The organism is Actinomadura sp. GTD37 (assembly GCF_041951365.1).
GTDB lineage: Bacteria > Actinomycetota > Actinomycetes > Streptosporangiales > Streptosporangiaceae > Spirillospora.
Genome location: NZ_JBGNUS010000001.1, coordinates 776,534 through 832,055, shown reverse-complemented (window position 1 = coordinate 832,055; position 55,522 = coordinate 776,534). Strand labels below are relative to the sequence as shown.

General features: G+C 72.7%; 57 protein-coding genes and 2 pseudogenes (2 of these 59 cut by a window edge). 34 read left to right on the top strand and 25 right to left on the bottom strand.

Annotated elements, in window-relative coordinates:
* From ACA511_RS04005 to ACA511_RS03990, 4 genes are all read left to right on the top strand, one after another.
* A protein-coding gene (locus ACA511_RS04005; protein WP_375022655.1) for a hypothetical protein crosses the window boundary here: on the top strand, positions 1–586 show its 3' portion. 74 nt of this gene lie to the left of the window's left edge; only the last 586 of its 660 coding nucleotides appear in the window; its start codon lies beyond the left edge, outside the window; the stop codon is at positions 584–586.
* Positions 587–668: 82 nt separating this feature from the next.
* A complete protein-coding gene (locus ACA511_RS04000; RefSeq protein ID WP_375022654.1) occupies positions 669–1,373 on the top strand; it encodes a YcnI family protein in 705 nt (234 codons plus the stop codon).
* Positions 1,374–1,381: 8 nt separating this feature from the next.
* Positions 1,382–1,915: a copper resistance protein CopC gene (locus ACA511_RS03995; RefSeq protein ID WP_375022653.1), complete on the top strand. Its 534-nt coding sequence runs from the start codon at positions 1,382–1,384 to the stop codon at positions 1,913–1,915.
* A 127-nt stretch (positions 1,916–2,042) separates the two neighbouring features.
* Positions 2,043–2,810 carry a group II truncated hemoglobin gene (locus ACA511_RS03990; RefSeq protein WP_375022652.1) on the top strand — a complete coding sequence of 256 codons (768 nt, stop codon included), beginning with the start codon at positions 2,043–2,045 and terminating at the stop codon, positions 2,808–2,810.
* Positions 2,811–2,881: 71 nt separating this feature from the next.
* Here ACA511_RS03990 and ACA511_RS03985 read toward each other — a convergent pair whose 3' ends face one another.
* Entirely contained in the window at positions 2,882–3,487 is a 606-nt protein-coding gene (locus tag ACA511_RS03985; protein WP_375022651.1) for a TetR/AcrR family transcriptional regulator, read from the bottom strand.
* A gap of 110 nt (positions 3,488–3,597) precedes the next feature.
* On the opposite strand from ACA511_RS03985, the gene abc-f reads away from it, so the two are divergent.
* Together abc-f and ACA511_RS03975 are read left to right on the top strand one after the other, a co-directional pair.
* Positions 3,598–5,328: a ribosomal protection-like ABC-F family protein gene (gene abc-f, locus ACA511_RS03980; RefSeq protein ID WP_375022650.1), complete on the top strand. Its 1,731-nt coding sequence runs from the start codon at positions 3,598–3,600 to the stop codon at positions 5,326–5,328.
* Complete coding sequence (locus ACA511_RS03975; RefSeq protein ID WP_375022649.1) at positions 5,319–5,828, top strand: hypothetical protein; 510 nt, start codon at positions 5,319–5,321, stop codon at positions 5,826–5,828. Before abc-f ends, ACA511_RS03975 begins: the two co-directional genes overlap by 10 nt.
* A 70-nt stretch (positions 5,829–5,898) precedes the next feature.
* Here ACA511_RS03975 and ACA511_RS03970 read toward each other — a convergent pair whose 3' ends face one another.
* Positions 5,899–6,480, bottom strand: a complete 582-nt coding sequence (locus ACA511_RS03970; RefSeq protein WP_375022648.1) for a TetR/AcrR family transcriptional regulator — start codon at positions 6,478–6,480, stop codon at positions 5,899–5,901.
* A 68-nt stretch (positions 6,481–6,548) separates the two neighbouring features.
* Here ACA511_RS03970 and ACA511_RS03965 point away from each other — a divergent pair, with 68 nt between their 5' ends.
* From ACA511_RS03965 to ACA511_RS03945, 5 genes are all read left to right on the top strand, one after another.
* Positions 6,549–7,247, top strand: a complete 699-nt coding sequence (locus ACA511_RS03965; RefSeq protein WP_375022647.1) for a hypothetical protein — start codon at positions 6,549–6,551, stop codon at positions 7,245–7,247.
* A gap of 141 nt (positions 7,248–7,388) precedes the next feature.
* Positions 7,389–7,823, top strand: coding sequence for a DoxX family protein (locus tag ACA511_RS03960; protein ID WP_375022646.1), 435 nt, complete (start codon positions 7,389–7,391; stop codon positions 7,821–7,823).
* Positions 7,824–8,049: 226 nt separating this feature from the next.
* On the top strand, positions 8,050–9,732 hold the full coding sequence (locus tag ACA511_RS03955; protein WP_375022645.1) for an AMP-binding protein: 1,683 nt from the start codon (positions 8,050–8,052) through the stop codon (positions 9,730–9,732).
* The gene (locus ACA511_RS03950) at positions 9,729–11,372 is read left to right on the top strand and encodes an AMP-binding protein (protein ID WP_375022644.1); all 1,644 of its coding nucleotides are present in this window, start codon (positions 9,729–9,731) and stop codon (positions 11,370–11,372) included. The genes ACA511_RS03955 and ACA511_RS03950 overlap by 4 nt, the downstream gene beginning before the upstream one ends.
* 109 nt (positions 11,373–11,481) lie before the next feature.
* The gene (locus ACA511_RS03945; RefSeq protein ID WP_375022643.1) at positions 11,482–12,315 is read left to right on the top strand and encodes a response regulator transcription factor; all 834 of its coding nucleotides are present in this window, start codon (positions 11,482–11,484) and stop codon (positions 12,313–12,315) included.
* A 317-nt stretch (positions 12,316–12,632) separates the two neighbouring features.
* On the opposite strand, the gene ACA511_RS03940 is transcribed toward ACA511_RS03945, so the two are convergent.
* Together ACA511_RS03940 and ACA511_RS03935 are read right to left on the bottom strand one after the other, a co-directional pair.
* Entirely contained in the window at positions 12,633–13,880 is a 1,248-nt protein-coding gene (locus tag ACA511_RS03940; RefSeq protein WP_375022642.1) for an amino acid deaminase, read from the bottom strand.
* Entirely contained in the window at positions 13,881–14,645 is a 765-nt protein-coding gene (locus tag ACA511_RS03935) for an ABC transporter permease (protein ID WP_375022641.1), read from the bottom strand. It abuts the gene before it with no gap.
* A gap of 74 nt (positions 14,646–14,719) precedes the next feature.
* Between ACA511_RS03935 and ACA511_RS03930 the strand changes: the two genes are divergently transcribed.
* Positions 14,720–15,556 (top strand): polysaccharide deacetylase family protein, encoded by an 837-nt coding sequence (locus tag ACA511_RS03930; protein ID WP_375022640.1) that lies wholly within the window; start codon positions 14,720–14,722, stop codon positions 15,554–15,556.
* 129 nt (positions 15,557–15,685) lie between these two features.
* Here ACA511_RS03930 and ACA511_RS03925 read toward each other — a convergent pair whose 3' ends face one another.
* Positions 15,686–17,854 (bottom strand): MMPL family transporter, encoded by a 2,169-nt coding sequence (locus tag ACA511_RS03925; protein ID WP_375022639.1) that lies wholly within the window; start codon positions 17,852–17,854, stop codon positions 15,686–15,688.
* A 210-nt stretch (positions 17,855–18,064) separates the two neighbouring features.
* On the opposite strand from ACA511_RS03925, the gene ACA511_RS03920 reads away from it, so the two are divergent.
* From ACA511_RS03920 to ACA511_RS03910, 3 genes are all read left to right on the top strand, one after another.
* Positions 18,065–19,363, top strand: coding sequence for a sensor domain-containing protein (locus tag ACA511_RS03920; RefSeq protein ID WP_375022638.1), 1,299 nt, complete (start codon positions 18,065–18,067; stop codon positions 19,361–19,363).
* Positions 19,327–19,971 (top strand): LuxR C-terminal-related transcriptional regulator, encoded by a 645-nt coding sequence (locus tag ACA511_RS03915; protein ID WP_375022637.1) that lies wholly within the window; start codon positions 19,327–19,329, stop codon positions 19,969–19,971. Before ACA511_RS03920 ends, ACA511_RS03915 begins: the two co-directional genes overlap by 37 nt.
* Positions 19,972–20,070: 99 nt before the next feature.
* Positions 20,071–20,985 carry a hypothetical protein gene (locus tag ACA511_RS03910; RefSeq protein WP_375022636.1) on the top strand — a complete coding sequence of 305 codons (915 nt, stop codon included), beginning with the start codon at positions 20,071–20,073 and terminating at the stop codon, positions 20,983–20,985.
* Here ACA511_RS03910 and ACA511_RS03905 read toward each other — a convergent pair.
* A complete protein-coding gene (locus ACA511_RS03905) occupies positions 20,960–21,739 on the bottom strand; it encodes an enoyl-CoA hydratase/isomerase family protein (RefSeq protein ID WP_375022635.1) in 780 nt (259 codons plus the stop codon). The two genes, ACA511_RS03910 and ACA511_RS03905, sit on opposite strands and share 26 nt — an antisense overlap.
* A gap of 635 nt (positions 21,740–22,374) precedes the next feature.
* Here ACA511_RS03905 and rho point away from each other — a divergent pair.
* Positions 22,375–23,487 (top strand): annotated as a pseudogene (rho, locus tag ACA511_RS03900) (transcription termination factor Rho); the annotation flags it as partial.
* Here the strand turns inward: rho and ACA511_RS03895 are convergent.
* Positions 23,484–25,199 (bottom strand): serine/threonine-protein kinase, encoded by a 1,716-nt coding sequence (locus ACA511_RS03895; protein WP_375022634.1) that lies wholly within the window; start codon positions 25,197–25,199, stop codon positions 23,484–23,486. The pseudogene rho and the gene ACA511_RS03895 sit on opposite strands and share 4 nt — an antisense overlap.
* A 149-nt stretch (positions 25,200–25,348) precedes the next feature.
* A complete protein-coding gene (locus tag ACA511_RS03890) occupies positions 25,349–26,959 on the bottom strand; it encodes an acyl-CoA synthetase (protein WP_375022633.1) in 1,611 nt (536 codons plus the stop codon).
* A 222-nt stretch (positions 26,960–27,181) separates the two neighbouring features.
* Here ACA511_RS03890 and sigE point away from each other — a divergent pair, with 222 nt between their 5' ends.
* Genes sigE through ACA511_RS03875 form a run of 3 tightly spaced genes read left to right on the top strand, consistent with a single transcriptional unit; the run spans position 27,182 to position 28,964 of the window.
* Positions 27,182–27,709 carry an RNA polymerase sigma factor SigE gene (gene sigE, locus ACA511_RS03885; RefSeq protein WP_375024675.1) on the top strand — a complete coding sequence of 176 codons (528 nt, stop codon included), beginning with the start codon at positions 27,182–27,184 and terminating at the stop codon, positions 27,707–27,709.
* Between the two features lie 48 nt (positions 27,710–27,757).
* Entirely contained in the window at positions 27,758–28,561 is an 804-nt protein-coding gene (locus ACA511_RS03880) for an alpha/beta fold hydrolase (RefSeq protein ID WP_375022632.1), read from the top strand.
* Between the two features lie 43 nt (positions 28,562–28,604).
* Positions 28,605–28,964, top strand: a complete 360-nt coding sequence (locus ACA511_RS03875; protein WP_375022631.1) for an ATP-binding protein — start codon at positions 28,605–28,607, stop codon at positions 28,962–28,964.
* A 145-nt stretch (positions 28,965–29,109) separates the two neighbouring features.
* On the opposite strand, the gene ACA511_RS03870 is transcribed toward ACA511_RS03875, so the two are convergent.
* From ACA511_RS03870 to ACA511_RS03855, 4 genes are all read right to left on the bottom strand, one after another.
* Positions 29,110–29,580, bottom strand: a complete 471-nt coding sequence (locus ACA511_RS03870; protein WP_375022630.1) for a hypothetical protein — start codon at positions 29,578–29,580, stop codon at positions 29,110–29,112.
* Positions 29,581–29,683: 103 nt separating this feature from the next.
* Positions 29,684–30,529, bottom strand: coding sequence for an SAM-dependent methyltransferase (locus ACA511_RS03865; protein ID WP_375022629.1), 846 nt, complete (start codon positions 30,527–30,529; stop codon positions 29,684–29,686).
* Positions 30,530–30,669: 140 nt separating this feature from the next.
* Complete coding sequence (locus ACA511_RS03860; protein ID WP_375022628.1) at positions 30,670–31,386, bottom strand: hypothetical protein; 717 nt, start codon at positions 31,384–31,386, stop codon at positions 30,670–30,672.
* Positions 31,387–31,456: 70 nt separating this feature from the next.
* Complete coding sequence (locus ACA511_RS03855) at positions 31,457–32,251, bottom strand: L,D-transpeptidase (RefSeq protein ID WP_375022627.1); 795 nt, start codon at positions 32,249–32,251, stop codon at positions 31,457–31,459.
* A gap of 235 nt (positions 32,252–32,486) precedes the next feature.
* Between ACA511_RS03855 and ACA511_RS03850 the strand changes: the two genes are divergently transcribed.
* The gene (locus ACA511_RS03850) at positions 32,487–33,035 is read left to right on the top strand and encodes a YceI family protein (RefSeq protein ID WP_375022626.1); all 549 of its coding nucleotides are present in this window, start codon (positions 32,487–32,489) and stop codon (positions 33,033–33,035) included.
* A gap of 25 nt (positions 33,036–33,060) precedes the next feature.
* Here ACA511_RS03850 and ACA511_RS03845 read toward each other — a convergent pair whose 3' ends face one another.
* Complete coding sequence (locus ACA511_RS03845) at positions 33,061–34,452, bottom strand: sensor histidine kinase (RefSeq protein WP_375022625.1); 1,392 nt, start codon at positions 34,450–34,452, stop codon at positions 33,061–33,063.
* A gap of 129 nt (positions 34,453–34,581) precedes the next feature.
* Between ACA511_RS03845 and ACA511_RS03840 the strand changes: the two genes are divergently transcribed.
* The 4 genes from ACA511_RS03840 (at position 34,582) to ACA511_RS03825 (ending at position 39,783) form a co-directional block, all read left to right on the top strand.
* Entirely contained in the window at positions 34,582–36,063 is a 1,482-nt protein-coding gene (locus ACA511_RS03840; RefSeq protein ID WP_375022624.1) for a glutamate--cysteine ligase, read from the top strand.
* A 77-nt stretch (positions 36,064–36,140) separates the two neighbouring features.
* Positions 36,141–36,830, top strand: a complete 690-nt coding sequence (locus tag ACA511_RS03835; RefSeq protein ID WP_375022623.1) for a response regulator transcription factor — start codon at positions 36,141–36,143, stop codon at positions 36,828–36,830.
* Positions 36,827–37,876, top strand: a complete 1,050-nt coding sequence (locus ACA511_RS03830; protein ID WP_375022622.1) for an ATP-binding protein — start codon at positions 36,827–36,829, stop codon at positions 37,874–37,876. Before ACA511_RS03835 ends, ACA511_RS03830 begins: the two co-directional genes overlap by 4 nt.
* A 305-nt stretch (positions 37,877–38,181) precedes the next feature.
* Positions 38,182–39,783, top strand: coding sequence for a DUF4153 domain-containing protein (locus ACA511_RS03825; protein ID WP_375022621.1), 1,602 nt, complete (start codon positions 38,182–38,184; stop codon positions 39,781–39,783).
* On the opposite strand, the gene ACA511_RS03820 is transcribed toward ACA511_RS03825, so the two are convergent.
* Entirely contained in the window at positions 39,764–40,324 is a 561-nt protein-coding gene (locus tag ACA511_RS03820) for an NUDIX domain-containing protein (RefSeq protein ID WP_375022620.1), read from the bottom strand. The two genes, ACA511_RS03825 and ACA511_RS03820, sit on opposite strands and share 20 nt — an antisense overlap.
* 1 nt (position 40,325) lies before the next feature.
* Positions 40,326–41,075: a GntR family transcriptional regulator gene (locus ACA511_RS03815; protein WP_375022619.1), complete on the bottom strand. Its 750-nt coding sequence runs from the start codon at positions 41,073–41,075 to the stop codon at positions 40,326–40,328.
* Positions 41,076–41,228: 153 nt separating this feature from the next.
* Between ACA511_RS03815 and ACA511_RS03810 the strand changes: the two genes are divergently transcribed.
* A complete protein-coding gene (locus tag ACA511_RS03810; protein ID WP_375022618.1) occupies positions 41,229–41,453 on the top strand; it encodes a hypothetical protein in 225 nt (74 codons plus the stop codon).
* Between the two features lie 63 nt (positions 41,454–41,516).
* Here the strand turns inward: ACA511_RS03810 and ACA511_RS03805 are convergent, their stop codons facing one another.
* Complete coding sequence (locus ACA511_RS03805) at positions 41,517–42,791, bottom strand: helix-turn-helix domain-containing protein (RefSeq protein ID WP_375022617.1); 1,275 nt, start codon at positions 42,789–42,791, stop codon at positions 41,517–41,519.
* A 309-nt stretch (positions 42,792–43,100) separates the two neighbouring features.
* Here ACA511_RS03805 and ACA511_RS03800 point away from each other — a divergent pair, with 309 nt between their 5' ends.
* Both ACA511_RS03800 and ACA511_RS03795 read left to right on the top strand, forming a co-directional pair.
* Positions 43,101–43,616: a SigE family RNA polymerase sigma factor gene (locus ACA511_RS03800; protein ID WP_375022616.1), complete on the top strand. Its 516-nt coding sequence runs from the start codon at positions 43,101–43,103 to the stop codon at positions 43,614–43,616.
* Positions 43,613–44,815 carry a hypothetical protein gene (locus ACA511_RS03795; protein ID WP_375022615.1) on the top strand — a complete coding sequence of 401 codons (1,203 nt, stop codon included), beginning with the start codon at positions 43,613–43,615 and terminating at the stop codon, positions 44,813–44,815. The genes ACA511_RS03800 and ACA511_RS03795 overlap by 4 nt, the downstream gene beginning before the upstream one ends.
* Before the next feature lie 119 nt (positions 44,816–44,934).
* Here the strand turns inward: ACA511_RS03795 and ACA511_RS03790 are convergent, their stop codons facing one another.
* Positions 44,935–45,564: a LysE family translocator gene (locus tag ACA511_RS03790; RefSeq protein ID WP_375022614.1), complete on the bottom strand. Its 630-nt coding sequence runs from the start codon at positions 45,562–45,564 to the stop codon at positions 44,935–44,937.
* 107 nt (positions 45,565–45,671) lie between these two features.
* Between ACA511_RS03790 and ACA511_RS03785 the strand changes: the two genes are divergently transcribed.
* From ACA511_RS03785 to ACA511_RS03770, 4 genes are all read left to right on the top strand, one after another.
* Positions 45,672–46,124, top strand: coding sequence for an Lrp/AsnC family transcriptional regulator (locus ACA511_RS03785; protein ID WP_375022613.1), 453 nt, complete (start codon positions 45,672–45,674; stop codon positions 46,122–46,124).
* Positions 46,125–46,452: 328 nt separating this feature from the next.
* On the top strand, positions 46,453–47,115 hold the full coding sequence (locus tag ACA511_RS03780) for a hypothetical protein (protein WP_375022612.1): 663 nt from the start codon (positions 46,453–46,455) through the stop codon (positions 47,113–47,115).
* 2 nt (positions 47,116–47,117) lie between these two features.
* Positions 47,118–47,762 (top strand): class F sortase, encoded by a 645-nt coding sequence (locus tag ACA511_RS03775; protein ID WP_375022611.1) that lies wholly within the window; start codon positions 47,118–47,120, stop codon positions 47,760–47,762.
* A gap of 290 nt (positions 47,763–48,052) precedes the next feature.
* Positions 48,053–48,349, top strand: coding sequence for a helix-turn-helix domain-containing protein (locus ACA511_RS03770; protein ID WP_375022610.1), 297 nt, complete (start codon positions 48,053–48,055; stop codon positions 48,347–48,349).
* 2 nt (positions 48,350–48,351) lie between these two features.
* Here ACA511_RS03770 and ACA511_RS03765 read toward each other — a convergent pair whose 3' ends face one another.
* Together ACA511_RS03765 and ACA511_RS03760 are read right to left on the bottom strand one after the other, a co-directional pair.
* Positions 48,352–49,020, bottom strand: a complete 669-nt coding sequence (locus ACA511_RS03765) for a response regulator (protein ID WP_375022609.1) — start codon at positions 49,018–49,020, stop codon at positions 48,352–48,354.
* Entirely contained in the window at positions 49,017–50,192 is a 1,176-nt protein-coding gene (locus ACA511_RS03760) for a sensor histidine kinase (RefSeq protein ID WP_375022608.1), read from the bottom strand. The genes ACA511_RS03765 and ACA511_RS03760 overlap by 4 nt, the downstream gene beginning before the upstream one ends.
* A 167-nt stretch (positions 50,193–50,359) precedes the next feature.
* Here ACA511_RS03760 and ACA511_RS03755 point away from each other — a divergent pair, with 167 nt between their 5' ends.
* Positions 50,360–51,088: a hypothetical protein gene (locus ACA511_RS03755; RefSeq protein WP_375022607.1), complete on the top strand. Its 729-nt coding sequence runs from the start codon at positions 50,360–50,362 to the stop codon at positions 51,086–51,088.
* A gap of 89 nt (positions 51,089–51,177) precedes the next feature.
* Here ACA511_RS03755 and ACA511_RS03750 read toward each other — a convergent pair.
* A pseudogene (locus ACA511_RS03750) lies at positions 51,178–51,285 on the bottom strand (DUF397 domain-containing protein); the annotation flags it as partial.
* 26 nt (positions 51,286–51,311) lie between these two features.
* Here ACA511_RS03750 and ACA511_RS03745 point away from each other — a divergent pair.
* Positions 51,312–51,887: a GNAT family N-acetyltransferase gene (locus tag ACA511_RS03745; RefSeq protein WP_375022606.1), complete on the top strand. Its 576-nt coding sequence runs from the start codon at positions 51,312–51,314 to the stop codon at positions 51,885–51,887.
* Between the two features lie 93 nt (positions 51,888–51,980).
* Here the strand turns inward: ACA511_RS03745 and ACA511_RS03740 are convergent, their stop codons facing one another.
* The 3 genes from ACA511_RS03740 to ACA511_RS03730 form a co-directional block, all read right to left on the bottom strand.
* Positions 51,981–52,193, bottom strand: coding sequence for a DUF397 domain-containing protein (locus ACA511_RS03740; RefSeq protein WP_375022605.1), 213 nt, complete (start codon positions 52,191–52,193; stop codon positions 51,981–51,983).
* A 171-nt stretch (positions 52,194–52,364) separates the two neighbouring features.
* Complete coding sequence (locus ACA511_RS03735; protein WP_375022604.1) at positions 52,365–52,577, bottom strand: DUF397 domain-containing protein; 213 nt, start codon at positions 52,575–52,577, stop codon at positions 52,365–52,367.
* Positions 52,574–53,398, bottom strand: coding sequence for a helix-turn-helix domain-containing protein (locus ACA511_RS03730; protein ID WP_375022603.1), 825 nt, complete (start codon positions 53,396–53,398; stop codon positions 52,574–52,576). The genes ACA511_RS03735 and ACA511_RS03730 overlap by 4 nt, the downstream gene beginning before the upstream one ends.
* A 149-nt stretch (positions 53,399–53,547) precedes the next feature.
* On the opposite strand from ACA511_RS03730, the gene ACA511_RS03725 reads away from it, so the two are divergent.
* Positions 53,548–53,787 (top strand): hypothetical protein, encoded by a 240-nt coding sequence (locus ACA511_RS03725; protein ID WP_375022602.1) that lies wholly within the window; start codon positions 53,548–53,550, stop codon positions 53,785–53,787.
* Between the two features lie 440 nt (positions 53,788–54,227).
* Here ACA511_RS03725 and ACA511_RS03720 read toward each other — a convergent pair whose 3' ends face one another.
* Positions 54,228–55,448 (bottom strand): MFS transporter, encoded by a 1,221-nt coding sequence (locus tag ACA511_RS03720; protein ID WP_375022601.1) that lies wholly within the window; start codon positions 55,446–55,448, stop codon positions 54,228–54,230.
* Positions 55,445–55,522, bottom strand: the final stretch of a protein-coding gene (locus tag ACA511_RS03715) for a VOC family protein (RefSeq protein WP_375022600.1). The gene runs 312 nt beyond the window's last position; 78 of the gene's 390 nt are visible here — the last part of the coding sequence; its start codon lies off the right edge, out of view; the stop codon is at positions 55,445–55,447. The genes ACA511_RS03720 and ACA511_RS03715 overlap by 4 nt, the downstream gene beginning before the upstream one ends.

Here is a 55,522-nt window from a genome sequence, read left to right as displayed (position 1 = left end):
GGCCGTCCTCGGGCACGTTCTCGCAGGCGGGGACACGGTCCCCTGGTGGGCGGGCCTGACGGGGTTCGGCGCGGTCCTCGGCGTGACGCTCATGCTGGCGGGGCACGAACGCTCCCTCGCCACGATCCTGGGCGGCCTCCTCGGCGGGCAGTTCGCGCTGCACACGCTCTTCACGCAGGCGGCCACCGGCTCGGCCGCGCACCACGCGCCCGCGACGCACGCGCACATGTCGCCGGCCATGGAGTCGGCCGCCATGCACGCCGACGTCATGCCCCCGGCCGCGGCGCACGGCGCGGGCAACGGGCTGGTCATGACGCTCGCGCACTGCGTGGCCGCGCTGGTCGCCGCGTGGTGGCTGCGGCGCGGCGAGCGCGCCGCGTGGACCGCGGCCCGCCGGATCGCCGGCGCCGCCGACCGTCCCGTCCGGCTGCTCCTGACCCTGCTGACGGTCGAGACGCCGATGGCGCCGCCGCCGGTACCGGTCGTCTCGGCGGCGGCCGCCGGTACGGCCGTCGGCCGGGTGCTCCGGCACCAGGTCGTCCGGCGGGGTCCCCCGCCGCGTTCGAGGGCGCTCGCACACCGCTGAAGCGGGCGCCGTACGTCACCGGGCGCCGAGCCGATCCACGGCGCGCCCGGCTCCTCCCGTACGACTCGAACGGAGTTCCGTCATGTCCTTCTCCACGCATGCGCGCCGGCTGGGCGCCCTCACGTCACTCGCCGCGATGTCCGTGGCCGCCCTCGCCACCGCCGCGTCCGCGCACGTCACCGCCAACCCGGAGAGCGCCGAGCAGGGCTCGTACGCCAAGGTCTCCTTCCGGGTGCCGAACGAGCGCGACAACGCCGCCACGACGAAGGTCGTCGTGCACCTGCCGGCCGACCACCCGCTCGCCTCGGTGTCCGTCCGGCCCGCCCCCGGCTGGACGGTGAAGGCCGAGAAGTCCACGCTGCCGAAGCCGATCCAGTCCCACGGCGGCGAGCTGACCGAGGCCGTCACCACGATCACCTGGTCGGGCGGCGAGATCGAGGCGGGCCAGTTCCAGGAGTTCGACGTCTCCATGGGGCCGCTCCCGACCGACACCGGCCAGCTGATGTTCAAGGCCGACCAGACGTACTCCAACGGCGAGGTCGTGAAGTGGGAGGAGGCGCCCGCCGAGGGCGCCGCCGAGCCGGAGCACCCGGCGCCGACCCTCAAGCTCACCCCGAAGGGGGCGGCGGCGGTCGGCCTCACCGCCGAGCAGAAGCCCGCCGCGAAGGCCGCGGCCTCGTCCGACGACGGGACGGCCCGGCTCCTCGGCGGCATCGGCATCGCGGCCGGCGTCGCGGGCCTCGGCCTCGGCGGCCACGTCCTGAGCCGCGCCCGGAGCCGGGCATGATCAAGGCGATGCGACGGACGGCGGCCGGCATCCTGGCCGCCGGTACGGTCCTGGCCCTGACGGCGGCGCCGGCCTCCGCCCATGCGGCGCTGACGTCCGCGAGCCCCGAGAAGGACTCGACGGTCGCGGCGCCGTCCGAGATCGTCCTGACCTACTCGGACCCGGTGCGGCTGCCGCGCGTGGTCGTGACGGACGCGTCGGGCGCGGAGCACCAGGCCGGATCGCCGCGAGCGGTCGACAACAAGGTCACCCAGGCGGTCGGCGGCGCGCTGCCGAACGGCGAGTACACGGTGGGGTGGCGGGTCGTCTCCTCGGACGGGCACCCGGTCGGGGGCACCTACACCTTCACCGTGAAGGGCTCGCCGAGCGGCTCCGCGTCGCAGGCCCCGGCGCCCGCTCCGGCGAGCAGCCGGGCCGCGACCACGTCCGGCGAGGACTCGGGCGGCTCGTCCGGCTGGCTGTGGATCGGCCTGATCGCGCTGGTCGTCGCGGCGGCGGGCGGCGCGGTCGCCTGGCTCCGCCGTTCCCCGTCGCGGGACTGACCTGTACGCGTCCGGCGGGGTGGTCGCGGCCACCCCGCCGGACGCGACGAAATTGGTCGTTTCGCTATCCGGGTGGATGATTACAGGATTACATTGATTATCCGACCGGCAGCGTCCAGGGGGCCTCGTGATCGTCGAATACATCCGCTACCGCATAGAACCGGACCTCGCCGACGAGTTCGAGGCCGCCTACGCGCGCGCGTCCGTCCCGCTCGCGGCGGCGCCCCAGTGCGTCGACTACGAGCTGTCGCGGTGCGTCGAGGAACCGTCCTCCTACATCCTGCGCATCCGCTGGACGTCCGCCGACGACCACATGCAGGGGTTCCGCGGCGGCGAGCACTTCCCCGCCTTCTTCGCCGAGATCAAGCCGTACGTGCGGCAGATCGAAGAGATGCGGCACTACGAGCGGACGCCGGTGGCGGGCACCGGGTCGTCCGTCCCGACGATGTACGACTGGGCGGGCGGAAGCGAGGCGTTCGAGCGCCTCACCGACGTCTTCTACACGAACGTGCTCAAGGACGACCTGCTCCTCCCCCTCTTCGAGCACATGGCCCCGGACCACCCCAAATGGGTGGCGGCCTGGCTCGCCGAGGTCTTCCGCGGCCCGGAGCGCTACAGCGGTGAGCGCGGCGGCTACCACCACATGGTCCGGCAGCACCTCGGCCGCGGCATCACCGAGGCGCAGCGCCGCCGCTGGGTCTCCCTCCTGATGGAGGCCGCGGACGAGGTCGGCCTCCCCGACGACCCCGAGTTCCGCGCCGCGTTCGCGTCCTACATCGAGTGGGGCACCCGGATCGCCCTCGCCAACTCCCAGCCCGACGCGAAGCCGCCCCTCGAAGCCCCCATGCCCCACTGGGGCTGGGGCGTAGCCCCGCCCTACATCCCGTCCAAGTAGCAGAACCCCAACGCAAACATGCCGCCCTCCCAGTCTTTTCCGCGTCCTTCGCGGTCCGGGGGGTGAAGGGGTCAGGGGGCGAAGGCGCGGAGGGTGGTCTTCACTAGGGCGTCGGCGTACTGGGGCGTGAGCGGGCCGGATCGGTGGAGCCAGCGCTGGTAGAGCGGGGCGTACAGCACTTCCAGCACCAGGTCCAGGTCGGCGTCCGGGGCGAGTTGGCCGGCCCGCTGGGCGGCGCGCAGGCGTTCCTTCTTGGCTTCGTCGACCGGGCCGGCCAGCTTCTCGCGATACTGGGCCGCGAGCGCGGGATCGGCGATGATCTCCATGTTGAGCGCCCTGATCGGCGCCTCGAACGCCGGGTCGGCGAACTCGGCGGCGGTCGCCCGCATGACGGCCCTGAGGTCGGCTTCGAGGTCGCCCGTGTCGGGCAGCCGCACCCCCTCCTCGCCTCGGCTGAGCTCAAGGAACGAGTCGAAGATGACCGCGCCCTTGGACGGCCACCAGCGGTAGATCGTCTGCTTGCCCACCCCGGCGCGGGCGGCGATGGCCTCGATCGAGACCTTGGCGTATCCGAGTTCGGAGACCAGCTCGCGCGCGGCGTCCAGGACGGCCCGCCGCGACCGCTCACTACGCCGGGCGGGGTTCGGCTTCTTCGGCTGCGACACGTCCAGGAGCATAGCAGTGAGCGAGACGAGACGGTCCGTCTTGACCGGATGGCCGTCGGGTCGCATACTCGAGGTAGACGAGACGGAACGTATCGTCTCGATTCGGACAAGGAGGTGAGCCTTTGCGTACTGCGGCGGCTCAACTGGCGCTCACCGAGATCACCAAGCGGTACGGCGACCGGGTCGTCCTCGACCGGGTGTCGCTCACCGTGCGGCCCGGCGAGCGGATCGGGATGGTCGGCGACAACGGGGCGGGCAAGTCCACGCTGCTCAAGCTCATGGCCCGCGCCGAGCGGCCGGACAACGGCGAACTCGTGGTGGCCGCGCCGGGCGGAACCGGATACCTGCCGCAGGCGCTCGCGCTCCCGCCGCACGCGACCGTGGCCGACGCGATCGACCTGGCGCTGGCGGACCTGCGCGACCTCGAAACCCGGATGCGCGCCGCCGAACGCTCACTCGGCGAAGGCGGCCTGGACGCCTATGCGCAGCTCGTCGCGGAGTTCGAGGCGCGCGGCGGCTACGAGGCCGATGCCCGGGTGGACGTCGCGCTGCACGGGCTCGGCCTCCCCGGGCTCGACCGGCAGCGCGCCCTGGGCACGCTCTCCGGCGGCGAACGCTCCCGGCTCGCCCTGGCCGCCGCGCTGGCGTCCGCTCCCGAACTGCTGCTGCTCGACGAGCCGACCAACGACCTGGACGACCAGGCCGTGGCGTGGCTCGAAGAGCGGTTGCGCGCCCACCGGGGGACGGTCGTGGCGATCACGCACGACCGGATGTTCCTGGAACGGGTGACGACCGCCATCCTGGAGGTCCGCGACGGGCGGGTGCGCCGCTACGGCGACGGGTACGCCGGATACCTCGCGGCCAAGGCCGCCGAACGCGCCGCGCAACTGCGGGCCCACGAGGAGTGGACGGCGGAGCGCGACCGGCACGCGACGCTGGTCGCGGCCAACGCCGGACGGCTGGCGGGCATCCCGCGCAAGGCGGCCAAGGCGGGCATGGGCACCGGGGCCTGGCGGGCGCGCTCGCGGACGCACGGGGCGGCCGGACGCATCCGGCAGTCGCGGCAGCGGCTGCGGTGGCTCGCCGACCACCCGGCGCCGCCGCCGCCCGAGCCGCTGCGCTTCACCGCCGCCCTGGCGACGGCGGAGGCCGCCGCCGGGGCCGAGATCGCCGCCGTCGACCACGTGGTGGTCGAGGGGCGGCTCCGCATCGATTCCCTGACCGTCCACGCCGGTGAGCGGCTCCTGGTGACCGGCCCGAACGGAGCGGGGAAGACGACGCTGATGCGGGTGCTCGCCGGCGAGCTGGCGCCGGACGCGGGCGAGGTGCGCCGAGCAGGCCGCGTCGGCTTCTTCCGCCAGGACGAACTGGACGCCCGCCGTGCTGGAGACCTGGCCGAGGCACCGGATCAGACCGTGCTGGGCGCCTACGCGCGCGGACGTCCCGGAAGCCTGGACGAGCACGCCGACGCGCTGCTCGCCCTGGGCCTGTTCCGGCCGTCCGACCTCGGGCTGCGCCTGGCGCAGCTCTCCTACGGGCAGCGGCGGCGGGTCGAGCTGGCCCGGCTGGTGAGCGACCCCGTCGACCTTCTCCTGCTCGACGAGCCGACCAACCACCTGTCGCCGATGCTCGTGGAGCAACTGGAGGAGGCGCTGGCCGGATACCGGGGCGCCCTGGTCGTCGTGACGCACGACCGGCGCATGCGGGCCGCGTTCACCGGCTCGGGCCACTACTCCGCGCGGAGTACGGGCAATGCCTCCCGACGCAGTATGCGAATTGGCGGACCCCATGTGATGCTGTCCAATATCGAGCCAATTACGCAGAACTCCAGAGGAGAGGCAGGATGGCAATGAAAAGAACGGCCACCGGACTTGCCGCCGGATCGGCGCTGCTGGCCGGCGGACTGCTGGCCGCGCCGCCGGCGAACGCGTCCCCGCCGGCGCAGATAATGAAGGTGGACATGTTCCTCGCCGACTCCGCCATCTGGGTGGCGCCGGCCAGCGCGCGGCTCCGGCCGGCCGATCGCGAGATCGACCTGGCAGCGGGCAAGTACGCCTGGAATCACAAGTGGGACGAATACAACCCGCCTGGCGTCGCGCAGCACACGTACGAGATTCGGCTGGCCGCGGGCACGTATTACTGGAACTGCAGCGTGTACACCAAGACGGACTACTACCTCTTCGACTTCTTCACTCGGTGCTCTTTGCGGCCGAAGCGCACAGGGGCGGCGACGGCATATTCGCCGGAAATGCGGATAGCGCCGCACGGCGTGAGCACCGCCTGGGTCGACGGCGCCGTCATGCACGGCTCCCATTACGACTGGTCCAGCACGCTGACCCGGCTGGGGGACTGACCGCGAGTTCGGCGGCGGAGACGGGGACGGGGGCGGGGCGGGCGGCGGTGGGGTTCGCGGCTCGTCCCGTCTAGGGGCGGCGGTAGAGGTCGTCGAGGTGGGCGGACACGGCGGCCCGCATCCGGGCCGGGGTCGTGGTCCGGGGGTGCAGGGCGGCGTGGACGGCGAGGCCGTCCACCAGGGCGTGGAGCCGGTCGGTCTCCAGTTCCGTGTCCGCTCCGGGGGCGAGGGACGCGACCAGGGCGCGGCAGCCGGAGCGCAGGGCGGCGTGGGCCTCCTCGCAGAGCGCGCGCAGGTCGGGGTCGACGAGCGCGCGGGCGGTGAAGGCGAGCCAGACGTGGTTCTCGGCGGCGCGCTCGGCGTCCATCGGGAGGAGTTCGCCGAGGACGCGGGCGGCGCGGTCCCGGGGGTCGCCGTCCGCCGGCGGGGCCGCGGCGATCCGCGTCTCGATCCGCTCGATGATCGTCCGGAGCGTGAACGCCAGCAGTTCGGGCTGGGTGGCGAAGTAGTGCCGCAGCGAGCCCGCCGACAGCCCCGCCTCGCGGGCGACGTTGCGGACCGAGGCCCGGTCCAGCCCGTCCCGCCGGACGACCCGCCACACCGCCGCGACCACGTCCTGCCGGCGCCTGGCCGGATCCACCACCTTCGGCATGAGGTTTTTATAGCACACCTGTGTTACCTTCGGTCTTGGTAGCACAGTCGTACTAAAAAGGACCGGTCATGAAACGTGCCCTCGCCGTCACCGCCGTCGCGGCCCCGCTGCTGCTCACCGGGTCCGGGCTGGCCGCCGCCGCGGCCCTGCAGGCCGCCTCCGGCGGCGCGTTCACGACCCCGGAACGGAGCTTCGGCACCTCGGCCGTCGCGCTCAAGACCGACGAGATCGAGGTGGGGTCCGAGACGGCCCGCGCCGGGAACCCCATGCCCGACCTCGGGGAGCTCGCCGAGGTCGAGATCGTGGTCCGTCCCGCCGACCCCCGCGTCCCCCTGTTCGTGGGGGTCGGGCCCAAGGAGCAGGTCGACCGCTATCTGCGCGGTGTCGCGCACGAGGAGTTCGTGTCGGCGGACCTCGACCCGTTCAGGCCCGTCTTCCGCAGCGTCCAGGGCGTCCCCCAGGCGACCGCACCGCCGTCACGGCAGCCGTTCTGGGTCGCCAGCTCCGCCGGCCCGGGGACGCGCACCGTCAAGTGGGACAAGACCGGCGGGGCCTGGTCCGTGGTGGTGATGCGCTTGGACGGCCGTCCCGGCGTGGACGTGCGCGCCACGATCGGCCTGCGCTTCGGCTTCCTGCTCCCCGCCGCGGTCATCGGCCTGGCCGCCGGGACGGCGCCGCTCGTCTGGGCGGTCGTCGCGCGCCGCCGCGGAACCGCGCGCCCCCGGCGGCACGATCACCTGCCGGCCGGGACGGCGCCGCACGACTGAGCTCTCCTACCGGCTGACCTGGGCTTATGCGGTGGCGGAAAAATCTTGAAGAAAAATCGGGCGGAGTGTCGATCGGGGGCCGGCCCGTACGACGCGTCAGTGAAAGGCCGATGAGACACACCGTACGGAAGGACCACCGCCATGACCGCCCAGACCGTCCAGTCCCGCACCGCCGCCCCCGTCCAGACCGCCGCCGACCGCCGCACGCTGCGCAAGGTGCTGTGGGTCCCGCAGATCCTCCTCGCCGTGTTCCTGCTGGTCGCCTCGGGCCTGCCCAAGCTGGTGGGGCAGGCCGACGCGGTCGAGTCGTTCGAGCTGATCGGCTGGGGCCAGTGGTTCCGGTACGTCACCGGTGTCGTGGAGGTCTCCGGCGCGATCGGGCTGCTGATCCCGCGGCTGGCCGGGCTCGCCGCGACCGGGCTGATCGGCTTGATGGCCGGCGCCGTCACCACCCACCTGCTGGTGCTCGACCCCGCCTGGGCCCTGATGCCCGCCGCGTTCGCGGTCGTCTTCGCCGCCATCGCCTGGAACCGCCGCTACGAGACCCGGGAGCTGCTGCGCTCCCTCAAGCGCTGAACGAAGGCGCATCACGGCGGACGACCCGCGGCCATCCGGCCCCGGGTCGTCCGCCGTTGCGGCCGGGACCGGCGGGCACGCGGCACGGTCGCCGCGGTCGCCGCGGTCGACGTCCGCGGCGACCGGGTAGGACGATCACGACTACCCCCGTTCGGGGGTGGCGCGGGTCACCCGGATGGCCAACCATCCAGGTGACCGGGTGTCCGTGCGGCTACGAGGAGAGACCATGCCCGCAGTCGAGTTCCGCGCGGCGCGCGACTTCCTGCTCGCGCATCGCGACGACTACGCGACGGCGTACGAGAAGTTCCGCTGGCCGGTGCTGACCGGTTTCAACTGGGCGCTGGACTGGTTCGACAAGATCGCCGAGGGGAACGACTCGCCCGCGCTGTGGATCGTCGAGGAGGACGGCTCCGAGGCGAGGCACTCGTTCGCGCAGCTGGCCCGGCGGTCGAACCAGGTGGCGAACCTGCTGCGGCGGTCGGGGGTGCGGCGCGGCGACCGGATCATCCTGATGCTCGGCAACCAGGTGGAGCTGTGGGAGACCGTGCTCGCCACGATGAAGATCGGCGCGATCATGATCCCGTGCACGCCGCTGCTGGGCACGGCCGATCTCCAGGACCGGCTGACGCGGGGCCGGGCGCGGCACGTGGTGGTCGCCTCGGCCGACACCGGGAAGTTCGACGGGGTCGAGGGCGAGTACACGAAGATCGCGGTGGGCGCGCCCGTCGACGGCTGGGTGGACTACGCCGGCGCCTACGACGAGGCGACGGCCTTCACCCCGTACGGGCTGACGATGTCGCGGGACACGCTGCTGCTCTACTTCACGTCCGGGACGACGGCGCAGCCGAAGCTGGTGGAGCACACCCACGCGTCCTACCCGGCGGGCCACCTGTCGACGATGTACTGGATCGGGCTGCGGCCGGGGGACGTCCACCTCAACATCTCGTCGCCGGGCTGGGCGAAGCACGCGTGGAGCAACATCTTCGCGCCGTGGGACGCCGAGGCGTGCGTGTTCATCTTCAACTACACGCGGTTCGACGCCGACCGGCTGCTCGACACGATCCAGCGCTGCGGCATCACGAGCTTCTGCGCGCCGCCGACCGTGTGGCGGATGCTGATCCAGGCCGATCTCGGGCGCCTCGCCACCCCGCCCCGCGAGGTCGTCGCGGCCGGTGAGCCGCTGAACCCCGAGGTGATCCAGCGGGTCGAGGACGCCTGGGGCCGGACGATCCGGGACGGGTTCGGGCAGACCGAGACGACCGCCCAGATCGCCAACACGCCCGGCCAGCCGGTCAAGCTCGGATCGATGGGACGGGCGCTGCCCGGCTACCGGGTGGTGCTGATCGACCCGCTGACCGGCGAGCCCGCGGACGAGGGCGAGATCTGCCTCGACCTGGAGGACCGCCCGCTCGGGCTGATGACCGGCTACCACGGCGACGACGAGCGCACGGAGGAGGCGATGGCCGGCGGCCACTACCACACCGGCGACATCGGCTCCCGCGACGAGGACGGATACATCACCTACGTCGGACGGGCCGACGACGTGTTCAAGGCGTCCGACTACAAGATCTCGCCGTTCGAGCTGGAGAGCGTGCTGATCGAGCACGAGGCGGTCGCGGAGGCCGCCGTCGTCCCGTCGCCCGACCCGGTCAGGGCGGCCGTCCCGAAGGCGTACGTGACGCTCGCGAACGGCTGGGAGCCGACCGCCGAGACCGCGAAGGCGATCTTCGCGCACAGCCGGGCGCAGCTGTCCCCGTACAAGCGGGTCCGGCTGCTGGAGTTCGCCGAGCTGCCGAAGACGATCTCCGGCAAGATCCGCCGGGTCGAGCTGCGCGCCAGCGAGAACGACAAGCACCCGGGCGAGAACGACCGGCCGGACGGCGAGTTCCGCGAGGAGGACCTGCGATGACCCTCTCCTACGCGTCGGGCGTGTCGACCACCCCGCTGCTCGGTGACACCATCGGCGCGAACCTCGACAAGACGGTCGCCGCCTTCTCCGAGCGCGACGCGCTCGTCGACCGGACGTCGGGCAAGCGCTGGACGTACGAGCAGTTCGCCGACGACGTGGAGGCGGTAGCGCTCGGCCTGCGCGACCTCGGCGTCGTCAAAGGCGACCGTGTCGGGATCTGGTCGCCGAACTGCGCCGAATGGATGCTCGTCCAGTACGCGACGGCGAAACTGGGCGCGATCCTCGTCAACATCAACCCCGCGTACCGGGTGCATGAGCTGGAGTTCGTCCTCAACCAGGCGGGCATCCGGACGCTGGTGTCGGCGTCCACGTTCAAGACGTCCGACTACGCGGCGATGGTGGAGGAGGTCAGGCCCAAGTGCGCCGCCCTACGCGACGTCGTCCTCATCGGCACCCCGGCCTGGGACGCGCTCATGGAATCGGGCCGGACGGGTGATCCGGCCGTCCTGAACGAGATCGCCCGTACGCTCACCGCCGACGACCCCATCAACATCCAGTACACGTCCGGGACGACGGGCTTCCCCAAGGGCGCGACGCTGTCGCACCACAACATCCTGAACAACGGCTACTTCGTCGGCGAGCTGTGCGGCTACGACGAAGAGGACCGCGTGTGCGTCCCCGTGCCCTTCTACCACTGCTTCGGCATGGTCATGGGCAACCTCGCGGCGACCAGCCACGGCGCGTGCGTCGTGATCCCGGCGCCCGCGTTCGACCCGAAGGCGACCCTCGAAGCGGTCGCGGCCGAGCGCTGCACGTCGCTGTACGGGGTGCCGACGATGTTCATCGCCGTCCTGAACGAGCCGTCGCTGGGCGGCCTCGACCTCTCCACCCTCCGCACCGGGATCATGGCCGGTTCGCCGTGCCCGGTCGAGGTGATGAAGCAGGTCATCGAGCGGCTCGGGATGAGCGAGGTCGCGATCTGCTACGGCATGACCGAGACGTCGCCGGTGTCGACGCAGACCCGGGCGGGCGACTCGCTCGACCGGCGGGTGTCCACGGTCGGCACCGTGCTGCCGCACCTGGAGATCAAGATCATCGACCCGGAGACCGGGGTCACCGTCCCGCACGGCGTGCCCGGCGAGTTCTGCACCCGCGGCTACTCGGTGATGCTCGGCTACTGGCAGGAGCCCGACCGGACGGCCGAGGCGATCGACGCCGCCCGCTGGATGCACACCGGCGACCTCGCCGTGATGGACGGCGACGGCTACGTCAACATCACCGGCCGGATCAAGGACATGGTGATCCGCGGCGGCGAGAACATCTACCCGCGCGAGATCGAGGAGTTCCTCTACACCCACCCCGACATCGTGGACGCGCAGGTCATCGGCGTCCCGGACGAGAAGTACGGCGAGGAGCTGATGGCGTGGGTGCGCCTCCGCGAGGGCGCGCCCGGCCTCACCGCCGGGGAACTGCGCGCGTTCTGCGAGGGCAGGCTGGCCCACTACAAGATCCCGCGCTACGTGCACGTCGTGGACGAGTTCCCGATGACGGTCACCGGGAAGATCCGCAAGGTGCAGATGCGCGCCGAGGCCGTCGACATCCTCGGGCTGGAGGACACCGCCGCGACCCGGCACGCATGACTTTCTGAGCGCGCGGCCTTCCGCGCCGAGACCCCCGCAAGGCATGCTCGGAGCCATGGATGCGCCTGTGCCGGGAGGTCCGGCGAGCCTCGGGGGCCGTCCCCGCGGGATGACGCGCGACGACGCGGGGGCCGTCCGGACGGCGGTGCTGACGCTGCACCGCACGACCGGCCTGCCCATGGTGTTCGGCGGCGCGCTGAGCGGCCAGGACCGGCTCCGCATCACCGAACTCGTCGGCAACACGACCGACTCCCTGAACGGCCTGGTCGTGCGCCAGGGCAACGGGCTCGGCGGCAAGGCCATGGCGATGGGGCGCCCCGCCTGGGTGAGCAACTATCCGTGCTCGGCGGCGATCAGCCACGACTACGACAAGCCCGTCGGACGCGAGGGGCTGCTGTCGATCGTCGCCGTCCCGATCGTCGTCCGGCGGCGGGTGCGCGGCGTCCTGTACGGTGCGCTGCGCGAACCGCTGGGGCTGGCCGACCGGGTCGTGGGCGCCGCCGTCCAGGCCGCGCGCGACCTCGAACAGGACCTCGCCGTCCAGGACCGCGCCGACGAGGCCCTCGCGCGGCTGCCGCCGGGCTCGCCCGCCGCGCCGGCCGCGCGCTGGGAGGAGGTGCGGGCCGTCCACGCGGAGCTCCGGGCGCTGGCCGAGGAGGTGCGGGACCTGCCGACCCGCGACCGCCTGCGCCGGGCGTCGCTGCGCCTCGCCGCCGCCGGGCTGGACGCGTCGGACGCCGCGCCGGGCCCCGTGCTGGCCCCGCGCGAGCTGGACGTCCTGTCGTACGTGGCGATCGGCTGCACGAACGCGGAGGCCGCCGAGCACCTCGGCCTGCTGCCCGAGACGGTGAAGAGCTACCTGCGCTCGGCGATGCGCAAGCTCGACAGCCACACCCGGCTGGAGGCCGTGACCGCCGCGCGCCGCGCCGGCCTGCTCCCCTGACCGGTGGAAGCCGCGGGGCCGCGCGGTTCCCTCGATCGGGGGGTCGACCGGACCCGGCGACGGGGTCAGCGCCGTGTCGTGGACGTCGTCCAGCGCAGATCGGCCCCCGTGGCGCACTGCCTGGACGAAATCGGTCACCACACGCCGGCTGCGCCGGGCCGTGATCGCACGGCCGTCCCGCCTGTTCCCGGCGAGGACGTCCGGCCCCCGATATGCAGGAAGCACCGTAACACCTCGGCCAACACGAATGTCGCGTGGTAAATCGATTTCGTCGGCGGACACAAACTCGTCAGTAATTTGTGTCGGCCGGCCGACCCTTAGAAAAACGTGCGGACGTAGTCGACGACGACCGGGTGCCGGGCGTCGGCGTCGTCCACGACCGGGATCATCGTCCACTTGTCGAGCGCCGTGCACGGATGGGAGAGACCGAGCCTGACCACGTCCCCTTCCTCGGCATCGGAGTCGCGGAGGAATGCGTGCTGGTCGTTGAGCGCGGTGACGCGGGCGCCGTCCAGGGGGCCTTTACCCCGGACGAGCTGCGGCTCCGGCAGGCCCTCGTCGAACGGCACGTCGCGTTTGCCGACGTCCAGGAGTGCGAGCGCGGGTTCGGGACGGGAAATGACACGCCCCCACGCGTGCATGGCCGAGCGGAACGGCGCGCCGGCCCCGCGCACGAACGGCGAAATGCCCTTGTAGAAGCCGTCGTCGTGAATGATGTACGCGCCCGACCGCAGCACGACCCGTCCGCCCTCCTCCGCGACCGGGCCGCCGAGCACGTCCGCGACCTGATCGAAGTACGCGCTGCCGCCGGCGGTCACCATGGGCTCGTCCACCTCGTACTCCAGCCCGCGGTACAGGTTCGCGAGACGGCGCAGGTAGGCGTCCACGGAGGCGCGGCTCCGCTCGGACGCGTCGTGCGCGAGGGCGCCCTCGTACCCGCCGATCCCGGCGAGCCGGAGATTCAGCGCCTTCCGGACGGCGTCGGCGACCTCCCGCGCGTCGCCGTCGTCGCGGACGCCCGTGCGCCCGTCCGGCTCGCCCAGCTCCACGCACACGTCCACCGGACGCTGGCTCCGGGCCGCCCGCAGCGCCCCGTCCATCAGCTCCACCGAGCGCACCGAGTCGACCCAGGAGACGAACTCGAAGTCCAGGCTCTCGTCCAGTTCCCCGGCCAGCCACGCGAGACCGGCCGGGTCGAGCAGCGTGCTCGCGTACAGGACGCGCCGCACCCCGAACGCGCGGGCGACCCTGAGCTGCGGCAGGTTCGCGACCGTGATGCCCCACGCCCCCGCGTCCAGCTGCCGCCGCCACAGCTCCGGGGCCATCGTCGTCTTGCCGTGCGGGGCGAGCAGCAGGCCGGCGTCGTCCGTCCACCGCGCCATGGTCCGGACGTTGCGGTCGAGGGCGCCGGCGTCCAGGGTCAGCAGCGGCGTCCCGAAGTCGTCCAGCGGCAGCCGGGCCTCGCGCGCCGCGCGGACCGTCATCCCGTGCGCGGACGCCGGGATCGCCTTGAACCGCCAGTCGAGCAGCTCGCCGCCGAGCGCGTCCAGCGCCTTGGCATCCATTCACAACCTCCTGTACGACGCGGCGTGGTCGAGGCGGCCCCTGGCCACCAGCTCCAGTGTGATGAGGACCGCGATCGACTCGATGGCCAGGAGCCCGATGAGGACGAGCAGCTGCACCGCGCCCGCCTCGACCGGGTCGGCGCCGCCGAGCAGCACGCCGACGAACGCGCCCGGCAGCGTGACCAGCCCGACCGTGCGGGTCTGGTCGAGGACGGGGAACAGCGCGAGCGCGGCCGCCGAGCGGCACACCTCCAGCGCGGCGTCGCGGGGCGGCAGGCCGAGCGCGAGGCCGCCCTCGTACTCGCCGCGGCGCGCGGTCAGCTCGTCCAGCGCGCGGCGGCCGGTGAGCCCGGTGGCCGACATCGCGCCGCCGATGAAGATCCCCGCGATCGGCAGCACCGCCACCGTCCGGGGCGGGACCAGCGAGGACGCCAGCAGCAGGCCCAGCACGGGCGCGACGCCGGCGGTGATCGGCAGCGCCGTCCACCAGCCGGACCCGCGCAGCGACCCGGTGACGCGCCGCCCCGCCGTCACGACCGCGATCACGACCATGCCCGCGATGAACGCGGCCGTCAGCCCGCCGCTGCGCAGCACCGCCGCGATCAGCAGCGACACCGCGGTGAGCTGCACCGCGGCCCGGACGGAGACGACCAGCATGTCCCGGCCGAGACCGAGCCCGCCGACCCGCGCCAGCAGCGCCGCCACCGCCGCGAGCGAGGTCAGCACCAAGGCCAGCAGCGGGCCGACCTGGGGCGCCGTGCTCACCCGCCGCCCAATAGGCCCGATTGTGATCCCATAGCGGTCTCCTACCCGGTTAAAACCTCGATAGCGTGGGACTTGTGGAGGTTGAGGAGTCAGGTGGGACATCCCGCCGCAAAGCACTTTGGCTGCTCGGCGCGGCCGCCGGGCTCGCCACGCTCGGCGCGGACGCCGCGCGTCCCTCCGGGGGCTCGCCGATCGCGGCCGCGCCCGCGTCGACGCCCCGCGCGAGACCGGTGATCCATCCGACGCCGACCCCGACGCCCACCCCGACCGCACGGGCCGCGACCTGGACGCCGGGCAAGCTCACCGCGCTGGAGAAGCCCGTCCGGGAGCTGTCCCAGCTGGCCCCGCCCGCGCCGCCGAAGTCGATCGCGCTGACCATCGACGACGGCCCGAGCCCGCTGTGGACGCCGAAGATGCTCGACCTGCTGGCCGAGCACGGGGTCCACGCCACGTTCTTCGTCATCGGCGAGCAGGTGAAGGAGTTCCCGAAGCTCACCCGCCGCATCACCGACGCCGGCCACCAGATCTGCAACCACACCGAGACCCACCCGATCTCCATCGCGAACCTGCCGAAGAAGCGGGTCCGCAAGGAGATCGTCCAGGCGCACGACCGGATCGCGGACGTCACCGGGGTCGTCCCGCAGTTCTTCCGCTCCCCCGGCGGCAACTGGTCGAAGGCGGTCCTGGAGCTGGTCGCCGAGCACGACATGCTCCCGGTCGACTGGGCCGTCGACCCGCGCGACTGGGCCCGTCCCGGCGTGGGCCGCATCCGCCGCGCCCTGCTCAAGGGCAAGGAGAACAACATCGTCCTGTGCCACGACGGCGGCGGCGACCGCTCACAGACCCTCAAGGCCCTCGGCTCCGCCATCCCGAAACTGAAGAAGCGCGGCCTGACCTTCGTCGCGCTCTGACCCCGCGCCGCGCGGCGGGGACGACGCGAAGCAGGCTCCACGGCGGGACGACGCGAAGCAGGCTCCGCGGCGGGACGACGCGAAGCAGGCTCCGCGGTCACTCGTCCGGTGACCGCGGAGCCTGCTCTTTCACGCCAGGGTCAGCGGGTTGCGCGCGGGTTCCCGCGTCTCCCGGCCCGGCTCGCCGTGGGAGGCGCTGGGCAGCCAGTCCAGCCAGCGGGGCAGGTACCAGTTCGCGCGGCCCAGGAGGGCCATCACCGCCGGGAGCAGGACGACCCGCACGATCGTCGCGTCGATCAGGACCGCGACCGCCAGGCCGACGCCCAGCTGCTTGAAGTCCTGCATGGAGAGCGTGCCGAAGATCCCGAACGTTGCGATCATGATGACGGCGGCGCTGGTCACGACGCCGGCCGTGGCGCGGACGCCCTCGCTCACCGCGCCGGTGGTGTCGAGGCCCCGGTCGTGGGCCTCGCGGATCCGGGAGACCACGAACACGTGGTAGTCCATCGACAGGCCGAAGAGGACGACGAGGACGAACAGCGGGATCCAGGACTCCAGCGCGCCCGCGCCCGTCGTCCCGACCAGGGAGTCGCCCCAGCCGTGCTGGAAGACCGCGACCATCACCCCGTACGCGGCGCCGACCGACAGCAGGTTGAGGACGATCGCGGTGACCGCGATCAGGAGCGACCGGAAGAAGATCAGCATCAGCAGGAACGTGACGCCCATGACGAACAGGAACACGGGCGCGGTGCCGGCCTTGAGCCGGTCGTTGTAGTCGAGCGACCAGGCGAGCTGCCCGGTGACCGGCGCCTCGCCGACCGTGCCGACGGTCCGCGGGACGATCCGCTCCCGCAGGGTCTCCAGGGCGTGCTTCGAGGCCGCGTCGGCTCCCTTCCCGGCGAGCGGCACCTCGATCTCGGCGATGTTCGCGCGGTCGTGCACGGTCACGTCGATCGGCTCGTTCATCTCGCCGGACGCGACCGCCTGCCGCTTCAGCTCGGCCACGGCGGCCCCGACCTGCGGCGCGTTGATGTCGCGGGCCTTCAGCACGACGACCGCGGGCTCCGGGTTGCCGGGGAACGCCTCGTTCAGCCGGGTGTAGGTCTGCGCGATCTCCTCGCCGGGCGGGATCAGCTGGTCGATGCGGAGCCGCTCGGTCTTCATGCCGAGCGCGGGCGCGGCCAGCGCCAGCAGGAGGCCGGCCGACAGCAGGGCGGCGACGCCGGGACGGGCCAGGACGGGCCTCAGTAGCGTCCCGACCACCCCGGCGCGCCCCGCGCGGCGCCGGGGCAGGCGGACGCGGCCGAAGTCGACCTTGTCGCCGAGCAGGGACAGCAGCGCGGGCAGGACGGTCACCGAGCCGAGCATCGCGATGCAGACGACGAGGATCGTCGCGATCGCGAAGCCCTTGAACAAGAGCAGGCCGGACAGGAACATCCCGGACATCGCGACCATCACGGTGATCCCGGAGACCAGCACGGAACGGCCCGAGGTGGCCGCGGCGATCGCCAGCGCGGACTCGCGGTCGCGCCCCCTGCGCCGCTCCTCGCGCTCGCGCTGCAGGTAGAACAGGCAGTAGTCGACGCCGACGGCGAGCCCCATCAGCAGCATCACCGAGTTCGTCGTCTGGTCGACGTGCAGCGCGTGGCTGGCCACCGCGAGGACGCCGGTCGCGGCGAGGAAGGCGGTGAAGGCCAGCACGACGGGCAGCACCGCCGCGAGCAGCGCGCCGAACGCGACCAGCAGGATGCCCAGCGCGAGCGGCAGGGCCGTCATCTCGGCCCGCGCGAAGTCGCTGCCGAGGGCGTCGTCGAACCACGCGTCGGCGGTCGCGCCGCCGAACTGCCCGATCCGGACGGACGGGTTGTCCTTCTTCGCCTCCGCCACCGCGTCCAGGATCGCGGGCAGCGGGTCGTCCGGCAGCTCCCGCACGGTGAACTGGACGATCACGTTGCGCCCGTCCTCGGCGACGACGTCCCGGCGCAGCTCCGTGATCTTGCCGGTGGCCTGGACGTTCGCCCGGACGTCCGCGACCGCCCGGCGCATCTCGGGCGAGGCCGCCGGCGCCCCCGAGACCAGCACCGTCTCGTGGTCGGGATCCTCGACCCCGGCCTCGGCGAGGATCTGCCCGGCCCGCGCCGACTGCCCGGTCCCCTGCTCGTGGTCCGCCATCGTGACCTGGCCGGCCGCGCCGCCGAGCACCGAGGCGAGGACGACGAACAGCAGCCAGCCGAGGATGGCCGTCATCCGGTGCCGCGCGCTCCATCCGCCGAGCGCCGCGGCGAGATTCCGTTTCATGGGGTCCCCTGGTCTAGTCGTCTGCGAGGTGGCACCCCCTGACGCTAGGAAGCGCGCACCCCCGCCGACATGGCTCTAAACGGCGTCCCGGGGTGGACGTAAGTACACCCCGGTCCCGGGTTGCGGGCACACTGTGCTGCGGGGCGCGCGCCAGAAGACTGGACTCCAGACGGCAAGCGACCCGCGGAGGATCCGGTGGACGGTGGATTGGTGAAACAGAGAAGGCTGCAGCGGCACGCGATCGCCGCCTGGCGCGGGCTCGCGTTCATGCTCCTGGGCATTCCCGCGACGCTCGTGGGCCTGTGGTTCATCACGGTCATCTCGATGATCACCAGCTTCGTCGGGGTGCTGCTGTTCCCGTCCGCGACGATGCTGCTGCGGACGCAGCTCGACGCGTACCGCGACCGGATCAACCGGTGGACGGACGTGCGGATCGAGCGGCCGTACCTGCCCGAACCCGAGCCGGAGCCGGGCGTGCACGGCTACTTCAAGCGGTTCATCGCGCTGATCTCCGACCCCGCCACCTGGCGCGACTACCTCTGGGTGGTGATCGACCCGGTCGTCGCGCTCTTCACGGCGGCGCTGCCCGGCCTGCTCGTCCTGTACGGGATCTGGGGGTACGTCCTCGCCGCGTTCGCCGGCGACATGATCGGCCACTACGGCGGCAGCGACTGGTACACCTACATCCACGTCACCGAGGGCTACGGCAGCGACACGGGCCGGGTCGTGTCCACCCTGGCGGTCGCGACGGCCTGCGTCGCGGTCGGGTACGCGATCGCGCCGCGGATGCTGAACGTGTACGGGCGCTGGGGCCGGACGATCCTCGGCCCGACGAAGAAGTCGCAGCTCGCGCTGCGCGTCCGGCACCTCACCGAGACGCGGTCGGAGGCCGTGGACGCGTCCGCCGCCGAACTGCGCCGCATCGAGCGCGACCTGCACGACGGGGCGCAGGCCCGGCTCGTCGCGATGGGCATGACGCTCGGCGCGATCGAGCACCTGCTCGACAAGGACCCGGCGAAGGCCCGGCTGCTGCTCAGCGAGACCCGCGCGACGTCGGCGAAGGCGCTGCACGAGCTGCGCGACCTCGTCCGCGGCATCCACCCGCCGGTGCTCGCCGACCGCGGCGTCGGCGACGCCGTCAAGGCGCTCGCGCTCGACCACCCGCTGAACGTCGAGGTCTCCGCCGACCTGCCCGGCCGCCCCGACGCGCCGGTCGAGTCCGCCGCGTACTTCGCGGTGTCGGAGATCCTCACCAACGCGGCGAAGCACTCCGGCGCGTCCCGCGTGTGGATCGACATGCGGTACGAGGACGGCATGCTCCGCATCGCCGTCACCGACGACGGGCGCGGCGGCGCGACCCTCGACGGCGGGACGGGGCTGCGCGGCATCGAGCGCAGGATCGGTACATTCGACGGCGTCCTCGCCCTCACCTCGCCCGTGGGCGGCCCGACGATGGTGACCCTGGAGCTGCCGTGCGCGTTGTCCTCGCCGAAGATCTCGCCCTCCTGAGGGAGGGCCTGGTCAGCCTCCTGGAGTCGCACGACTTCGAGATCGCGGCGGCCGTCGACAACGGCCCCTCGCTCCTCAAGGCACTGCTCGACCACCGCCCGGACGTGGCGGTGGTCGACGTGCGCCTGCCGCCGTCCTTCACCGACGAGGGCCTCCAGGCCGCGCTGGAGGCCCGCCGCCGGGTGCCGGGCCTGCCCGTCCTGGTGCTGTCGCAGTACGTCGAGCAGCTCTACGCCCGCGAGCTGCTCGCGGACGGCACCGGAGCCATCGGCTACCTGCTGAAGGACCGGGTGTTCGACGCGGCCCAGTTCGTCGACGCGATCCGCCGGGTCGCGGCGGGCGGCACCGCGATGGACCCCGAGGTCATCTCCCGGCTCGTCGCCAGCAGCACCCGCGACACCCCGCTGAGCCGGCTCACCCCGCGCGAGACCGAGGTCCTGGAGCTGATGGCGCAGGGGCGGTCCAACGCGGCGATCGCGGAGCGGCTCGTCGTCACCGAGCGGGCCGTCACCAAGCACACCGCCAACATCTTCGCGAAGCTCGACCTGGCCGTGACCGGCGACGACAACCGCCGCGTCCTCGCCGTCCTCGCCTACCTGAACAAGTAGGCGGCCGGGCCCGGTGATCGCCGGGTTCGCGCCGGCGGGGAGCCGGGGGCCGTACCGGGTGGCATAGTTTGCTCCGCGAGACGGCCCCGGGAGGGCGCGATGACGGTGATTCTGGTCCTGCTGTGCCTGGCGATCGCCGGCCGGGAACTGTACCTGGCGTTCGAGCGCCGGCACTCCCCGGGCGCACCGGAGATCGCCGACATCCGCACCCAGCTCCGCGCGCTCAAGGGCACCCGGGACGAGCTGGAGGGCTTCCGCGCGTCCCAGCGGGAGCGGCTCGACCGGCTCGCCGCCGAGCAGGAGCGCGACCGGGCGGCGCTCGGCGCGGCCGACGCCCGGATCCGGTCCCTGATCACGCAGATCAACGACCGGCTGCTGCCGGACGTCGGCGGCCGGCTGAACCGGCAGCGCGAGACGGCGAACGAGCAGCGCGAGTCCCTCGACCGGCTGGCCGCCGAGGTCGCGGTGCTCCGCGCGCACCTCGTCGGGCGGCTGGACCAGGCCGTCGCCGCGTCCCTCGGCGGCGAGCCCGCCGAGCTGGTCGCCGGGGCGCTCACCGCGGAACCGGGCGACGCGCGGGCCGCGCTGACCGGCCCGTACGAGCGGCTCGCCGAGCAGCACGGGCTGCGGGTCGAGCTGACCGACCGGGACCGGTACTACCTGTCCGGGCGCAGCCCGCGCGGCCTGGAGCGCGACTTCACCGACCTCGTCGCCGCGCTGCGCGAGGGCTGCCGGGAGACGACCGAGCAGGCCCGCGGCCTGCTGGGCGCGCTGCGCGGCCTCGACCGGGGCGGCGCGCAGCTCGGGCCGCTCCTCATCGTCGCGACGCCGGAGTCGCTCGTGTGCGGTGTGCTGCCGCTCGCGGAGCTGCGCCGGTCCGCCGGGAGCCCGCTGGACGATCCGGCGGAGGCGGCCCGCCGCCTGCACCGGCTCCCGCGGGGCCGGTTCTGCGACCTGTCGGGATGGCCCGCCCGCGGCGCGGGCGACCTCAACGAGCGGGGGACGTCCAGGTGAAGGCGGGCGCGCGGCGTTCCAGGAACGCGGCGACGCCCTCCTCGGCCTCGCCGCTCGCGGCGACCTCCGCCAGCCACCGGGCGGACTTCTCCGCGACCGGTCCGGCGGCGCTGACGGCGTCCACGATGTCCTTGGTCGCCTGCTGGGTCAGCAGCGAGCGGGACGCGAGCGTCCCGGTGAACGCGGCGACCCGGTCGCGCAGGCCGCCCGCCGGGACGACCTCGTCCAGCAGCCCGATCCGCAGCGCGTGCTCCGCGCCGACCAGGTCCGCCGAGAACAGCAGGTACTTCGCGGCGGACGGCCCGACGAGGCGGACGAGCCGGGCCGTCGCGGCGGCCGGGTAGACGATGCCGAGCTTCGCCGGGGTGATCCCGAACCGGGCGTCCTCGGCGGCGAAGCGCAGGTCGCAGGCCGCCGCGAGCTGGCAGCCGCCGCCCACGCAGTACCCCTCGATCGCGGCGAGCGCCGGCTTCGGGAACGCGGCGAGCGCCCGCTCGGCGACCGTCGACAGGTGCGAGTCGTCGTCGCGGTGGATGTCGTCCAGCTCGGCGATGTCGGCGCCCGCGCAGAAGTCGCCGCCCGCGCCGGTCAGCACCGCGACCCGGACGGACGGGTCCTTCGCGAGGGCGTCCAGGATGCCGGGAAGCGCCCGCCACATGTCCGCCGACATCGCGTTCCGCTTGGCCGGCCGGTCGATGGTGATCGTCCCGACGCCCGCGGCGACCTCGACGCCGAGCCCGACGGCCGTGTTCATCCCCGGGTCCCCCCTCTGCTCCGACGCCGCTCATCGTACGGAGCGCGTTTCCCGGGGGCGTCCCCGGGGCATCTGCACCGATCGGAACCCCTGCGCCCCTCGCGGAGTCATAACCACCGACGGCCTGCGGCGCGCGTCGGGGGACACGCGCCGGCGAACGGCGCCGCGTCACGTCGCCACAGGGGGATCGACCCGCATGAGAGCAATCCGCGGCAATCGGGGAATGCGAAACCCGCGCCGAGTGCTGTACTGTCGAGACAACGTCTTCGGAGTTCCACGATTCGCATCGAGGACGTTTCTTCCCCGCCCGGGCCATCTGAGCGCCCGGTGATCTTCCCGGTCCGGTACGCGCAGTCCGGCGTTCTGGATCGCCGCACAAGGGAGCAGACGTCAGCCCGGTGAACCGAGCTGCATTTCTCGTATTCCTCTCGCGTACGCGCCGCGGGTTCCGCCGCCGTACCCGGGATTCGACTCCAGGCCGCACGGACCGAACCGCGCGAGCCTGAGAAGGGACCCGCATGTCCACTTCCACCCTCACCACCGAACGCCCCGCCACCACCGGCCGCAAGTCGCAGGCGCACTCCGTGCCCCCGCAGAGCGCCCGGAAGAGCGGCCAGCAGGGGCGCCGCCCCGCCGACGACGGGCCGGCCGTCCCGTTCCACGGCGTCATCGCCGTCCAGGACAAGCACGCCTTCGTCCGCACCTCCGGCTACCTCGCCGGGCCGGACGACGTGCACGTCTCCCTCGCCCAGGTCAACGCGCACCACCTGCGTTCCGGCGACGTCGTCGCGGGCACCGCGAAGACGTCGAAGTCGAGCCGGGAGAAGTTCTCCTCGCTCGCCCGCGTCGAGACCGTGAACGGCCTCCCGCCCGCGGAGGCGGCGAACCGCCCCGAGTTCGGCAAGCTCACCCCCCTGTTCCCGGACGAGCGGCTGCGCCTCGACACCGGCCCCCTCTCCACCCGCGTCATCGACCTGGTCGCGCCGATCGGCAAGGGCCAGCGCGGGCTCATCGTGTCGCCGCCGAAGGTCGGCAAGACGATGGTCCTCCAGGCCCTCGCGAACGCGATCGCGGAGAACAACCCCGAGGTCCACCTCATGGTCGTGCTCATCGACGAGCGGCCGGAGGAGGTCACCGACCTGCAGCGCACCGTGCGCGGCGAGGTGATCCACTCGACGTTCGACCGTCCCGCGCAGGACCACACCGCGCTCGCCGAGCTGGCCGTCGAGCGGGCGAAGCGGCTCGTCGAGCAGGGCCACGACGTGGTCATGCTGCTCGACTCGATCACCCGGCTCGGCCGCGCCTACAACCTGGCCGCGCCGTCCAGCAGCCGCATCCTCGCCGGCGGCGTCGCGACGACCGCGATCTACCCGCCGAAGAAGTTCTTCGGCGCCGCCCGCAACATCGAGAACGGCGGCTCGCTGACGATCCTCGCCACCGCGCTGGTGGAGACCGGGTCCCGCATGGACGACGTCTTCTTCGAGGAGTACAAGGGCACCGGCAACATGGAGCTGAAGCTCGACCGGGGCCTCGCCGACCGCCGCGTCTTCCCCGCCGTCGACATCGAGGCGTCCGGCACCCGCCGCGACGAGCTGCTCATGTCGCCCGAGGAGCTCGCCCTCTCCTGGCGCCTGCGCCGCGCCCTCCAGGGGCTGGAGAGGCAGCAGGCCGTCGAGCAGCTCCTGGAGAAGATGAAGGGCACCTCCTCCAACGCCGAGTTCCTGCTCCGCCTCCAGCAGACGGCCTAGTCCTTCTCGGGCTTGAACGATCTGAGCACCTCGTCGTACAGGAGCTGGCCCGGTGTCCAGTCGGGATCGGGCGCGTAGAAGCAGAACTCGTATCCGGCCGCCCGGCTGCACAGCACGTGCCGGACGCCGTCCCCGCCGCCGGCTCGGCCGTCCTCCCGCCAGGTGAACTCCCATTCGGCGGCGCCCGCGATCACTTCGGGGACGGGTTCCAGCCGCAGCCGGTGGTACCCCGGATAGCGGTGCTCCGCGACGGCCCGGTGCTCCTCGGCGCGCAGCCCGGACAGCGGATCGCCGCCCGCCGCCGGGGCGATGCGCAGCCCCCGGCTCGACACGGCGTCCTTCCAGACCATGACGTAGCCGCGCCGCTCGGCCTGCCATCCCGCGGGCACGCGCACCGAGTAGGCGCCCGCCTCCCGGTACCGCGCCGTCCTGGCCGTGACGCCCGCCGCCGGACGCAGCGCGACCGCGTCGCTCTTCCCGATCGCCGTCCAGCGGGCCGCCCAGGTGCCCGCGCCCGCCGCGAGCGCGGCCAGCACCGCGACGCTGACGACGGCGCCCGGCCGCACGTGCCCGCCCCGGAACGTCCGCCTGGTCCGGGCCGCCAGGGCGTGGGGCGTCCAGCCGCCGCGGCCCCGCCACCGGCCGCGGGCCCGCCGGGAACCGCACGGCGGCGCCCCGGCGGAGCCGTGGCGCAGCGTCCACGGGACGCGCGGCCCCCGCACGGCCCGGCGCCGCGACGCGTCCCGCGTCACCCACGCGCCGCGCAGCGCCCACGGGACGCGGCGGCGCGCGACGGCCCGGTGCCTGGACGGGACGGGCAGGGAGCGGGCGGGGACGCCGGCCTCCTTCGGGAGCGTCGCGCGCGTGATGCCCGGTTCCGGGAGGGCGGCGACGACGTCCCGCAGCAGGTCGGCGGTGGCCTCGGCCGTCAGGCGGTCCTCCGGCCGCTGGCGCAGCAGCCCCTCGATGACCGGTGTCAGCGGGCCCGCCCGCACCGGGCGCGCGTAGTCGCCGAGAAGCACCGCCATCATGGACGCGAGCGCGTGCGAGCGCAGGAACGGCGAGAAGCCCTCGACCGCCGTGTAGAGCGTCGCGCCGAGCGCCCACAGGTCGGACGCCTCCACGCTGGGCTGCGCGTCGACGCGCTCGGGCGGGAGGTAGGCGGGAGACCCCTCGATCCCGGCGGGCATCGTGTCTGCCAGCTCCTGGCCGTTGTGCGCCTGGACGGCGAGCCCGAAGTCGGTGAGGAGGACGCGCCCGTCGTCGCAGACGAGGACGTTGCTGGGCTTGACGTCGCGGTGCAGGATGCCCGCCGCGTGCGCCGCGCTCAGCACCGACAGGACCGCCGCGCCGATCTCCGCCGTCCGCCGCACGCCGAGCGGGCCGTCCTCGGTGACCAGCCGGTTCAGCGAGCACGACTCCAGGAACTCCATGACGATCCACGGGCGCCCGTCCTCGATGATCAGGTCGTGGACGGCGACCACGCCGGGATGCCGCAGCGCGGCGGTGGCGCGCGCCTCCGCCAGCAGCCGCCGGCACATCACCCTGCGCTCGCTCTGGGTGATGCGCGGCGGCAGGTGGACCTCCTTGACCGCGACGTCCCGGTCGAGCATCTCGTCGTAAGCCCGCCAGACGGTGCCCATGCCGCCCCTGCCGACCACAGAGAGCAGGCGATACCGTCGCGCGAGCGGTATCAACCGATCCCCATTCATGAATCGGATAATCGCCGGAACGCGCCCAAGACACGCCCCTTCGGCATCAATTGATTTTTGACCGCGGCCCGGCGGGAAATGCGCGCTCGACCGTGGTATGACCACACGCCGCGCCTTTACCCGGGAACGCCGCCGGGCCGGGCGCGCCGTTATCCGAGAACGCTGCGCGCCCACTTGTAGTCGGACTTGCCGACCGCGGTGCGCTGCACCTCGTCGACCACCGTGATCTGCCGCGGGAGTTTGTATCCGGCGAGCCGGCCGCGGCAGTACTCGGTGAGCTGCTCCAGCGTGACGGTCGCGCCCGGACGGGGCGCCACGACGGCGGCGACCCGCTGCCCGAACCGCTCGTCCGGCAGGCCGACGACGACCGCGTCGTACACGTCGGGGTGGTCCTTCAGCGCGACCTCGACCTCCTCCGGGTAGACCTTCTCCCCACCCGTGTTGATCATGAGGGAGCCGCGGCCGAGGAGGGTGATCGTCCCGTCCTCCTCCAGGGCGGCGAAGTCGCCGGGGACCGACCAGCGGGTCCCGTCGGCGTCGGTGAAGAACGTCGACGCCGTCTTCCGCGGGTCGTTGTAGTAGCCGAGCGGGATGTGGCCGCTGCGCGCGAGCTTGCCGATCTCGCCGGGCCCGACCGCCTTCAGGTCGTCGTCCAGGACGGTGATGCCCGGCTTCATCATGAACCGGGCCGTGCCCTCCTTGGCGCCGACGGACGGGCCGCACGCGCCGGTCTCCGAGGCGCCGTAGTTGTCGAGGAACATGACGTTCGGCAGGTGCTCCTGGAGCGCCTGCTTGGCGCCCTCGGTGAGCGGCGCGCCGCCCGACGCGATCGCGATCAGCGACGACGTGTCGTGCCCGCCGCCCGCCAGCGCCTGCGCGACCGGCCGCGCCATGACGTCCCCGACCAGCATCAGCACGTTCGCCTTCTCGTCGGCGAGCAGCCGCAGCGCCTCGTCCGCGTCGAACGCGTGGTCGGTGTAGAGGACGACCTTGGCGCCGCTGAACAGGCCCATGAACGCGACCCACTGGCCCGCGCCGTGCATGACGGGCGCGCAGTCGAGGACGGCCATTCCGGGCTGGTCGGCGTTGGCGGCCAGCTCCTCCGGGCTGCCGATCGGGTCGCCGAGGACGTTCCCGCCGCCGAGCGCGCCGAAGAAGATGTCCTCGCAGCGCCACTCGACGCCCTTCGGGTAGCCGGTCGTGCCGCCCGTGTACATGATGTAGCGGTCGTCGCTGGAGCGGGCCGGGAAGTCGTCGGACGGGTCGGCCGCGGCCAGCGCCTTCTCGTACTCGACCGCTCCGGGGATCTCGTCCGCCGGGTCCTGCCCGTGGGAGGGCGTCCCGCCGGAGGACGAGCCGTCCTCCAGGACGACGACGTGCCGCAGCTTCGGCAGCTCGCCGCGGATCTCCTCCGCCTTCGCCAGGAGCGAACGCTCCCCGATGATCGCGACCGAGTCGGAGTCGGCGAGCACGTGCCGCAGCTCGGCGGCGACGTAGCGGAAGTTCACCGGGATCGGCACGGCGCGGATCTTGAACACGCCGAGCATCGCCTCGATCCACTCGGCCCGGTTGTAGGCGAGGATCGCGACGTGCTCGCCGGGCCGGATCCCGGCCGCCGCCAGATGGTGGCCGACCCGGCTCGCACGCTCGTTGAGCTGCCGGTACGTCCGCCGCTCGGCCCCGGCCACGAGGGCGGGGCGGTCCGGCCCCGCCGCGGCCAGGATCTCGATCAGGTCGGCCAGGTTGTAGCTTCGCGCCATGCCACGTCCTCGCAGGTGTCGGGGTGGGGACTGCTCCCGATCCTCCATGCGGACCGGCGCCGAACTCAATCCTTGTCGACACTCGGTCCAATGAGATGAGTCACATCCCACATCGCCTCATCCGGCCACGCACGAGGTCCTTACACGGCTCTTATCTGGGTACCGGCATGCTTGGCCGTAACGATTCAGTATCAGACGGGGGTAGTGGTGAGCGCAGGCGCGATGGCGTGGACCCCGCCGACGTGGGAGGAGATCGTCAGCGAGCACTCGACCCGGGTGTTCCGGCTGGCGTACCGCTTGACCGGCAACCGGCACGACGCCGAGGACCTGACCCAGGACGTCTTCATCCGGGTATTCCGGTCGCTGTCGTCCTACAGCCCCGGCACGTTCGAGGGCTGGCTGCACCGGATCACGACCAACCTGTTCCTCGACCGCGCCCGCCGCAAGCAGCGCATCCGGTTCGACTCGCTCGGCGACGACGCGGCCGAGCGCCTGCGGGGCCGCGAACCGACGCCCGCGCAGGCCTACGACGACCGGCACCTCGACGCCGACATCCAGAAGGCGCTGGACGCCCTCGCCCCCGAGTACCGCGCCGCCGTCGTCCTGTGCGACATCGAGGGCCTGTCGTACGAGGAGATCGCCGCGTCCCTGGGCGTCAAGCTCGGCACCGTCCGCTCCCGCATCCACCGGGGCCGCGCGCAGCTGAGGGCCGCCCTGGAGCACCGCCGCCCGGCCGAGTGCGCGCAGTGACGAGCGTCACTAGTGACCGATGAGTAACTTCCGGCCTACCCTTCGGCCGTGGACATCGTCTTCGAACGCCGCGGCGAAGGGCCGCCCCTCGTCCTGCTGCACGGGATCGGCCACCGGCGGCAGGGCTGGACCCCCGTCATGGACGTGCTCGCCGCGGAACGCGACGTCATCGCCGTCGACCTGCCCGGTTTCGGCGACTCCCCGCCGCTCCCGGACGGCACCCCGTACTCGCTCGACACCGTCGTCGCGCTGCTCGCCGAGTCCTTCGCCGAACTCGGCCTGGACCGGCCGCACATCGCGGGCAACTCGCTCGGCGGCCTGTTCGCCCTCGAAGCCGCCGACCGCGGCCTCGCCAGCTCGGCGACCGGGCTGTCCCCCGCCGGGTTCTTCAACGCCGCGGAACTGCGCTACGCCGCGTCCGTGCTGCGCGCGTCCCGGCTCGGCGCCCGGGTGCCCGACACCGTCCTGACCCGCCTGGCGCGCTCCCCGCGCCGCCGCACCGCGATGTTCGGCATGATCTACGGCCGTCCCGACCTGATGGACCTGGAGGTCCTCGCGGGCGACGCCCGCGCCATGCGCGACGCGCCCGGGTTCGAGCCGACCCTCCGCGCCGGCCGCACCGCCCGCTTCCGCGGCTCCTGCACCGACGTCCCGGTCACGATCGCGTGGGGCACCAAGGACCGCCTGCTGCTCCGCAGCCAGGCCATCCGCGCCCAGCGCCAACTGCCGGACGCCCGCTTCGTGTGGCTGGAGGGCTGCGGCCACGTCCCGATGGCGGACGACCCGGCTCTCGTCGCCCAGGTCCTCCTTGAGGGCAGCGCCCACCCGCTGAGGTCGCAGACCGCCGCCTGACGGCCACCGGCCGATCCGCTCGCGCATTCGGCTGGCGGCCGAGGTGGAGAGCGTCCCGGTCGGGCGGCGCTGGCTGCGGGACGTCCTGGAACGGGCGTTCGGCGAGGGGCGACCCAAGGTGGACGACGCTCTCCAGGCGCTTTCGGAGATCCTCACGAACGCGGTCCTCTACGGGACGGGACCGCACGTCCGGGTGACCTGCATATTGGACGGCGGCTGGGCGGAGGTCGCCGTCCACAACGACGGGCGGCCGGGCGGGTCGCGACCGCGGAAGCAGGACGCCGCGCCGGATGCCGAAGGCGGTCGCGGGCTGGACCTGGTGTCCCTGTTCAGCGACCAGTGGGGCATCACGATGCTGCCGAAGGACGACGTCAAGGTCTGGTTTCGGGTGAGGTTCACATGAACGGCCACCCGCGGCACCGACGCGGGTCCGACCGGTATTCCCTCGGAATGGTGCACGGCGCGCTCGTCGGGACCGGCATGGGGCTGATCCTGGTCGGCCTGGTATTGGCGGCCTTCCTGGTATGAGCAGTCGTCCGGCCCGGTGGTCAGGCGGCGAGGATTGTTCCGAGGACGACGAGGGCGAGGCTGAGGAGGCCGATCGCGGCGCGCAGCAGGCCGGCGTCGCGCGCTCCGTGCCGTACGCGGGCCGCCAGGGGCGCGTCATCGGGCCGGGCCAGGGCGTCGCGGCGGAGGCGGGTCATCCGGCGCGCCTGGACGACGCCGAACGCCAGGGCGGCGACCAGTGCGGCGGCCAGCAGGGCGGTCGCGGTGAGCGTGCCGTCCCAGGGGCGGCCGGCGACCAGGGCCGCGCCGCTGCCCAGGGCCAGCACCAGCGCGGAGGTCCCCACGATCAGGTACCGCCGGCCCAGGGCGCGGAAGAACGCGACGCGGTCGGCGGGGCCGAGCGTCTGGACGGTGACCCGGGCGACCAGGCCGATCGCCACGTACCCGCCGACCCACACGGCCGCGGCGAGCACGAGGACGCACGCGAGCACGACCTCGACCCCATGGGACATGTCCGCCTCCCGACGATCTATTCTTCCCTTTTTTACAAGAGTAGCTGTGTAAATACAAGCCGGGAAGCGGGGCGGCGGGCACAGAAGGGGCGAGCGGGGCCCTCTACGGTTTGCGGGCGACGGCGCAGAAGGCGTCTACCTCGGGCTCGCTGAGGTCGGGGGTCGGGCGCCAGCGGGAGCATGAGACGACGCCCGGCTCCTCTATGACGAGGCCGTCGAAGTAGGCGGCGATCTCGTCAGGGGTGCGGAGGGTCACGGTGGGCCTGCCGCCGGACTCGTTCCATCCCCGCGCGCTGTTCTCCGACCGCTCGCCGTGGACGACGCTGGTCGGGTGGTTGACGACCAGGCGGCTGCCGGACGGCATGTCCGACATGAGGCGGCGCACGATCGCGTGGGACGCGTCCGGGCCCTCGACGTGGTGCAGGATGCCGACGAGCATGACGGCGACCGGACGGGTGAGGTCGAGCAGCCGTCCGGCGTCCGCGAGGATCTTGTCCGGGTCGCGCAGGTCGGCGTCGATGTAGTGGCATTCCCCTTCGGGGCTGCTGGTCAGCAGGGCGCGGGCGTGGGCCAGCACGAGCGGGTCGTGGTCGACGTACACGATCCGGCACTCGGGGGCGACGCGCTGCGCGACCTGGTGCGTGTTCTCTGCCGTGGGCAGCCCGGTGCCGATGTCGAGGAACTGGCGGACGCCCTGGTCGCCCGCCAGGTACCGGACGGCGCGCCCGAGGAACGCCCGGTCGGCGCGGGCCTGCTCCACCATGTCGGGTTTCAGGCTGATGGAGTGCTCGGCGGCCCGCCGGTCGGCCTCGAAATGGTCCTTGCCGCCCAGCAGGTAGTTCCAGACCCGCGCGGAGTGCGGGATGTGCGGCTTGAGCGCGTCCTCGTCCGGACGGCCCGCCGCGGAAGCCGTGCCCTGCCCGTCCATCAGGCGGCCCCTCTCGCTCACCGGCATTGAACGGGATTCTAGGGCGGGGGGCGGGAGGCCGCAGGTCTTGGACGCGGTGGCCACATGCGGACGCCGACGTGGCAGGGGAAGGGCGCCGGGTCCCCACCCCGGTGACCGGCGCCCTTCCCGGAGTCAGGACGTCAGCCCGTGACGGGGAGGTCGCCGGTCACCGGGGTGGGGGCCGGGGCCGGGTTCGACGGCGCCGAGGGGGCGGGCGCCGGGGGCTCCGCCGGCGATCCGCCCGGCTTGCCGGGGTTGCCGGGGCCGCCGGGCGTGCCCGCCTTGCCGCAGGTGACGGATGCGATGCTGAGCGTCTGGGTCTTGCCGGCCAGCTTCGCGACCACCTCGATGGCGGTGACCGTGAGGCGGCCGTCCTTGTCCTTGACGTGCTTGTTCAGCGTGATCGTCGCGGTGCCGAGGCCCGGCAGGTCGGCGTTGATCGCGGTGCCGGGCGACGCGCCCAGCCTCAGCGTCCGGCCGTTGAGCGTGGCCCTGGTCAGGTGGGAGACGCCGTTGCCGTTCTCGCACTTGGCCGTGACGGCGTGCGCGGCGAGCCCGAGGCGGGGCGCCCTCAGGTCGGCGACGGACGCGCGGCCGTGCCCGGACCAGGCGGCGGCGTTCAGCAGCCTCGCCTCGACGAGCGGGTTCGCGGGCAGTTCGGCGACGCTCTCGCGGGTCGGCCGCTGCCCGGACGACAGCACCGCCGGTGTCGCCGGGATGGCCACCGGGCCCGTCGCGGAGATCGCGGTGGCCGAGCCGGTGCCGCCGCCGGCGGCGGACGCGGCGGGGGCCGGGCCGAAGGGCAGGGCGAGCACGCCGGCGACGGCCGCGACCTTGGTGAGTGTCTGCAAACGCACGGTTTCTCCTTGCGGTTTCATGATCGTGGTCGGGGGTGAGCGGGACCGGCCGGGCGGCCGGAGGTCTCGGTCAGCCGTCGATCAGGACGGGGGTGCCGAGCGGCACCGCGGCGAGCCGCTTCAGCGCGTCCGCCGGGACGCGGACGCAGCCGTGCGTGACGGCCTTGCCGAAGACGTCCGTGGACGGCCAGCCGTGGAACGCGACCGTGCCGGGCCCTCCGCCGAAGGTGTCGAGAGTGGCGGAGTGCGCGCCGACCGGCAGGATCAGTGGGCTGTACGTCGGTTTCGCGGGGGCGAGCGAGGCGAGCAGGAACGTCCGCCCGGTGGGGGTGGGCGTCTTCGGCGCGCCGACGGCCACGCTCCAGGCGCCGACCTTGCGGCCCGCGTCGTAGAGCGCCATCGTGCGGTCGCCGAGGTCGACCTTGACGACATGGGCGCTGCGCGCGGCCTTGAGGCCGGTGTCGGGGATCCAGCCGGTCACGCCGTTGGGACGGCTCGGCAGCAGCACGCGCCGCCAGCCGGGCCGGGCCTCGATGACGGGCACCCAGGTGGGGCCCTTCAGCTGCGTGCTCGGCAGTTCGGCGACGGCGGGCGCGCCGGGCTTGGCGGAGACCGGGGTCGCGGCCTCGGGGTGGACCACCGTCCCGTTGCCCGCCGCGGGGGCCGAGGCGTCCCGCGGCAGGTCGTCGAGGGTCGTGTAGGTGGTCGCCTGCGGCAGCTCGCTCGCGTCCCCGGCCGGGGACGCGTGCGCGGGGGCGGGCTCGCCCGCTCCGCCGCATCCGGTCACGAGCAGGGCCGCCGCCAGCAGGACGGGCGCCGCGGCCCCGGCCGCCGGCAGGGCGGCGCGCGGTGGTGCATCGCTCACGAAGACTCCAAGTGATCCCGCCGGAGAGACTCCGGCTCGCCTCTGTGCCCGCTGATTACGCATGAGGCGGTGCGGGGGTTGCACGCCGTAGGGACCGAGTCGCGGACCGTCGATCCCCCCTGCTCGCGGACCACCGCGCGGCGCCTGGAACAATCCGGGATTGACAACTGTTTGAACCCTCAACTAACCTTCGACAAGTCGTTGAAGTTTCAACATCTACCTCGCAGGAGCCACCATGAGCATCGCCGCCGTCGCCCCCGAGCTGACCGCCGGGACCTGGAACATCGACCCCGGGCACTCCGAGGTCACCTTCGTGATCCGGCACCTGATGACCAAGGTGCGCGGCACGTTCACCGACTTCACCGGGGCCGTGCGGATCGCCGACGAGCTGGCGGAGTCGACCGCCGTCGCCGAGATCAAGATGGCCTCGATCGACACCCGCAACGCCGACCGGGACGCCCACGTGCGCACCTCCGACGTCCTGGACGTCGAGAAGCACCCGACCATGACCTTCGCGACCACCGGCGTGCGCGCCGAGGGCGGCGAGTACTTCCTGGACGGCGACCTGACGATCAAGGACGTGACCCGTCCGGTCACCCTGTCCGTCGAGTTCAACGGCGTCGCCGAGGACCCCTGGGGCGGGACGCGCGCCGGGTTCTCCGCCGAGGTCTCGATCAACCGCAAGGACTGGGGCATCGAGTTCAACGTCCCGCTGAAGGGCGAGAAGGCCCTGCTCAGCGACAAGGTCGACATCCAGCTGGAGATCCAGGCCGTCCGCGCCTGAGCCTCCCCGGGGAGTTAGTTCCCCGTCACGAAGGGCCGTCCGGTCTCGGACGGCCCTTCGCGCGTCCGGGGGGCGGGACGAGCGGCAGCCGCAGCGCGAAGCGGGCGCCGGCCGGATGGTCCTCGATCCGGAGCGTCCCGCCGTGCGCCCGCGCGATCTCGCGGGCGATCGCGAGGCCGAGGCCGGTGCCGCCGGCGCCGCGGCTGCGCGCCGTGTCGAGGCGGGTGAAGCGCTCGAAGACGCGCTCCCGGTCGGCGGGCGCGACGCCCGCGCCGTCGTCGGTGACGGCGAGCAGCGCCTGCCCGTCCTCCCGCGCCACCTCGATCTCGATGGACGAGCCGGCGTAGCGCTCGGCGTTGTCCAGCAGGTTGCCGAGCAGCCGGACGAGCTGCATGCGCACCCCCCGCACCGTCACCCCCGCGGGCAGCTCCGTGACGACCCGCAGCGTGAACGCGCGGCGGCGGACCTCCGCGCCGGCCAGCGCGGCCAGGTCGATCGGCTCCTGCATCGATGTCCCGCCCGTGCCGATGCGGGCCAGCAGCAGCAGGTCGGTGACGATCGACTCCAGCCGGTCGGTGTCGCGCAGCGCCGACCGGACGACCTCCCGCAGGTCCGTGTCGTCGGGATGCATCGCGGCGTCCTCGAGGTTGGCGCGCAGCCCGGCGATCGGCGTGCGCAGCTCGTGGGACGCGTCGGAGGCGAACTGCCGCTGCCGTCCGACCGCGCCCTCCAGCCGGTCGAGCGTCGCGTTCGCGGTGCGGGCGAGCTGCGCGATCTCGTCCTCGCCGGACGGCTGCGGGACGCGGCGGCTCAGGTCCGTCGCGCTGATCTCGGCGAGTTGCGCGCGGATCGCCTCGACCGGGCCGAGGGTGCGGCCGACGACCCGCCAGGTGATCCACGCGACGCCCCCGGCCAGCAGCAGGACGCCGGCGGCGAGCATCGCCTCCAGCAGCCCGTTCGTGAGGTAGGGCGGCAGCGGCGCCGACGCGTACACGACGACGGAGTCGCGCGCGGTGCTGACCCTGATCGCCTCGATGACGTAGCACTCGCGGCCGGGCCACACGCCGCGGCACTCGGTGTAGTCGCGGACGCGCAGGTTGCTCGACGGCCAGAGTCTGCTCACCGGCCGCCGGCCCGCCGCGCCCGGTGTCGCGTTCGTCACGCGCCCGCCGGGCTCGACGACCTGGATGAGGACGCGGCCCCTGCCGTCGTCCGGGATCGGGCCCTCCAGCGAGCCGTCGCGGACGCCGCCGCTCACCCGGCGGGCGTCCACCTGGGTCTGCCGGAGGAGATCAGCCTTGATCTGGCCGCGCACGGCGAAGTCGACGCCGGTGGCCGTGACCGCGAAGACCAGCCCGGCGATCACCGCGGCGGCGAGCGTGTCCCTGGCCCGGATGGACCGGGGGCGCATGTGCATGCTCCCTCCCGGGCACACGTTATCCGTCGATCACCAACCAAGAGTCAGAAAACGGATGCCGGGTTTTCACCCTCGCTCACCGGGACATCCCGTTTTATGACGGTTCCTCCGAAGCACAGGGACGGACACATGGGCAGGGACGTGGCTTCGGTCACCATCAGCGGCGAGGACCGGCGGCGGTACCGCGACAAAGTGCGCAGGTGCCTCGACGTGCTGGCCCGCATGCTGGGCGAATCCCAGTTCGACTTCGAACGCCCCCACATCGGGCTGGAGATCGAGCTCAACCTGATCGACACGATCGGCGATCCGCTGATGCGCAACGCGGACGTCCTCAAGGCGATCGCCGACCCGGCCTGGGCGACGGAGCTCGGCCAGTTCAACCTGGAGATCAACATCCCGCCCCGCGAACTCGGCGGGGAGGGCACCGGCGAACTGGAGGCCGAGGTCCGCGACCACCTCCAGCACGCCGACGGACGCGCCCACGAGGTCGGCGGCGGGCTCGTCATGATCGGCATCCTGCCGACACTGCGCCGCGCCGACATCGGCGAGGAGACCCTCTCCGCCAACGCCCGCTACAAGATGCTCAACGACCAGATCTTCGCCGCGCGCGGCGAGGAGATGCGCATCGACATCGACGGGCACGAACCACTGCACATGCACGCCGACACGATCATCCCCGAGGCCGCCTGCACCAGCGTCCAGTTCCACCTCCAGGTCAGCCCCGACCAGTTCGGCGCCTACTGGAACGCCGCCCAGGCCATCGCCGGGGCGCAGGTCGCGATGGGCGCCAACTCCCCCTACCTGTTCGGGCACCGGCTCTGGCACGAAACCCGGATCACGCTGTTCGAGCAGGCCACCGACACCCGCCCCGACGAGCTGAAGACGCAGGGCGTCCGGCCCCGCGTCTGGTTCGGCGAACGCTGGATCACGTCCGTCTTCGACCTGTTCGAGGAGAACACCCGCTACTTCCCGTCCCTGCTGCCGCTCTGCGACGACGAGGAGCCCCGCGACGTCCTGGACGACGGCGGCATCCCCGAACTCGGCGAACTCACTCTCCACAACGGGACCATCTACCGCTGGAACCGCCCCATCTACGCCGTCGTCAAAGGCCGCCCCCACCTCCGCGTCGAGAACCGCGTCCTGCCCGCCGGGCCGACCGTCGCCGACGTCGTCGCCAACGGCGCCTTCTACTACGGCGTCGTCCGGATGCTCGCCGAGGCCGACCGCCCCATCTGGACCCGCATGTCCTTCGCCACCGCCGAAGAGAACCTCCACCGCGCCGCCCGCGAGGGCCTCGACTCCACCCTCTACTGGCCCGGCATGGGCGAAGTCCCCGCCGCCGAGCTCATCCTCCGCAAACTGCTCCCCCTCGCCCACGAGGGCCTCAACCGGTGGGGCGTCGACCCGGTCCGCCGCGACCGCCTCCTCGGCATCATCGAACGCCGCTGCGTCACCGGCCAGACCGGCGCCGCCTGGCAGATCGCCACCGTCGACGCCATAGAGGAGTCCTACGGCGTCCCCCGCCACGACGCCCTCCGCATGATGACCCGCTCCTACGCCGAACGCACCCGCGAGAACGTCCCCGTCCACACCTGGCCCGTCGGGTTGTAGTCCCCGGGTGGGGATCTTCACGAGTCCTGCACATTTCGTGCTCGGGGTGTGCATACCGGGCTCTTAGAGTCTGGGGCGTGACTGGGAACGGGACTCGGGTTCTGGTGGTCGAGGACGAGCCGACGATCGCGCGCGCCGTGGCGGATCGGCTGGCCGCCGAAGGGTTCGGGGTCGAGGTGGCCGGGGACGGGCCCTCGGCCGTCGAGCGCGCGCGTGCCTACGAGCCGCACCTCATCGTGCTGGACGTGATGCTGCCCGGCTTCGACGGCCTGGAGGTGTGCCGCCGCGTCCAGGCGGAGCGCCCCGTGCCGGTGCTGATGCTGACGGCGCGGGACGACGAGACCGACCTGCTCGTGGGGCTCGGGGTCGGCGCCGACGACTACGTGACCAAGCCGTTCAGCATGCGGGAGCTGGTCGCGCGGATCCGGGCGGTGCTGCGGCGGGTCGAGCGGCCCGCCATGGGCGCCGCGGCGGACGAGGCCGTGCGGGTCGGGGAGCTGGAGGTCGACCAGCGGGCCCGGCGGGTGCGCCGGGACGGCCGCGAGGTCCACCTGACGCCCACCGAGTTCGACCTGCTCGCGTGCCTGCTGCGCAACCGGGGGACGGTGCTGACCCGCGCCGTCCTGCTGGAGCAGGTGTGGGACTGGGCGGACGCGTCCGGCACCCGCGTCGTGGACAGCCACGTGAAGGCGCTGCGGAGGAAACTCGGGCAGGGGCTGATACGCACGGTCCACGGCGTCGGCTACAGCCTGGAGGCCGCGTCGTGACCGCCGTCGTCCACAGGCTGTGGGCGCGGCTGCCCCGGCCGCTGGACCCGCTCCGGTCGATCAAGGTGAAGTTCGGCGTGGTGGTCGTCGTGACCGCGTGCGTCGCCGTCCTGATCGTCCTGTGGGGATATCCGATGGGGTTCCGGGCGCGGCAGACGATGCCGGTCGGCGTGCTGATCTCGCTGGTCGTGATACAGCTCCTCGCGCACGGGATGACCGCGCCGCTGCGGGAGATGACGGCGGCGGCGCGGGCGATGGCGCGCGGCGACTACAGCCGCCGGGTGCGGGCCACGTCGCGGGACGAGGTCGGCGAACTCGCGCAGGCGTTCAACCGGATGGCCGCCGACCTCGCCGAGGTGGAGCGGCAGCGCCGCGAGTTCGTCGCGAACGTGTCGCACGAGCTGCGCACGCCGATCAGCGCCCTGCGGGCCGTCCTGGAGAACGTCGCGGACGGCGTCACGCCCGCGACGCCGGACGTCCTGGAGACGGCGCTCGACCAGACCGAGCGGCTCGGGCGGCTCGTCACCCAGCTCCTCGACCTGTCCCGCGTCGAGGCCGGAGCCGCGGTCCTCGACCTCGCGGACATCGACGTCGCGGAGTTCGTGGACGGCGTCACCGCCGAGGCGCGCGCCGGTCGCCCGGAGGCCGTGTTCGAGGTCGACGTCGCGCCCGGCCTGCACGCCGTCGCCGACCGCGACCGGCTGCACCAGATCGTCGCGAACCTGCTCGACAACGCCGCCCGGCACGGCCCGGACGGGCGTCCCGTCACCGTCACCGCGCGTCCCGCGAACCCGCCGGGCGGACTGGTCATCGAAGTGGCCGACGAGGGACCCGGCATTCCCGCCGAGGAGCGCGCCCGCGTCTTCGAGCGCTTCTCCCGCGGCTCGGTGCCCGGACCCGGGACGCCCGGCGGCGGCACCGGGCTCGGCCTCGCGATCGCGAGCTGGGCCACCGACCTGCACGGCGGCGACATCACCGTCCTGGACACCCCGAGCGGCTGCCGCATCCGCGTCATGATCCCCCCGAACATCGGAGAACCCGCATGACGACCGACCCGCCCGAGGGCCCGGCCCAGCCGTCCGAACCGGCCGGTGTTCCGCCGACGACCCCCGAGAACCGGACCGAACCTCCCGAAGTCCCCTCAGAACCCGGCAAGGAGAACGCGGGTGTGTCGGGGGGCCGCGCCGCGCAGACGCCGCCGCTCGGCGGAGTCGTGCCGCCCGGCGGTCCCCCTGGCGTCGCCGCGCAGGTGCCGCCTCCGGGCGGGGGGTTCGCGGCGCCCAGCGGGGCTCCGCCAGCCGGTGGGGCTCCGGCGGTCGGCCGGCCTCCGGCGGTCGCTGGGGTGCGGCCGGTGGGGTATCCGCCGCAGGGGGCGGTGCCGTACGGCGCGCAGCCGGGGTATGCCGCGCTGCCGCCGTACGTCCACGAGCCGACCAAGATCGAGAAGGCGTTCCGGGCGTGGCGGCGGCCCGCGCGGCCGATGGCGCCGTCGCTCGTGGCGGGGGCCGTGATCGCCGGGGTGATCGGCGCGGTCGCGGTCGGGCCGCAGCTCAGGGAGGGGCTGCTCGGGGTCGGCGTCGTCATCGCCGCCGCCGCCGTCGCGTACGTGGCGGCCGCGTCGGCGTGGTCGGCCGGACGGCTCGTGCGGCCCCCCGGCAAGGCGCGGAAGGCGCGGACGGCGCGGGTCAACCGGACGGCGATCGTGTTCGGGCTGCTCACCGTGGGCCTGACCGCGACCGCGGCGGTGCGGGAGGCGGAGTGGGTCGTCGTCCCCGCGCTGCTCCTCGCCGTCGCCATCGGCTCGTACGCGGCGTCCGGCGGACGGTCGTGGCCGGAGGTCATGTTCGGCGGGCTCGCCGTCCTGCCCGCGGCCGGCGCCATGCTGCCGTGGGCGGGACGCGGCGCGTTCGGGGCGGTGACGTCCGGGAAGGGCAACACGTGGCCGGTCATCCGGACGGGACTGATCGCGGGCGGGCTGCTCGCGGTGTTCGGCGCGCTGTTCGTCGGGGCGGACGCCGCGTTCGGCAGCCTCGCCGCCGGGCTCGTCCCCGAGGTGTCGGCGGTCTCGGTCGTCGTGTACGGGTTCACGGGCGCCGCGACGCTGCTGCTGGCGTCCGCCGGCGCGTACCTCGGGCAGGCGCCGCCGCCGCTGCGCATGCTGAGCCCCGAGCCCGCCAAGCCCGCCGGACGCTGGTCGTGGGCGGTGCCGATCGCGGCGCTCGACCTGCTGTTCCTCGTGTTCTGCGCGATCCAGGCCGGAGTGTTCCTCGCGGACGACAAGAACGAGCTGCTGCGCTCGACCGGGCTGACGTACGCCGAGTACGCGCGGCAGGGGTTCTTCCAGCTCGTCGTCGTGACCGTGCTGGTCCTGGTGGTCGTCGCCGTCGCCAAGCGGTACGCGCCGGCCGGCCACCGCGGGACCGTCCGCGCCCTGCTGGGCCTGCTGTGCGCGCTGACGCTCGTGGTCGTCGCCGTCGCGCTGCGGCGCCTCTACCTGTACGAGGAGACCTTCGGCTGGACGAGGCTGCGCCTGTGGGTGCACGCGTTCGAACTGTGGCTCGGCTTCGTCGTGGTGCTCGTGGCCGCCGCCGGGGTCGTGAAGGGACGCGTCCCGTGGCTGCCGCGCACGGTCGCCGCGAGCGGCGCGGTCGCGTTGATCGTCCTCGCGGTGTTCAACCCGGACCGGTCCATCGCCGAGCACAACGTCGCCCGCTACGCGGCGACCGGCAAGATCGACGTCCCGTACCTGCGGGAGCTGTCCGCGGACGCGGTGCCCGCGCTGGACGGGCTGCCGGAGCCGAGCCGGTCGTGCGCGCTGCGCGAGATCGCGTTCGAGCTCGCCGAGAACGAACCGGCGATGAGCGCCAACCTGTCGCGGGCCAGGGCCCGGGACATCCTCGATCGGCGTCCCGTCGACGAGTCGGCCGACTGCTTCAGCCCGTATCGTCCATGACGAGGAGGGCGTAGGCGGCGAGGGTCGAGTCGTCGGTGATGCGGCCCTCCCGGATGAGCGCCTTGAACCCGTCCCGGGTGAACCACTCGTGCCGCATGTCCTGCTCCTCGGGCTCCCGGTCGGGCTCCCCGGCCGTCAGGTCGGACGCGACGAAGACGTCGAAGCCCTGGCCGCTCGTCCCGTGCGAGCAGTTCAGGTGGCCGAGGTGCTTCAGCGTCCCGGCGCGCAGGCCCGTCTCCTGGGCGAGTTCGAGGCGGGCCAGCCGCTCCGGGTCGGCGTTCCGGCGGCCGGGGAGCGACCCCTGCGGGAAGCTCCACGTGCGCTTCCCGATCGGGTACCGGTACTCCTCGACGAGGTGGAACCCGCCGTCCTCCACCGGGATGACCAGCACGAAGTCGGGTTTTTCGACGACGCCGTAGATGCCGCGCGAGCCGTCCAGCCGCTCGACCTCGTCCTCCCGGACGACCATCCACGGGTTCTCGTAGACGATCCGCGTGCCGACCTGGCGGACGGCCGGCTCCCCGCTCATGTCACGGCTCATGTCACGCTCCCGACCCGTAGCGGTAGACGAGTTCGTGCCGGTCGCCGACGACCACCCGGTGGGTGACCTCGACGACGCGGTCCTCCTGGTCGTAGGCGCGGCGCCACAGGGTGAGGACGGGCTGCTCCGGCCCGATCCGCAGCGTCTCCTGCTCGTCCGCGCGCGGGAGGCGGCAGGTCACCGACTCCTCGAACGTGATCCGGTGGCCGGCCTCCTCCAGCCGGGAGTAGATGCCCCCGGGGCCGGTGTCGACCTCCCGCAGGACCGGGATCTTCTCCACGATCTCCGGGATCACCCAGGTCGTCGCCGTCTGGACGGGCGGCTCCCCCTCCACGCCCTGGACGCGCGCCCGCTCCAGCACCCGCGTCCCGGCGGGGACGCCGAGGCGGGGCGCGAGCCGCTCGCCGGCCTCGACCTCGGACACGGTCGTCCGGGTGAACGGGCGGCGCCCGTCCTGCCGCGCCGACACGTGGAAGCCGCGCCACGCGCCGACCTGCCGGGTGATGTCGGCCGCCGCGCGCCGCACCTTCGGCGCCGCCCGGACCTGCGCGCCCGCGCCGTGCCTGAGCCTGACGAGGCCGGCCTCCGCCAGCATCCGCAGCGCCCGCCGGACGGTCGACCGGTCGGCGCCGAACTCGCTCGCCAGCCGCCGCTCGGACGGCAGCCAGGCCCCCGGATCCAGCTCACCCTCGACGATGCGGGCGGCGAGGGCGTTGGTGATCGCCTGTGCCTTCGTGGGGGGTCGCGGCATACCAGATCCTGCTTCGGGTCAGTGCATTGACCTCACACCGTACAGATCCCACCCGTCCGGGCACCCTTTTGGGGTTCCGCTGAACGCGTTGTGGGCGATGCTTGGTAGTCCTATGGTAGACCTACCATAGGCCGACCTAGGGAGCCCCGCGCAATGTCGGTGATCATGTGCATGCCCGGGTGGCACAGCGAGCGCTCGGACAAGGGCCTGCGGGCCACCCGGATCACCCAGCTGTCGGACTACCAACTCGTCAACGGCTGCCTGAAGCAGATCGTCGCCTTGGACGAGGGCGAGCTGTGGCTGCTCTGCGACGCGCAGACCCGGCTCGCCGAACGCGTCGCCACCGCCGAGCGGCTCCGCCGGTCCCAGCGGAACTGACCGGCCGCGCGCCGCCCGCCCCCCGGCCGGCCGGTGCGCCGTCCGGCCGGGCGGGCGCCCCGCTCAGGTGCGCCGGAAGCTGACGACCTCGCCGGAGTCGCCGACCGCCTCGCGGGCCGGCGGGATGATCCGCTCGCCCGCGTTGTCGGCCAGCAGCGCGCGGGCGCGCAGCACGATCTCCAGGTCGAAGCGCAGGTCCGGGTCGAGCAGCTGGTCGCCGAACAGCTCCTCCAGCTGCCGCAGGCGGTACCGGACGGTCTGCGGGTGGACGTGCAGCCGCATCGCGACCTCGTTGGCGTTGCGGCCCGACTGGAGCCAGGCCAGCAGCGTCTCGGCGAGCCGGTCCTGCTGGCTCGGCCGCAGGTGGGCGAGCGGGGCGAGGCGCAGGTCGGCAAGCGAGGTGATGAGCCCCTCGTCCTGGAACAGGATCAGCGTGGACATGTGCTCCACGCTGCGGATCACGCCGCTCTCCGCCTCGATCACCCCGCGCTGGACGAGGTGCAGCGTCTTGCGCGCCCACTGGATCGACCGCGCCGCCTCCATCAGCGGGACGGTCGGGCCGACGACGGCGAGCGTCCCGGCGAGGGCGCGGTCGACGAGCTTGGCGCGGCCGGGGCCGTCCGGGTCGGGGATGATCAGGCTGGGGGTCCGCCGGGTGAGGTCGGCGAGGACGTCCGGCGGGAACGCGGGCTGCCGGGTGTCCTGGTGGCGGCCGAGCGCGACCGCGGCGACCGTCCTGGGGACGGGCCAGTGCGCGGCGGCGGCGAGGTCGGCGATGGCCTCCTGCGCGGCGGGCGGGTCGGCGAACAGCAGGTCCAGCAGGCGCTTGCGGCGGCGCTGCATCTCGCCCGCGACGGCGGCCTTGGCCTGGGAGAACCCCTCGGCGGCGGCGTGCGCCAGCTCGTCCTGGAACTCCATCAGGACCTCGCCGACGGCGCCGAGGGTGCGCGGCGACACCTGGAGCAGCTCGGCGCCCTCGGTCATCCGCCGCCACGCCACCATGCCGCCGACCCGCATCGCGGTCTGCATGGCGTCGAGGCTGCGCCCCTCGCCGGCCTCGCCGCGGCCGATGGCGCGGAAGAAGTCGGTCACCGGGGCGGGGTCGTGCGCGGGGTCGGCCACCCGGTCCACGAAGTAGTGGAGCACGCGCTCGACGGCGAGCCGCAGTGTCCCCGAGTAGGAGCCGTCCCCTGGACGGTCGTACTCCCTGACACGCGTCTGGATCTCCTGGATCATGTCGTCCGCCACCTCGTCGAGGTGGGGCCGCATGTGATCCGCCAGTTCCCTGGGCAGATCCACCCAGGGGCGCCCGCTGGTGGTCGAACCGTCGTTCGCCACGGAACCCTCCCTTGCTCGTCCCCCAGCGTTGCGCGCCGTACACAAGGGGTAATTACTTACTTATGGGACCTGTGTGAGGCAAATCATGACCCGTTCCGTGCTCGGGCGCAAAGTCTAGGTCGGCTTTCGTCCAGCTTCGGCCGACCGAATGACAAAACACCGGCACGACCGGAAGTCGCGCGATCTTCCAGCAGGTCACCGAGCGTCCACCGTCGCTCACTGGACGCGCCCGCCGGAAAATCGGCGCACCCAGGCATAGCGGGAAGCCGCCGCGAGCGTCTCTAGGGGGACAGCAATTCGGAGGTGACGATGGATGCCACGGAAGAGCGGCATTTCCGTGAGTTCGTGGAGACGAGATCGGTCGCGCTGATGCGCCTCGCTTACCTGCTCGCGGGCGGCGACCAGCACGCGGCCGAGGACCTCCTGCAGACCGCGCTCACCAAGACGGCGGCGCGCTGGAGCGGCGTCGACAACCCCGAGCCGTACGTGCGGCGCACCATGTACCGCCAGCAGATCAGCGTGTGGCGGGTGACGCGGCGGCGGCGCGAGACGCGGGGCGCCGCGCTCCCCGACGAGGCCGTGCGGGACGCCACGTCGGCCGTCGACCTGAAACTGACCGTGCGCGGCGCCCTGGCGCGCCTCACGTCCAAGCAGCGGGCGGTGCTGGTGCTGCGCTTCTTCGAGGACCTGCCCGAGGCGGAGGTCGCACGGATCCTCGGTTGCAGCGTCGGCACGGTGCGCAGCACGACCCACCGCTCGCTCGCGCGACTGCGCGAACTGGCCCCCGAACTGAACGACCCGAAGCCCGAGGAGGCTCACCGATGAAGCCCGACACGATCGTCAAGAGCACGCTGGACGACTGGGCCGAGGAGGCCCGGGTCCCCGCGGGCCTCGCCGACCGCGCGCTGCGCGGACGCACCCGCCGCCGCTCCCGCACCTTCGGGCTGGCCGGCGGGACGAGCGCGCTCCTCGCCGGGGCCGCCGCCGTGGTCCTCGTCTCCGGCGGGCCGGTGCGCCCGCAGACGCCGGAGGTCGCGTTCGCGCCGGTGTCGCTGTCCAAGGACACGAGCCTGCGCACCGACCTGGGCAGCGCCTTCCCGCGCCGCCTCGTCGCCGCCGGGCACATGGCCGTCGCCGCCTACTACACCCACAACTCGGCGATGGGCGCCGGGCAGGGCGTCCTCCGCCGCACCTGGCACCTCTACAACCCGTCGACGGCCATGTACGAGCAGACGAACTGGACGTACCTCAGCGTCGCGCCCGGGATGCAGCGCGCGGCCGTCCTGGCGGGCGACCTGCCGGCGTCCAAGGTCGGGGTCCTCGACATGAAGACGCGGAAGGTCACGCACTGGATCAAGGTCGACAAGCCCGTCGGGGGGCTCGCCTGGTCGCCGGACGGCCGCCGGCTGCTCCTGACGTCCTACTCCTCGAACCCCGACCAGGCGGGGCGGCCGCCGGGCAAGTCGCCGCGGACGGGCTACTACATCGTCGGCGGCGCGGCCGACGCAGGCGCGTTCCACGCGCTGCCCGGGATGCCCGACAACCCGAACAACCGGCAGGACCTGGGCTGGAGCCGGGACGGGAAGCTGATCTGGGCGCCGACCGCCCAGGACCCGGACAAGGTCCTCTACGACCTGGACGGCAGGCAGCAGTCGAAACCGGCACCGTCCAAGTCCGCGTCCAAGTCCGGCACGGCCGTCACCACCGAGGTCGCGGAAGAGGCCGGCCTGTCCCCCAACGGCACCCTGCTGCCCAAGTTCGGCCCCAATCCCGGCCCGGCCGTCACCGTCACCAACGTGGACAGCGGCGAGAAGGTGGCGGTCCTCCCCATCCAGCAGGCCCTGGCGTGGGCCGACGACAGCCGCCTGTTCGCCCTCGGCTGCGACGTCGAGAAGTGCAAGGGCAAGGGCGAGTTCCGCAACCGGCTCCTGCTGGTCACGCTGAAGGGGAAGATCACCCCGCTCACCGGGTACCAGCGCTCGGACCGGGCGGGCTCCTGGAACCCGGTCTTCACCCACCGCTGACCCTGGCACGCCTCCACCGGGCCGCTGCCCCTCCTCCGGGGCGGCGGCCCGCGCCGCGTGCGCCCTCGCCGAGTACGAGCGGACCCGGCAGGCGGCCTCGCGCGGCGTCCTGATCGCCGTCACAGCAGGAATTCGTCCAGGAGCAGGTAGGCGCCGACGGCCACCATGGCGGCGCCGGACAGGCGGGCGATCAGGAGACCCGCCGCGGGGCGGCCGTCCAGGACCGTCCGGACGAGGGTGCCGAGGCAGAGGTAGAAGGCGGCGCCGGTGGCCGTGAAGGTGAGGCCGAGGACGCCGATCTGGCCGGCGACGGGCCAGTCGGCGCCGGAGTCGGTGAACTGCGGAAGCAGCGCCAGGAAGAGCAGCAGGGCCTTGGGGTTGAGGCCGCTGACGCCCATGCCGCGCAGAAAGGTTCGCCGCCCGGTGCGCGCCTCGGGCACGGCACCGGCCTCGGGCACGGCGCCGGGCGGGGCGGGACGGGCGAGGGCCGTCGCGCCGTGCCAGACGAGGTAGGCGCCGCCGACCAGGGTCAGGGCGGCGAGGGCGGACGGGGAGCCGGCGACCAGGGTGCCGACGCCCGCCGCGACGACGCAGGTGACGGCGGCGTAGCCGGCGACCAGGCCGCCGACCGCCGGGACGACGGAGCGGCCGCGCAGGCCCGCGCCGATGGTGAACGCCCAGTCCGGGCCCGGCACGGCGATGAGCAGTAAGGCGATCGTCCAGAAGGCGAGTACGGAGCCGGCCGCCACGATTTCCCTCCCTCATGGGGGTCAATGCGGGAAGGCTAATCACAATCGGCCGGAAGGTGTTCCCGACTTTCGCCCGGAATATCGCGCTCCGTGGAAGGATCTGCGCCATGGATGCGATCGACCGCAAAATCCTTGCCGTCCTCCAAGAAGAGGGGCGGCTGACGGTCACGGATCTGGCCGCCCGGATCGGATTGAGCGTCTCGCCCTGCCACCGGCGGCTGCGGGAACTGGAACGCAGCGGAACCATTCGCGGCTACCGGGCGGTGGTGGACGCCGCCGCTCTCGGGCTGACGTTCCAGGCGCTCGTATTCGTCACCATGCGGCAGGAGGACAGGGACACGCTGCTCGGTTTCGAGGACGCCGTGACACGGGTCCCGGAGGTCGTGCAGGCGCAGCGGCTGTTCGGCGATCCCGACTACCTGCTGCGCATAGTCACGGCCGATCTGACCGCTTATCAGGAACTGGAGGACGATGTGCTGTCCGCGCTGCCCGGCGTGCAGCGGCTGAACTCCACACTCGTGATGAAGCACGTCGTGGACGAACGGCCGCTGCCCACCTGAAGGGGCGCGGACGGCGCGGCCGAGCGGAGGTTTACCCGGCCGGCGCGAATGTCCATGTCCGGACATCGGTCAAGTGGCCGCCCATATCCCCTGGTGGCGCGGCCGAACATCGCTAAGCTACGGATTCAGCATTCTCCTTGTCTCCCCGGCACCGTCCTGCGAGTGCCCTGCATTGCCAGCCGCCGGCCCGCGGCACATCCCCCCGCCATTGCACGGGGCGAATCACGCTTCGCCCGGGGCACGGAGAAGCCCCCAACAGAGGAGAAGACCAATGCGCGCAAGTCGGCTGGCTGCGGTGGGAATCGCTGCGGGCTCCATGATGCTCGGAATGGCCGCCCCCGCCTTCGCGGACACCCCGCCGAAGGCCGGTGACGCCTGCACCCAGGAGGACGTCGGCAAGACCGTCAAGGACGCGGACGGCATGGAGCTGAACTGCGTGAAGGGCGAGGACGGCAAGCTCACGTGGGTGGCGGCCCCCAAGCCGCCGACCGAGAACCCCGGCGGCGAGGACCCGAAGCCGACCTTCAAGTTCGGCCCCGACAAGGTGCGGCTGTCCAGCATGCGCGTCGCGCCGGGCTACACGACGAAGTTCAACGTGATCTGCCCGACCTCGGTGACCATCACCGGCAACGGCTACACGCAGAACCCGCTTCCGGTGAAGAAGGCCGGCAAGACCATCTGGACCGCCACCGGGACGTTCCGCAAGAACCTGCCGGACCCGACGATCGCCACGGTGGTCTGCAAGGGCTACGGCTCGGTCAAGTTCACCACCCGGCCGGAGAAGGGCGGGACCAAGCCCGGCAAGCCCGGCCAGCTGAAGCCCACGACGCCGAAGATCCCGACCGGCCGCATCGACACCGGTGACGGCAGCACCTACACGCGGAACGAGGGCTCGCCGGCCGGCCTACTGGCCGCCGGGTGGGGCGCGCTCGCGGCCCTCGGCCTCGGCGCCGTCGTGCTGCGCCGCCGGACGGCCGGGGAGCGGTCGTAACGTTGCCGGAACTCCCAGCTTCGGCCACCGGTCGCCGCGCCGCCGGCGCGGCGACCGGCGCGCTGCTCATCGGACTGCTGTTCAGCGGCTGCGGCGGGGGCGGGGACACCGCCTCGCCGGGCACCCCGGAGCCCGCGGCAACGCAGACGGCGGGCGCGGCCACGCCCGCGTCGAACGTCCACCCCCTGTCCCAGTCGCCGCCGACGAAGATCGCCATCCCGGAGATCGGCGTGTCGGCCCCGGTGGGCTCGATCGGGCTGCGGCCCGACGGGCGCGTCGAGGAGCCGCCGCTGAGCAAGCCGAACCTCACCGGCTGGTACGACGAGGGCGTCACCCCGGGCGAGGTCGGCCCGGCGGTGATCCTCGGCCATGTCGACGCGAACGGAAAGGCCGCGGTGTTCGCCCGGCTGAAGGACCTGAAGCCCGGCGACAAGATCTCCGTGTCCCGCAAGGACGGGTCCACCGCGACGTTCGCCGTGCAGCGCACCCAGCGCGTCGACAAGGACGCCTTCCCGCACGAGAAGGTGTTCGGCGAGGCGCTCGACCACGCGTCGCTCCGGCTGGTCACCTGCGGCGGCGCCTTCGACAAGAAGATCGGCCACTACACGGACAACCTGATCGTCTACGCCAAGCAGGTCAGCTCCTGACCCGAAGAACGGGGAACGCCCGCCGGTGGACGCACCGGCGGGCGTTCCCCGTTCCCGTCCACCACCTGACGACCAGGCCCTTCTCATCGAACCGGCCGCCTGATAGCGTTCGATGCATATAGCGTTCGATGCATGGAGTTGTATGACATCGAGATCGAGCCTGAAGTCCGGTCTTCTGCAAGACCAGGGAACGAGAGAACGCTGAGGCTGCGCGAGCGACGCGAGCACGTGCACAGTGCGAAGCCGAACACGGCCATGCACGGGAGGAATACAACCGGGAGGCGTGAAAAGTGACGGAGAAGCACAGCCCACACGAGCGGTGGGCGCCTGGATCGGGGCGCGACAATGACGAGGTCCGGGCAGGGCGCGAAGAGGCCCGCCTGGCGTTCGAGCTGGGGAACGCCGTCCGGCAGCGCCGTATCGCCCTGGGGCTGACGCAGACTCAACTCGCCGAACGGGCGGGGCTGACGCAGCCCGCTCTGTCCCGGCTGGAGGCAGGCGGCCCGACTCCGACGATCGGTGTCCTGGACCGGCTCGCGCACGCCCTCGGCGCCCGGCTGAAGGTGGAGTTCACCGACGCCGCCTGACGTCAGCGGGCGGTGATGAGGCCGGACTCGTAGGCGACGATCACCAGTTGGGCGCGGTCGCGGGCGCCGAGTTTGGTGAGCAGGCGGCCGATGTAGGTCTTCACCGTGGCCAGGCTCAGGTGCAGGTGCTCGGCGATCTCGGTGTTGGACAGGCCGCGGGCGACCAGGGTGAGGACTTCGCGCTCCCGGCCGGTGACGCCGTCGAGGGCGCGCGGCGGCGGCCGCTCGGGCTGGGGCAGGCGGGCGAACTCGGCGATCAGGCGGCGGGTCACGGTGGGCGCCAGAAGCGCCTCGCCCGCGGCGACGACGCGGACGGCGTTCAGGAGGTCGGCCGGCGGGGTGTCCTTGAGGAGGAAGCCGGCGGCGCCGGCGCGCAGGGCCGAGAAGACATGCGCGTCCAGGTCGAACATGGTCAGCATGAGCACCCGGACGCCCGGGGTGTCGGCGTCCTGGTGGATCCGGCGGGTGGCCTCGATGCCGTCCATGTGGGGCATCCGCACGTCCATCAGGACGACGTCGGGCCGCCGGGTGCGGACGAGTTCGACGGCCTCGGCTCCGGTGGCGGCCTCGCCGACCACCACGAGGTCGGGGGCGGTCTCGATGAGGGCGCGGAAGCTGCCGCGCAGCAGGGCCTGGTCGTCGGCGACCAGGACGCGGATCGGCGCGCTCACCGGTCGCCGCCGTGCGGGAGGGTGGCGGCGACCGCGAAGCCGCCCCCGGCGCGGGGCCCGGCGCTGAAGGATCCGCCGTACATCGCGACGCGTTCGCGCATCCCGACCAGCCCGTGCCCGCCGGGCGCCGGTTTCACGGGCGGGCGGCCCGCACCGTCGTCGGCCACCTGGATGCTCACCTGACGTGCCGAGACGTCCACCGTGGCCCGGCAGCGGGTGGGGGCCGCGTGCTTGACGACGTTGGTGAGGGCTTCCTGGACGATCCGGTAGACGGTGAGCTGGAGCGCTTCGGGAAGGGGGTGTTCGCCGGACACCGCGAGTTCGACCTCGACCCCGGCGGCCCGGACGTGCCGGGCCAGGTCCTGGAGCCCCTCGATGCCGGGCTGGGTGAGGTCGGCGCCCGGGGCGGGGTCGCGGCGGAGCATGTCGAGCAGGCGCCGCATCTCGGCCAGGGCGTCGCGGCTGGTCGTCTCGATCACCTGAAGCGCCTGGCGGGCCTCCTCCGGGCGCGTGCCGGCGATGTGGTTGGCGACGCCCGCCTTGACGGCGATCAGCCCCATGCCGTGCGTGACGACGTCGTGCAGTTCGCGGGCGATCCGCAGCCGTTCGTCCGCCTGGATCCGGCGCGCCCGCTGCTCGGCCAGGCACGCCGCGTTCCACCGGCGGCGCCGCAGCAGGTGCCCGGCGAGCCAGCCGCAGGCGAGCAGCAGCCAGGCCGCCGCCGTCCACCCGGCGGCGACCGCGGGGCCGTACCGGGAGTGGACGGCCTCGGCGATCACCGCCGCGGCGGCCACGGCGGCCGCGCACCCGCCGAGGGCGCGGGCCGACCGCCTCGGATGCTCGACGGACGCGACCGTGCACAGCACGAGCGCGGGCGCGAGGAACGGATCCCACAGCACGCCGGTCACGGTCGCGACGCACGAGACCGCCACCGCGGCCGCGAGCACGCGCCGGGGCCACCGCCGCCGCACCGCGACCAGCGCCCCCAGCACGACCGCCACCAGGCAGGACGCCAGGAAGGGCAGCGTGAAGTCCGGCCGGTCTTTGAGCATGTTCCCGGCGACGACCACGATCACCGCGACCAGCACGACCGCCAGGAGCACGTCGAGGGCGCGCATACGGCCCCGGCGCACCAGGCTCGCCTGATCGGCCTCGAAGTCGGCTTCGTCCACGGGGCGCACATTATCCGCCGAGGTCAGCGGCCGCATCAGACCAGAGTGGATCATCCCAGGGGAGAACAGGGCCGCCATTCCGGCGGGCGGCGTCCACGCGAGACCGAACCGGGAATGTCCGCTGGGCGCCGATTCGCCGGAGGGTTCCGCGCGGGCAGCCTGTGGCCATGTCTTCTCCGCATCCTTCGGCACAGGCCGTCTTCGCGTTTCCGGGACGGTGGCTCGCCGGCGCCTCGCTGCTGCTCGGGCCCGTCCTGCTGCTGGCCGGGGTGGTGCTGCGGGCGCGGTTCCACTTCTTCTTCCCCGACCAGCTGGCCGCCTACGATCGGCACCCGGCGCTGATGACGGCGTCCTACAGCTGCTTCGCGGCCGGGACCGTGGCCCTGTGGCCTGCCGTGAGCGCCCTGACCGCCCGCATCGGCACCGCCCACCCGACCCTGGCGGCACTCGGCGGCGGCCTCACCCTGCTGGGTCTGTTCGCCCGCACGTTCCACGCCGGAGCCGACCATCTGGCCTTCCGGCTCGTCGACGCAGGGGGATCACGATCGGCCACGACGACCGTCGGCGACTCCTACCAGGCATTCCACATCTTCCAGTACGCCTCGTTCGCGATCATGCTCGGCTGGATCGTGCTGGCGGCCGGAGCCTGGCGCTCCGGCCTCCTCGGCCCAGTGCGCTCCCTCGCCCTGGCGCTCACGGCGCTCCTGCCGCTCGGCGTCCTGAAGGGCACGACACCGCTGTCGGTCGTCGGCGCGGCGGGCCTGTGCATCGCGCTCGTCCCCCTCGGACTCGCGGTCCTCTTCAACGGCCCCCGCCCCACCCGCCGGTCGGCGGCCCGATTCGGCCTCGGATCCCTGGCCGTCATCACCCTCGGCTTCATCTCATCCCTGGGCTGACCCACCGCACAGTGTTCGGTGTTCGGTGTTCGGTCATGACCGAACACCGAACACCCTCGGTGGTCAGGACAGGTCGGGACGCGGTGGGCGAACGCGCGCCACTCGGCGGACATGAGGGCCAGCTTCGGCCCGTCCGGGTCCTCGGAATCCAGGACCGCGACCGCCTGTTCAGCAGCCGCGTTCGTTTTGTGCGCCACCACGGCTCTCTGCCAGCATGAAACCCATGCACCACCCTCTGGACACGCTGGACTGGCCGTTTTCCACCGACCGGCTGCTGTTGCGCCGGGCTGCCCCCGACGACGTGGACGCGACGTGGGCCTACCGGCAACTCCCGGAGATTCACGAATGGGTCGGGGCCGCCACGACGACGTACGACGACTACCGTGCGCGTTTTCTCCGCGAGGAGCGGCTCGCAGACCTGCTCATCGTCGAACTGGACGGCCGGGTGATCGGCGATCTGACGCTGCGGGTCGAGGACGCTTGGGCCCAGGAGGAGGTCGCTGACCAGGCGAAAAACGTCCAAGGAGAGCTCGGGTGGACGTTGGATCCCGCCTACGGCGGCAAGGGCTACGCCACCGAAGCGGTACGCGCCCTCATCGACGTCTCCTTCGGAAGCCTTGGCCTGCGCCGCCTGCACGCGGACTGCTTCTACGACAACGAAGCCTCGTGGCGGCTGATGGAGCGGGTTGGGATGCGCCGCGAACAGCACACGGTGAGAGACTCTCTCCACCGCACCAAGGGATGGCTCGACGGTCTCTCATACGCGCTCCTGGCCGACGAATGGCCCGCTCCCGAGTGACGGACCACCCCGCTGTCCGATCTCAACAGAGTGGCTCCTTGACGTTCCGGGGTGACCACACCGACCGCGACCATCACGTTCCTCGGTCGGCAGTCAGGGCAGGTCGTGGGCGCCGGACGTGACGCGGTGGGCGAACGCACGCCACGCGGCGGACGTGAAAGCCAGCTTCGGGCCGTCCGGGTCCTTGGAATCCCGAACCGCGACCACCCGCGCCACACCCGCAACCTCGACGCAATTGCCGCCCTCATGACCACTACGGCTCGCCTTGCGCCACACCACGGCCGACAGATCCAGTGTGGGGATCATCCGTGCACCTCCAAGACGCTCTCAAGCAGCATCCACGTTTTCTGGACGGAGAACGCCTCACCCGACAGTGAGCCGGACGTTACTGCGAGATCAGCAACAACTCGCGACTCCGCGATGGAGGTGTGTGAGCGAGCCCCCACCCGGAAGGGGCAGGGGCTCGTCGCTCGGGGGTCAGGGCAGGTCGTGGATACCGGACGTGATGCGGCGGGCGAACGCGCGCCATTCGGCGGTCGTGAAGGCGAGCTTCGGCCCGTCCGGGTCCTTGGAATCCCGGACGGCGACCACCTGCGGGACGTTCGCGACCTCGACGCAGTCGCCGCCCTCATGGCCGCTACGGCTCGCCTTGCGCCACTTCACGGCCGACAGATCCGGTGTGGGGATCATCCGTACTCCTCCATGACGCTTTTGATCAGAGTCCGCGATTCCTCGACGCGAAGTGCGTCACCTCGTAGCGAGTTGTACCTTACCGCGAAGCTCGCGACGGTTCGCGGGTCCGTGATGAGCATCCCCTGCCCGGCGATCTCGCCGTAGACGACGTCGGGTGCATCGGCAAAGCCGAGGGTGGTGAAGCTTCCCGTTAGGCCGGGGTAGTACCCCGTGCTCATCGGGACGACGTCGATTGAAATGTTGGGGCGCTCGGCCAGGGCGAGCAGGTGCGCGAGCTGCTCACGCATGATGTCGGGACCGGCGATGTCGCGCCGGAGTGCCGCCTCGTCGAGGGTGAACCACGCGTTGGGCGCGTTCTCGCGGGTGAGGATCTCCTGCCGCTTGAGACGTTCGGCGACGAGTTGCTCGGCCGTGTCCGGGTCCTGTTCGTGGCCGACGACGGAACGGATGTAGTTCTCGGTCTGGAGAAGCCCATGTACCAGCGTCAACTGGTAGATGCGCACCAGGCTCGCCTCGGCCTCGCGTTCCGTGTACTCGGTGAAGCCGGGCGGGAGGATCGCCTGGTGGCGGGTGTCGATGATGCGCTTCCACAGCCGGTGGAACAGGCCGTTGGTCTTGAAGAACGTGTCGAGGTTCTCCGCGAACTCCTTGGACGGGATGCTCTTGGCGGATTCGATCTGGCTGATCCACTGGGGCGTGTAGCCGAGGGTCTCGGCGAGGGCGGTCTGGGTGAGACTCGCTTGCGTTCGCCATTCCGTCAATTCCGTGGCGAATGTCTGAATTGCCGGAGCTTCATATGGTTCGCTCCTCGTTCCCATGGGGGGCTCCTTGCTGAAACCCGTGTCCGGGTTTCCTTGATCTTCCGGGGGGTCGGGCATTCCTCTGACCATCTTGCTGGTCAGCAGTCATACGCGCTGTGATTCTTATAACACATTCACAGGCGGCAAGAATGACTACAGGACCTTCCATGGAAGACACAATTCCGTTCGATAACCCCGCACTCGATCGGCTGCGCAAGGACTTCCCCGGGCACCGCATATGGCGGTCGCGCCGCTGGGACGGGCGGCTCGGCGAGTACGTCGCCACGCTCATCGACCCCTCGGCGGGGGTGGACGCGACCGTCATGCGGCCGAACCCCGTGGAGTTGCGGGACGAGTTGCTGCGGGAGGCCGTGCGGGCGCGCGGCTTTCGGCGAGACCTCCGGTGAGCTCGGCGCCGGAGCGGGCCGTCCGCCCCCGGACGGCCCCGGGGAGGGAGGCGGCGCGGGCGGGCGGGCGTCCCCCGCGCCCACCGGCCGCGCCGTCCCTCCTGGACGTCTGGCGGGCGCGCCGGCGTCTCGACCGGCTCGCCCGCCGGTTGCGGCGGGGCGGGTGGACGGCCCGGCCCCGCTACGGCGGATCGCGGCCACTGCTGCGGGTGTTCGATCCGCGCGTTCCCTGCGTCGGGGAGAGTGTCACCGCCCTCCGGGACGGGGCCGGGTGGTGGTTCGTGTCGAGCACTGGTGACTGCTTGGGTGCTTGCTCCGACCTGGACGGGGCGTGTGCGGAAGTCGCCGCGTCGCTCGTCCCGTGGGTCGTTCAGGGGCTTGGCGGCAGAAAGCCCTGACCGCCGGGGCAGACCCGGCGGCCAGGGCGTCCGGCCTGGTCACTACTTGATGAGTTCGGGGGCGGGTTGCGTCGGGGACGGGTCGGAGGTGCGGCCGCCGGTGGTGGACATGAGGAGTAGGGCGGCGCCGGTCAGGACCACGCCGAACCAGGCGATGTTCGTGACGCCCAAGTGGTCGGCGAAGAGGCCGCCGAAGAGGGCGCCGAGGGCGATGGACGTGTTGTAGGCCATCGTGTTCAGCGACATCGCGGCCTCGAAGGTCTCCGGTGCGGCGGCCAGGGTCATGTTGACCTGGGAGAGCTGCACGACGCCGAACGAGACGCCCCAGAGGATCAGTGCGATGACCGCGCCGGTCCTGCCTCCGCCGATCGCCAGCAGCAGGAGGAGGGACGCCACCAGGCCCGCGGAGCCGACGATGAAGCTCCCTCGCAGGCTCTTGTTCACCGTGTATCCGGCGATGAGGTTCCCGGCCGCGCCGCCCGCGCCGAAGAGCATCAGCACCACGGTGATGAAGACGGGCGAGGCGGACGCGGTGTCCTCCAGGAACGGGCGCACGAACGTGTAGGCGCCGAAGTGGCCGAGGACGAACAGCACGACGGCGGTGAGGACGAGGCGCAGCCGCGCGTTGTGGCGCGGCAGCCCGAAGACCTCCCGGACCGACACCGCGTTCGCCGACGGCAGCGAGGGCAGGACGGCGGCCACGGCGAGGAGCACGAGGAGGCTGAGGCCCGCCCAGATGAGGAACGTGGTCCGCCAGCTGGTGAGGTCCTCCAGGATCGTCCCGAGCGGGACGCCGACGACCGTGGCGATCGAGATGCCGGACATCACGACGGCCGCGGCGCGGCTCGCGTGCCGTTCCGGGACGAGGCGCATCGCCATGCTGACGCCGATCGCCCAGAACACGCCGCTCGCGAAGCCCATGACGAGCCGTGTCGCCAGGACCGCCGGGTAGTTCGGCGCGACGGCCGTGACCAGGTTGCCCAGGGCGAGCACCACCAGCAGGGCGGACAGGAGGACGCGCCGGTTGACGCGCCGCGTCCACGCCACGATGAACGTCACGGCGAGGCCGGCCGAGACGCCGTAGAGGGTCACCATGAGCCCGGCGATCCCGACGGAGATGTCCAGGCTCTCGCTCAGCGGGGTGAGCAGGCCGACGGGCATCAGCTCCGTCGTGAGGAAGACGAAGAGGCTCGCCGTGATGGTGGCGACGCCGAGCCAGGCCCGTGCGGCCGGGAGGGGGCTCTGCCCGGTCATGGCGCTCATCCCTCCGCGTCCTCGGGGTACCAGCGCAGCTCGATGACGTTGCCGTCGGGGTCCTCGACGTAGACGGACCGCGC

Excerpts from the sequence above, each read along its gene's own strand:
- ACA511_RS03740 (WP_375022605.1), bottom strand. The coding sequence starts at position 52,193 with ATGATCCCCACACTGGATCTGTCGGCCGTGGTGTGGCGCAAGGCGAGC.
- ACA511_RS03890 (WP_375022633.1), bottom strand. The coding sequence starts at position 26,959 with ATGGCGCGAAGCTACAACCTGGCCGACCTGATCGAGATCCTGGCCGCG.
- ACA511_RS03960 (WP_375022646.1), top strand. The coding sequence starts at position 7,389 with ATGACCGCCCAGACCGTCCAGTCCCGCACCGCCGCCCCCGTCCAGACC.
- ACA511_RS03795 (WP_375022615.1), top strand. The coding sequence starts at position 43,613 with ATGAAGCCCGACACGATCGTCAAGAGCACGCTGGACGACTGGGCCGAG.
- ACA511_RS03745 (WP_375022606.1), top strand. The coding sequence starts at position 51,312 with ATGCACCACCCTCTGGACACGCTGGACTGGCCGTTTTCCACCGACCGG.
- ACA511_RS03975 (WP_375022649.1), top strand. The coding sequence starts at position 5,319 with ATGGCAATGAAAAGAACGGCCACCGGACTTGCCGCCGGATCGGCGCTG.
- ACA511_RS03720 (WP_375022601.1), bottom strand. The coding sequence starts at position 55,448 with ATGAGCGCCATGACCGGGCAGAGCCCCCTCCCGGCCGCACGGGCCTGG.
- ACA511_RS03840 (WP_375022624.1), top strand. The coding sequence starts at position 34,582 with ATGGGCAGGGACGTGGCTTCGGTCACCATCAGCGGCGAGGACCGGCGG.
- ACA511_RS03800 (WP_375022616.1), top strand. The coding sequence starts at position 43,101 with ATGGATGCCACGGAAGAGCGGCATTTCCGTGAGTTCGTGGAGACGAGA.
- ACA511_RS03870 (WP_375022630.1), bottom strand. The coding sequence starts at position 29,580 with ATGTCCCATGGGGTCGAGGTCGTGCTCGCGTGCGTCCTCGTGCTCGCC.
- ACA511_RS03945 (WP_375022643.1), top strand. The coding sequence starts at position 11,482 with ATGACGCGCGACGACGCGGGGGCCGTCCGGACGGCGGTGCTGACGCTG.
- ACA511_RS04000 (WP_375022654.1), top strand. The coding sequence starts at position 669 with ATGTCCTTCTCCACGCATGCGCGCCGGCTGGGCGCCCTCACGTCACTC.
- ACA511_RS03910 (WP_375022636.1), top strand. The coding sequence starts at position 20,071 with ATGACGGTGATTCTGGTCCTGCTGTGCCTGGCGATCGCCGGCCGGGAA.
- ACA511_RS03955 (WP_375022645.1), top strand. The coding sequence starts at position 8,050 with ATGCCCGCAGTCGAGTTCCGCGCGGCGCGCGACTTCCTGCTCGCGCAT.
- ACA511_RS03730 (WP_375022603.1), bottom strand. The coding sequence starts at position 53,398 with ATGGGAACGAGGAGCGAACCATATGAAGCTCCGGCAATTCAGACATTC.
- ACA511_RS03815 (WP_375022619.1), bottom strand. The coding sequence starts at position 41,075 with ATGCCGCGACCCCCCACGAAGGCACAGGCGATCACCAACGCCCTCGCC.
- ACA511_RS03940 (WP_375022642.1), bottom strand. The coding sequence starts at position 13,880 with ATGGATGCCAAGGCGCTGGACGCGCTCGGCGGCGAGCTGCTCGACTGG.
- ACA511_RS03905 (WP_375022635.1), bottom strand. The coding sequence starts at position 21,739 with ATGAACACGGCCGTCGGGCTCGGCGTCGAGGTCGCCGCGGGCGTCGGG.
- ACA511_RS03965 (WP_375022647.1), top strand. The coding sequence starts at position 6,549 with ATGAAACGTGCCCTCGCCGTCACCGCCGTCGCGGCCCCGCTGCTGCTC.
- ACA511_RS03995 (WP_375022653.1), top strand. The coding sequence starts at position 1,382 with ATGCGACGGACGGCGGCCGGCATCCTGGCCGCCGGTACGGTCCTGGCC.
- ACA511_RS03950 (WP_375022644.1), top strand. The coding sequence starts at position 9,729 with ATGACCCTCTCCTACGCGTCGGGCGTGTCGACCACCCCGCTGCTCGGT.
- ACA511_RS03925 (WP_375022639.1), bottom strand. The coding sequence starts at position 17,854 with ATGAAACGGAATCTCGCCGCGGCGCTCGGCGGATGGAGCGCGCGGCAC.
- ACA511_RS03735 (WP_375022604.1), bottom strand. The coding sequence starts at position 52,577 with ATGATCCCCACACCGGATCTGTCGGCCGTGAAGTGGCGCAAGGCGAGC.
- ACA511_RS03755 (WP_375022607.1), top strand. The coding sequence starts at position 50,360 with ATGTCTTCTCCGCATCCTTCGGCACAGGCCGTCTTCGCGTTTCCGGGA.
- ACA511_RS03845 (WP_375022625.1), bottom strand. The coding sequence starts at position 34,452 with ATGCACATGCGCCCCCGGTCCATCCGGGCCAGGGACACGCTCGCCGCC.
- ACA511_RS03725 (WP_375022602.1), top strand. The coding sequence starts at position 53,548 with ATGGAAGACACAATTCCGTTCGATAACCCCGCACTCGATCGGCTGCGC.
- ACA511_RS03850 (WP_375022626.1), top strand. The coding sequence starts at position 32,487 with ATGAGCATCGCCGCCGTCGCCCCCGAGCTGACCGCCGGGACCTGGAAC.
- ACA511_RS03985 (WP_375022651.1), bottom strand. The coding sequence starts at position 3,487 with ATGCTCCTGGACGTGTCGCAGCCGAAGAAGCCGAACCCCGCCCGGCGT.
- ACA511_RS03780 (WP_375022612.1), top strand. The coding sequence starts at position 46,453 with ATGGCCGCCCCCGCCTTCGCGGACACCCCGCCGAAGGCCGGTGACGCC.
- ACA511_RS03970 (WP_375022648.1), bottom strand. The coding sequence starts at position 6,480 with ATGCCGAAGGTGGTGGATCCGGCCAGGCGCCGGCAGGACGTGGTCGCG.
- ACA511_RS03895 (WP_375022634.1), bottom strand. The coding sequence starts at position 25,199 with ATGAATGGGGATCGGTTGATACCGCTCGCGCGACGGTATCGCCTGCTC.
- ACA511_RS03820 (WP_375022620.1), bottom strand. The coding sequence starts at position 40,324 with ATGAGCCGTGACATGAGCGGGGAGCCGGCCGTCCGCCAGGTCGGCACG.
- sigE (WP_375024675.1), top strand. The coding sequence starts at position 27,182 with ATGGCGTGGACCCCGCCGACGTGGGAGGAGATCGTCAGCGAGCACTCG.
- ACA511_RS03785 (WP_375022613.1), top strand. The coding sequence starts at position 45,672 with ATGGATGCGATCGACCGCAAAATCCTTGCCGTCCTCCAAGAAGAGGGG.
- ACA511_RS03810 (WP_375022618.1), top strand. The coding sequence starts at position 41,229 with ATGTCGGTGATCATGTGCATGCCCGGGTGGCACAGCGAGCGCTCGGAC.